47 protein-coding genes and 3 tRNA genes (2 of these 50 cut by a window edge) are annotated in these 57,671 nt (G+C 50.6%); 19 read left to right on the top strand and 31 right to left on the bottom strand.

The window, feature by feature from the left end:
* Together K4H25_RS00830 and cadR are read right to left on the bottom strand one after the other, a co-directional pair.
* On the bottom strand, positions 1–7,007 hold the 5' portion of the coding sequence (locus K4H25_RS00830) for a type I polyketide synthase (protein ID WP_221021599.1). 460 nt of this gene lie to the left of the window's left edge; the window shows 7,007 of its 7,467 coding nt (coding positions 1–7,007); its start codon is at positions 7,005–7,007; the stop codon falls past the left edge of the window.
* Between the two features lie 732 nt (positions 7,008–7,739).
* Positions 7,740–8,168, bottom strand: a complete 429-nt coding sequence (gene cadR / locus K4H25_RS00825; RefSeq protein ID WP_255587872.1) for a Cd(II)/Pb(II)-responsive transcriptional regulator — start codon at positions 8,166–8,168, stop codon at positions 7,740–7,742.
* A 252-nt stretch (positions 8,169–8,420) separates the two neighbouring features.
* On the opposite strand from cadR, the gene K4H25_RS00820 reads away from it, so the two are divergent.
* From K4H25_RS00820 to K4H25_RS00790, 7 genes are all read left to right on the top strand, one after another.
* A complete protein-coding gene (locus K4H25_RS00820; RefSeq protein ID WP_221021597.1) occupies positions 8,421–10,682 on the top strand; it encodes a heavy metal translocating P-type ATPase in 2,262 nt (753 codons plus the stop codon).
* Between the two features lie 386 nt (positions 10,683–11,068).
* The gene (locus K4H25_RS00815) at positions 11,069–11,698 is read left to right on the top strand and encodes a helix-turn-helix transcriptional regulator (protein WP_221021596.1); all 630 of its coding nucleotides are present in this window, start codon (positions 11,069–11,071) and stop codon (positions 11,696–11,698) included.
* Between the two features lie 68 nt (positions 11,699–11,766).
* Complete coding sequence (locus K4H25_RS00810) at positions 11,767–13,071, top strand: L-cysteine desulfidase family protein (protein ID WP_221021595.1); 1,305 nt, start codon at positions 11,767–11,769, stop codon at positions 13,069–13,071.
* Between the two features lie 78 nt (positions 13,072–13,149).
* Positions 13,150–13,530, top strand: coding sequence for a RidA family protein (locus K4H25_RS00805; RefSeq protein ID WP_221021594.1), 381 nt, complete (start codon positions 13,150–13,152; stop codon positions 13,528–13,530).
* Positions 13,531–13,976: 446 nt separating this feature from the next.
* Positions 13,977–15,560: a methyl-accepting chemotaxis protein gene (locus K4H25_RS00800; protein ID WP_221021593.1), complete on the top strand. Its 1,584-nt coding sequence runs from the start codon at positions 13,977–13,979 to the stop codon at positions 15,558–15,560.
* Between the two features lie 310 nt (positions 15,561–15,870).
* On the top strand, positions 15,871–17,451 hold the full coding sequence (locus K4H25_RS00795) for an ABC transporter substrate-binding protein (protein ID WP_221021592.1): 1,581 nt from the start codon (positions 15,871–15,873) through the stop codon (positions 17,449–17,451).
* 109 nt (positions 17,452–17,560) lie between these two features.
* A complete protein-coding gene (locus K4H25_RS00790; RefSeq protein WP_221021591.1) occupies positions 17,561–19,744 on the top strand; it encodes a histidine-type phosphatase in 2,184 nt (727 codons plus the stop codon).
* Positions 19,745–20,018: 274 nt separating this feature from the next.
* Here K4H25_RS00790 and K4H25_RS00785 read toward each other — a convergent pair.
* The 15 genes from K4H25_RS00785 to K4H25_RS00715 all read right to left on the bottom strand — a co-directional run bounded on the left by K4H25_RS00785 (position 20,019) and on the right by K4H25_RS00715 (position 36,551).
* Positions 20,019–20,094 (bottom strand) — tRNA-Met (locus K4H25_RS00785).
* Positions 20,095–20,181: 87 nt separating this feature from the next.
* Positions 20,182–20,257 (bottom strand) — tRNA-Met (locus K4H25_RS00780).
* A gap of 47 nt (positions 20,258–20,304) precedes the next feature.
* A tRNA-Met gene (locus K4H25_RS00775) sits at positions 20,305–20,380 on the bottom strand.
* 190 nt (positions 20,381–20,570) lie between these two features.
* On the bottom strand, positions 20,571–21,815 hold the full coding sequence (locus K4H25_RS00770) for an ABC transporter substrate-binding protein (protein WP_221021590.1): 1,245 nt from the start codon (positions 21,813–21,815) through the stop codon (positions 20,571–20,573).
* 285 nt (positions 21,816–22,100) lie between these two features.
* The gene (locus K4H25_RS00765; RefSeq protein WP_221021589.1) at positions 22,101–23,006 is read right to left on the bottom strand and encodes a carbohydrate kinase family protein; all 906 of its coding nucleotides are present in this window, start codon (positions 23,004–23,006) and stop codon (positions 22,101–22,103) included.
* 65 nt (positions 23,007–23,071) lie between these two features.
* On the bottom strand, positions 23,072–24,265 hold the full coding sequence (locus K4H25_RS00760) for an AGE family epimerase/isomerase (RefSeq protein WP_221021588.1): 1,194 nt from the start codon (positions 24,263–24,265) through the stop codon (positions 23,072–23,074).
* Between the two features lie 79 nt (positions 24,266–24,344).
* Entirely contained in the window at positions 24,345–25,334 is a 990-nt protein-coding gene (locus K4H25_RS00755; protein ID WP_221021587.1) for a LacI family DNA-binding transcriptional regulator, read from the bottom strand.
* Positions 25,331–26,719, bottom strand: coding sequence for a glycoside hydrolase family 125 protein (locus K4H25_RS00750; RefSeq protein WP_221021586.1), 1,389 nt, complete (start codon positions 26,717–26,719; stop codon positions 25,331–25,333). The genes K4H25_RS00755 and K4H25_RS00750 overlap by 4 nt, the downstream gene beginning before the upstream one ends.
* Positions 26,716–29,763 carry a glycoside hydrolase 5 family protein gene (locus K4H25_RS00745; protein ID WP_221021585.1) on the bottom strand — a complete coding sequence of 1,016 codons (3,048 nt, stop codon included), beginning with the start codon at positions 29,761–29,763 and terminating at the stop codon, positions 26,716–26,718. The genes K4H25_RS00750 and K4H25_RS00745 overlap by 4 nt, the downstream gene beginning before the upstream one ends.
* 290 nt (positions 29,764–30,053) lie before the next feature.
* Positions 30,054–31,034 (bottom strand): peptide ABC transporter ATP-binding protein, encoded by a 981-nt coding sequence (locus tag K4H25_RS00740; protein ID WP_221021584.1) that lies wholly within the window; start codon positions 31,032–31,034, stop codon positions 30,054–30,056.
* A complete protein-coding gene (locus K4H25_RS00735; protein ID WP_221021583.1) occupies positions 31,027–32,010 on the bottom strand; it encodes an ABC transporter ATP-binding protein in 984 nt (327 codons plus the stop codon). Before K4H25_RS00735 ends, K4H25_RS00740 begins: the two co-directional genes overlap by 8 nt.
* Before the next feature lie 8 nt (positions 32,011–32,018).
* Complete coding sequence (locus tag K4H25_RS00730; RefSeq protein ID WP_221021582.1) at positions 32,019–32,924, bottom strand: ABC transporter permease subunit; 906 nt, start codon at positions 32,922–32,924, stop codon at positions 32,019–32,021.
* Positions 32,925–32,930: 6 nt separating this feature from the next.
* Positions 32,931–33,941, bottom strand: a complete 1,011-nt coding sequence (locus tag K4H25_RS00725) for an ABC transporter permease subunit (protein WP_221021581.1) — start codon at positions 33,939–33,941, stop codon at positions 32,931–32,933.
* A gap of 92 nt (positions 33,942–34,033) precedes the next feature.
* On the bottom strand, positions 34,034–35,632 hold the full coding sequence (locus K4H25_RS00720; protein WP_221021580.1) for an ABC transporter substrate-binding protein: 1,599 nt from the start codon (positions 35,630–35,632) through the stop codon (positions 34,034–34,036).
* A 151-nt stretch (positions 35,633–35,783) separates the two neighbouring features.
* The gene (locus tag K4H25_RS00715; protein ID WP_221021579.1) at positions 35,784–36,551 is read right to left on the bottom strand and encodes a DUF2189 domain-containing protein; all 768 of its coding nucleotides are present in this window, start codon (positions 36,549–36,551) and stop codon (positions 35,784–35,786) included.
* 184 nt (positions 36,552–36,735) lie between these two features.
* On the opposite strand from K4H25_RS00715, the gene coxB reads away from it, so the two are divergent.
* From coxB to K4H25_RS00690, 5 genes are all read left to right on the top strand, one after another.
* On the top strand, positions 36,736–37,851 hold the full coding sequence (gene coxB, locus K4H25_RS00710; RefSeq protein ID WP_255587864.1) for a cytochrome c oxidase subunit II: 1,116 nt from the start codon (positions 36,736–36,738) through the stop codon (positions 37,849–37,851).
* Positions 37,848–39,473, top strand: a complete 1,626-nt coding sequence (gene ctaD, locus K4H25_RS00705; RefSeq protein ID WP_221021578.1) for a cytochrome c oxidase subunit I — start codon at positions 37,848–37,850, stop codon at positions 39,471–39,473. The genes coxB and ctaD overlap by 4 nt, the downstream gene beginning before the upstream one ends.
* A 115-nt stretch (positions 39,474–39,588) precedes the next feature.
* Complete coding sequence (locus K4H25_RS00700; protein WP_221021577.1) at positions 39,589–40,092, top strand: cytochrome c oxidase assembly protein; 504 nt, start codon at positions 39,589–39,591, stop codon at positions 40,090–40,092.
* Complete coding sequence (locus tag K4H25_RS00695; RefSeq protein ID WP_221021576.1) at positions 40,089–40,274, top strand: DUF2970 domain-containing protein; 186 nt, start codon at positions 40,089–40,091, stop codon at positions 40,272–40,274. The genes K4H25_RS00700 and K4H25_RS00695 overlap by 4 nt, the downstream gene beginning before the upstream one ends.
* The gene (locus K4H25_RS00690) at positions 40,271–41,137 is read left to right on the top strand and encodes a cytochrome c oxidase subunit 3 (RefSeq protein WP_221021575.1); all 867 of its coding nucleotides are present in this window, start codon (positions 40,271–40,273) and stop codon (positions 41,135–41,137) included. The genes K4H25_RS00695 and K4H25_RS00690 overlap by 4 nt, the downstream gene beginning before the upstream one ends.
* A 67-nt stretch (positions 41,138–41,204) precedes the next feature.
* Here the strand turns inward: K4H25_RS00690 and K4H25_RS00685 are convergent, their stop codons facing one another.
* Positions 41,205–41,381 (bottom strand): DUF2909 family protein, encoded by a 177-nt coding sequence (locus K4H25_RS00685; RefSeq protein WP_221021574.1) that lies wholly within the window; start codon positions 41,379–41,381, stop codon positions 41,205–41,207.
* Here K4H25_RS00685 and K4H25_RS00680 point away from each other — a divergent pair.
* From K4H25_RS00680 to K4H25_RS00660, 5 genes are all read left to right on the top strand, one after another.
* Positions 41,365–42,096, top strand: coding sequence for an SURF1 family protein (locus K4H25_RS00680; protein WP_221021573.1), 732 nt, complete (start codon positions 41,365–41,367; stop codon positions 42,094–42,096). The genes K4H25_RS00685 and K4H25_RS00680 overlap by 17 nt on opposite strands.
* Positions 42,080–42,547 (top strand): hypothetical protein, encoded by a 468-nt coding sequence (locus K4H25_RS00675; protein WP_221021572.1) that lies wholly within the window; start codon positions 42,080–42,082, stop codon positions 42,545–42,547. The genes K4H25_RS00680 and K4H25_RS00675 overlap by 17 nt, the downstream gene beginning before the upstream one ends.
* A gap of 94 nt (positions 42,548–42,641) precedes the next feature.
* Positions 42,642–43,649 carry a COX15/CtaA family protein gene (locus tag K4H25_RS00670; RefSeq protein WP_221021571.1) on the top strand — a complete coding sequence of 336 codons (1,008 nt, stop codon included), beginning with the start codon at positions 42,642–42,644 and terminating at the stop codon, positions 43,647–43,649.
* The gene (cyoE, locus tag K4H25_RS00665; RefSeq protein WP_221021570.1) at positions 43,646–44,545 is read left to right on the top strand and encodes a heme o synthase; all 900 of its coding nucleotides are present in this window, start codon (positions 43,646–43,648) and stop codon (positions 44,543–44,545) included. Before K4H25_RS00670 ends, cyoE begins: the two co-directional genes overlap by 4 nt.
* A 104-nt stretch (positions 44,546–44,649) precedes the next feature.
* Entirely contained in the window at positions 44,650–45,180 is a 531-nt protein-coding gene (locus tag K4H25_RS00660; protein WP_221021569.1) for a YfaZ family outer membrane protein, read from the top strand.
* Positions 45,181–45,260: 80 nt separating this feature from the next.
* Here the strand turns inward: K4H25_RS00660 and K4H25_RS00655 are convergent, their stop codons facing one another.
* The 4 genes from K4H25_RS00655 to K4H25_RS00640 form a co-directional block, all read right to left on the bottom strand.
* Positions 45,261–45,821: an RBBP9/YdeN family alpha/beta hydrolase gene (locus K4H25_RS00655; protein ID WP_221021568.1), complete on the bottom strand. Its 561-nt coding sequence runs from the start codon at positions 45,819–45,821 to the stop codon at positions 45,261–45,263.
* A 216-nt stretch (positions 45,822–46,037) separates the two neighbouring features.
* Positions 46,038–47,348, bottom strand: coding sequence for a polyamine export protein PaeA (gene paeA, locus K4H25_RS00650; protein ID WP_221021567.1), 1,311 nt, complete (start codon positions 47,346–47,348; stop codon positions 46,038–46,040).
* A gap of 99 nt (positions 47,349–47,447) precedes the next feature.
* On the bottom strand, positions 47,448–47,693 hold the full coding sequence (locus K4H25_RS00645; protein ID WP_221021566.1) for a hypothetical protein: 246 nt from the start codon (positions 47,691–47,693) through the stop codon (positions 47,448–47,450).
* A 121-nt stretch (positions 47,694–47,814) separates the two neighbouring features.
* Entirely contained in the window at positions 47,815–48,708 is an 894-nt protein-coding gene (locus K4H25_RS00640; protein WP_221021565.1) for a helix-turn-helix transcriptional regulator, read from the bottom strand.
* Positions 48,709–48,848: 140 nt separating this feature from the next.
* Between K4H25_RS00640 and K4H25_RS00635 the strand changes: the two genes are divergently transcribed.
* A complete protein-coding gene (locus K4H25_RS00635) occupies positions 48,849–50,159 on the top strand; it encodes a carbohydrate-binding protein (protein ID WP_221021564.1) in 1,311 nt (436 codons plus the stop codon).
* Positions 50,160–50,326: 167 nt separating this feature from the next.
* Here K4H25_RS00635 and K4H25_RS00630 read toward each other — a convergent pair whose 3' ends face one another.
* From K4H25_RS00630 to K4H25_RS00610, 5 genes are all read right to left on the bottom strand, one after another.
* Positions 50,327–51,103, bottom strand: a complete 777-nt coding sequence (locus K4H25_RS00630) for a GIN domain-containing protein (RefSeq protein WP_221021563.1) — start codon at positions 51,101–51,103, stop codon at positions 50,327–50,329.
* A 20-nt stretch (positions 51,104–51,123) separates the two neighbouring features.
* Positions 51,124–51,969 carry a hypothetical protein gene (locus tag K4H25_RS00625; protein WP_221021562.1) on the bottom strand — a complete coding sequence of 282 codons (846 nt, stop codon included), beginning with the start codon at positions 51,967–51,969 and terminating at the stop codon, positions 51,124–51,126.
* Positions 51,956–52,831 (bottom strand): ABC transporter ATP-binding protein, encoded by an 876-nt coding sequence (locus K4H25_RS00620; protein WP_221021561.1) that lies wholly within the window; start codon positions 52,829–52,831, stop codon positions 51,956–51,958. Before K4H25_RS00620 ends, K4H25_RS00625 begins: the two co-directional genes overlap by 14 nt.
* Positions 52,828–53,187 carry a GntR family transcriptional regulator gene (locus K4H25_RS00615; RefSeq protein WP_221021560.1) on the bottom strand — a complete coding sequence of 120 codons (360 nt, stop codon included), beginning with the start codon at positions 53,185–53,187 and terminating at the stop codon, positions 52,828–52,830. Before K4H25_RS00615 ends, K4H25_RS00620 begins: the two co-directional genes overlap by 4 nt.
* Before the next feature lie 503 nt (positions 53,188–53,690).
* Positions 53,691–54,485: a ferritin-like domain-containing protein gene (locus K4H25_RS00610; protein ID WP_374706362.1), complete on the bottom strand. Its 795-nt coding sequence runs from the start codon at positions 54,483–54,485 to the stop codon at positions 53,691–53,693.
* Positions 54,486–54,597: 112 nt separating this feature from the next.
* On the opposite strand from K4H25_RS00610, the gene K4H25_RS00605 reads away from it, so the two are divergent.
* Positions 54,598–55,278, top strand: coding sequence for a type 1 glutamine amidotransferase domain-containing protein (locus K4H25_RS00605; protein WP_221021558.1), 681 nt, complete (start codon positions 54,598–54,600; stop codon positions 55,276–55,278).
* Between the two features lie 58 nt (positions 55,279–55,336).
* Here the strand turns inward: K4H25_RS00605 and K4H25_RS00600 are convergent, their stop codons facing one another.
* The 4 genes in view from K4H25_RS00600 to napG are tightly spaced (at most 24 nt apart) and all read right to left on the bottom strand, a layout consistent with a single transcriptional unit that may run on beyond the window.
* A complete protein-coding gene (locus K4H25_RS00600; RefSeq protein ID WP_221021557.1) occupies positions 55,337–56,029 on the bottom strand; it encodes a NapC/NirT family cytochrome c in 693 nt (230 codons plus the stop codon).
* Positions 56,030–56,053: 24 nt separating this feature from the next.
* Positions 56,054–56,494 (bottom strand): nitrate reductase cytochrome c-type subunit, encoded by a 441-nt coding sequence (locus tag K4H25_RS00595; protein ID WP_173532582.1) that lies wholly within the window; start codon positions 56,492–56,494, stop codon positions 56,054–56,056.
* 12 nt (positions 56,495–56,506) lie between these two features.
* Positions 56,507–57,331: a quinol dehydrogenase ferredoxin subunit NapH gene (gene napH, locus K4H25_RS00590; protein ID WP_221021556.1), complete on the bottom strand. Its 825-nt coding sequence runs from the start codon at positions 57,329–57,331 to the stop codon at positions 56,507–56,509.
* Positions 57,328–57,671, bottom strand: partial view of a ferredoxin-type protein NapG gene (gene napG / locus K4H25_RS00585; RefSeq protein WP_221021555.1) — the end only. The gene runs 406 nt beyond the window's last position; 344 of the gene's 750 nt are visible here — the last part of the coding sequence; its start codon lies beyond the right edge, outside the window; its stop codon occupies positions 57,328–57,330. The genes napH and napG overlap by 4 nt, the downstream gene beginning before the upstream one ends.

The following is a 57,671-nucleotide window of genomic DNA, read 5'->3' as shown; positions in this document are numbered from 1 at the left end:
GCGCTAAATTTTGGCGTTTTGGCGCTCGGTAAAAAGCGCGCCAAAGCAGGCCAATCTAGCTCTAATACGCTCAAGCCCGAGCTTTGCTCGATCAGCATTTGCTCTAAATAATTGAGTGCTTGATCGGAGCTCAGCGCCTTGCCGCCCATGCGGTTTTGTAGCGCATCTTTGATTTTTTCGTTACGCGCCAAAAAGCCCACGTCGTCAATCGCACCCCAGCAAACGCTGGTGGCGGGTAGGCCTTGGGCGCGGCGTTGCTGCGCTAGCGCTTCCATATAATGATTGGCGGCGACATAGCTCGCTTGGCCCGGATTACCAAAAATCGTCGTTGCCGATGAATACAGCACAAAGAAATCTAAATCGAGCGGCGCGCTCAGTTGATGCAAATAATCTGCGCCCAGCATTTTGGGAGCGAGCACTTTATTGATTTGCGCCGGCTCGGTATTGCGAATCAGCGCGTCATCAATCACTACCGCAGCATGCACAATGCCTTTGAGCGGCGGCATGGTTTGGCCAAAGTGGGCAAATACTTGGGCCAGTTCTGCCAATTGGGTCACGTCGCAAGCCAGTGGCAACACCTTCACACCGCGCAAACGCAGCGCGGCAATCGCCGCTTGCGCTTCGGGTGCGCTTGGGCCGCTGCGGCTTATTAACACCAGGTTTTTAGCGCCTTTATCCGCTAACCATTGCGCGGTTTTAAGGCCAAATCCGGCTAAACCGCCAGTGACTAAATAGCTGCCCTCTGCCGAGAGTTGCAATGCGGCTGGCTGCGGCGCGGCATGCTGCGCCATCAGGCCGTGCGAATAAGTGACGACAATTTTGCCGATTTGTTTGGCCTGCTGCATATGGCGGAAGGCGTCGACAATCTGCTCGGCGTCAAACACTTGATACGGCAATGGCGACAATACACCCTCGCCAAACAGCGCCATCACTTCAGTAAACAAACGCTGGGTGAGCGCTGGACGCACTTGCATCATTTGGTCGGCATCAATACCGAAATAACTGATGTTATTACGGAATGGCCGCAGGCCGATTTTGCTGTTTTCGTAAAAGTCGCGTTTGCCTAATTCCAAGAAGCGGCCAAACGGTTTGAGTACCGAGAAATTGCGATTAATCGCTTCACCGGCCAGCGAATTGAGCACCACATCCACGCCTAAATCAGCGGTGTCGCGCAAGATTTCATCGGCGTAGCTCAGCGAGCGCGAATCATAAATATGCTGCACACCCATTTGCTGCAAGAAGGCGCGTTTTTCGTCCGAACCGGCTGTGGCGTAAATTTCTGCGCCTAAGTGCTTGGCCAATTGAATCGCGGCAATGCCCACGCCACCGGCAGCACCATGAATTAAGATTTTTTCGCCCGGCTCTAAGCGCGCCAGATGCTGCAGCGCGTAATACACGGTGAAAAACACGCTAGGAATCGTCGCTGCGGCAGCAAATGAAATGCCAGCGGGGATTTTAGCAATGGCGCTGCTCTGGGTGCGCACCCGATTGGCAAAGCTCGATGGTCCAAAACCGACGACTTCATCACCAACTTGATAACCCACCACGTCGGCGCCCACTTGGCGCACCACGCCAGCAAATTCAAGCCCTAGGGTCGGGCCAGCAAAACCGTTTTCGACCGCTTCATCCGAGAGTAAACCCAGCGCATACATCACATCGCGAAAGTTAAGCCCAGTCGCCACCACGTCGATGTCGATTTGATCGGCAGCCAGCGGGGCAGGCGTGGTGGTGGCCCAGCGTAGATTGCGTAATTGGCCGGGGAATTCAAAACCAAGCTGGATGATTTCGCCGTCGCTGGCGGCGGTTTTTTCGCTATGCGCTGCTGGCACTAACTGTAGGCGCGGCACAAAGCGCGCGCCATTGGCGTCGATAATGACTTCTTGCTCGGGACTGTGCGCGGTGATTTCTCGCGCCAATGCGGCGGTCTGAATCGCCGGGTTATTGCTGGCAAAGTCGATTAAGTGAAACGCAGCATCGCTGGCTTCATTAAGCAAGGTGCGGGCAAAACCCCACAGCGCACTGTCGGCGCGATCTAACGCCGGTGCTGTTGGGGTTAGATCGGTGGCACCTTGAGTGATAATCCAGCAGTCGGCAGCGCATTGGCTTTGCTCGACGGCGTTGAGTAATTGCGCCAATTGCCCGCAGCGTTGGGTTTGTTGCGCCAGCACGCTTAAGCTGTCGCTCGCAGGGCTATACCCTGGGTGAACAATAATATGCCCGCGTTGCGCGCTAAATAATTGGCTGACAACGGCATTGAGCGGTTGATCGCTGTTGGCCTGATGCAGCTCGGCATCAATGCCTTGCACGCTCAGTTGTTGTTGCAGTTCAGTTAGCCATAGTTTATGCGCGGCATCGTCGATTTGCGTTGGCTCGATGAGCACGAGGCAAGGCGTTTTTGCGCTAGCAGCTACTGCAATCGGCGCAGCTTGATCGATGCTGGCGATTTGGAAGAACAAGTCGGTATAGCGATCAGGCGCAACTTCAATGACGTCTGCACAGCAATACCCTTGCTGGCTGAGGTGGTTTGCCCAGTATTCGCTTGGGTTTTCCAGTGGCTGAGCGAGATCGGCGCAAACAAAATCCAGCCATTGCGAACGATGACGACCGATCAGCAAGAGCTTGCCTTGCGGAGCCAATTGCGCGCTGGCGTAAGCGATAGCGGCTTTGGCGCTGCTGACATCACTAAAATCCAGACTCACTATCGCTAGATCAACGCCGAGTGGCACGGTGCGCTCGATTTGATCGATGGCTGGGATTTTCTCGATGCGTAAATCTGGCAGCTGCTGCCGCCATTGCGCGAGCTCGGCCAAAGTGTCATCCGATGGCGTGGCAAACCCATAGTCGCAGTGGGCTAAATCGAGTTGGCTGGCGGCTTCTTGGGCAAAAATCGGTGCGCCTGCGGCAACTTCTAAAATACTCAGGCGTTGGCCAATATCGAGCTTTGCGGCGTGCTCGGCGAGTAAATCGGCGATCTGTTTGGCTAGCGCTTGTTGGCGCTGACCACCTAAAGCGGCGCGCCACAGGGCTGGATAATCGCTGGCGGCCAGTTGCGGCTGCGCTGCGCTCGGATCAAAATCGGCTTGATGGCGAATTTTGGCCAAACCAATCGCATGAATGCTGTGGAAATACGCGCTGTATTCGCTGACCAAGACTTGCCAAATGGCATTGGCGCTAATGCCGTCGTCGCAATTGGCGCTGCGTTGCCATTGCTCGCCATGGCGCTCGATCAGCTGATCTTTGGCGGCAATCGCCAAGCAGTTGAGATAGCGCTCTGAGTTGTTGGTGGTATCAAGTTCGCCCAGTAGCTCAATATTGCTATGGCTAGCAAGGCTGTCGAGCAGTGGCTCAACTTCGTTTAAATAGCGATTAAACTCGGCTTGCTCGCTTAAGCTGGCAACGTGTTGCTGCAAGCTAGCCGCCAGTGCGCTCACTGGTAGTTGTGGTAATTGCTGTGCCGGTAAAGGCGCGGCTTGGCCACGATAGTGCAGCAGATGCAGTGCATCGTGTTGGGTTTTCCGCAGCCGAACGCTGCGAAAGCGCGCTTCTTTAATCGCAACAATCACATCACCCGCCGCGTCGCAAATAATGAAATCTGCGGTTAAAGAATGCGGCGCACGTTGAATTAAGGTGAGCTGGGCAAAAGCCGGTGGATTGGCGTTGCTGGCAAAAGCAATGCGGCCAATTTTGGTCGGCACAAATGCCACGCCTGATAGCGCCGCCATTTCGTCTTGCAATAGCTGAATAATCAGCTGGAATGTGCAGTCGAGCAGCGCTGGGTGCAAGTGATAATCGGCCAGCTCGACTTGCAGCTCGCTTGGGTATTGCAGCTTGGCAATCACTTGATTGCCATCGATCCAGCCGTGCTCAACACACAAAAACGCCGCGCCGTAATCCAGCCCCGCCGCTTGAGTCAGCGCTTGATGGCTGGCGCAATTAAAATCGACGCCGCGCTGCGGAATTTGAATGTGGCTTTGCGCGAGTAACAGCGCATTAGGTTCGGGCTTAATGCGCGCTTTGGCATGGCTGGTCCAGACGTCTTCACCACAATAGTCCCGCGCACTGATGTGGATTTGTTGCCCGCTAATCACGGTGCGAACGAGCTTGGCCGGGGATTCGGCTAAAATCAGCGGCGCGAGGATTTCTAATTCTTCAATTTCAATCAGTGCACTTTGGGTGTGCTGGTTGGCCGCTGCCAGCGCCAGCTCCACATAGCCAGTGCCAGGGAAAACCACCGCGTCGCCAACGATATGATCGGCCAGTACGGTGTTTTTGATGGTGTCGAGTTGGTTTTCCCAGCTGCTAGTGTGTTGCTTGAGCGCGTAGCCCAGCAAGGGGTGCAGCATATCGCGGCTCAGTTGGCCGATGGATTCGGTGCTGGTATTGATCCATAAGCGTTCGCGTTGCCACGGGTAATTGGGTAATTGCATAAATTGCCCGGGCGTTGGAAATTGCGTCGCCCAGTCGATGTCACAGCCACTGGCGATGATGCTGGCCATGGCGCTAAAGACTTTATTTTCGCCGTGTTCGGTTTTGCTTAATGTGCCAACGACCAAACCTTCGCAAGCATTATTTTTTAGCGTTTCTAAAATATACGAGCGCAATACGCTATGTGGGCCGACTTCTAAAAAGACATTTGCACCAGTTTGATTAATCGCATTAATGGCATTTTCAAATTGCACCGGTTGGCGGATGTTATGCCACCAATATTGGGCATTGAGTTGTTCGCCGCTGAGTAATTCACCGGTTACAGTGGAATAAAATGCAATGCTATTTAATTGCGGTTTAATGTGGCTTAGTGCGGCAATTAAATCGTCTTCAATTGGATCCATTTTTGCGCTGTGAAATGCGTAATCCAAATCAAGGCGTTTAAAGCGGATATTACGCAGAGCGAGTTGTGCTTCGATTTGAGTTAATGCATTTACTTCGCCAGCCAGCGTAATACCCCGTGTGCTATTAATGCCAGCAATGGCAATGTTGAGGCCGCATTCGGCTAATAGCGCATGCATTTCGCTTTCGCTCATGGCGACGGCGGTCATTTGTCCGCTGCCTTTGGTTTGGCCTTGCATACGGCTGCGATGATAAATCACTGCGGTGGCGTCTTTGAGCGTTAGCGCGCCAGCGGCCCACGCGGCAGCCACTTCACCCACGCTATGCCCAGTTACGGCGCTTGGCGTAATGCCTTGGCTGCGCAGCATTTGCACTAGGCCTACTTGAATCGCAAACAGTGCCGGTTGGGCGATCTCGGTTTGTGCATAGCGATTGTCGCTATCTTGACCATTGCGCCCGGCGATTTCGTCTTGTAATCCATAGCCGCTGAGCGGCATAAAATGCGCGTCAACTTCGGCAATCGCTTGTTGAAATACGGCGTTGCTGGCGAGTAAAGATCGGCCCATGCTGGCCCATTGCGAGCCATTGCCCGAGAAAACAAACACCGGCCCTTGGGCTTTGGCGATGCTTTTTCCGCCAAGAACTTGCTCAGATTGCTCAATCACTTGACTTAAAAATGCACTGACTTCGCTTGGCGTTTGGCAAAACGCCATCACTTGATGCGGGTGTTGCTCGCGGCGCAATGCCAGCTGGTAAGCCAGATCATAAACGTTGTAATCGGGCGTTTTGGCGAGGTAGTCATTTAGATCGCTCGCAGCAGCAGGCAAGGCGGCGGCAGCGCGAGCGCTTAAAATAATTGGCAATGCTTGCGCTGGCGTTGCTGACGCGCTGGCAGTAGCTGGTGGTGCGCTTTCTAAAATCACATGGGCATTGGCGCCACCAAAACCAAAGGAATTCACGCCAATCACTAAGCGGCCAGTGGCTTTTAATGGCTGCGCTTGGGTGACGACTTTAAGGTTGAGCTCAGTAAATTTAATTTTTGGATTGAGTTTTTTAATGCCAATCGTTGCTGGCACCAAGCGGTATTGGATGCAATGCAAGGCTTTGACTAAACCCGCTACGCCCGAGGCGGCTTCTAAATGGCCAAGATTACTTTTGACCGAGCCAATGAGTAATGGCGATTCGCTGCTGCGGTGTTGGCCAAGTGCGAGGCCAATGGCGCGGGTTTCGATTGGATCGCCGACTGCAGTGCCGGTGCCGTGTGCTTCAAGATAATCAATCTCGCTGGCCGCGATGCCGGCTTTGGCGTAGGTTTGCTTAAGTAGCTCGGCTTGCGCGGTGCAGCTAGGTACGGTGAGGCCATTTTTTTTGCCGTCGGTATTGACGCCCGAATGCGCGACCACGGCAATAATCGGATCGCCATCGGCAAGGGCTAAATCATAATCTTTTAAGACAAAAATCCCGCCGCCTTCTGAGCGCACATAGCCATCGCCTGCTTCATCAAAGACATTGCAATGGCCTTTTTTGGACAGCATTGAGGCTTTGGAGAAAATAATAAAGCCATAAGGGTGCAAATGCAGGCTGATGCCGCCCGCTAAGGCTTGGGTGTTTTCACCAGAAATAATCGATTGGCAGGCTTGATGAAAAGCCACCATTGAGGACGAACAGGCGGTATCAATCGCCATGCTCGGGCCACGTAAATCCAGCGCGTAGGAGAGTCGGTTGGCGGCAATGCTGGCGGTGTTACCGGTGGCAACGGCTGAATCAATCGCGGCTAAATCGTCGGCTAAACGATAGGAATAATCTGCGCTGGCAATGCCAATATATACGCCGCACTGGCTGCCACGAATCGTTGATGGCTTGATGCCTGCGTTTTCTAAGGCTTCCCAACTGAGCTCAAGCAAAATGCGTTGTTGCGGGTCCATTTGCGCCGCTTCGCGCGGGGCAATACCAAAAAAGCCCGCGTCAAAACCAGAAATATCGCCAATTGAACCGGCTTTAAAGGTGTAGCTGGTGCCAGCGTGGTTTTTATTGGCGTGGAGAAATGCTTCTTTAGACCAGCGGCCAGCCTCGACTTCGGTAATTAGATCTTCTTCATTCAGAAGATTATCCCAGTAGCTATTACCGGTTGAATTAGGCAGTCTGTGAGAATAACCGAGGATGGCAACGCGTTTTGTCATTGAGATTAATTGCTTTTTTGATCTAATAAGTCTTGGACCACATCTTTAAATATAAATTTCTAAATGAAATAAAATTTAAATCAGTTGAAGTAATTGGCAACAGACGATTATTTTTTTGCGACGATATCGGGGACTATCTACCCCGCGTGGTCGATGCATCAATGAGAAATCGGTGTTTTTAACTACGAATGCTTGGGCGCACAATCCAATCAAATTTGAATGTTAAAAATTGTCATCAAATTTTAACACTGCTTGATGTTTACTTCATGGGTAATTTCATTTTGTCGCACAGAATGTGACGTGAATCAGGCGAATGAGGATTTTTTGCTTTTTCGCATTTGAATAGTAACAATTTTAATTGTTGACCTTTATGGGCGAGCGGAGAATTTGATATTTGCTGTTTTGATCGCGAGTTTTTCGCGATGGTAGGAAGATGTAGGTTTTGTGGTCGCTATGAACTTACGACGCATCAGCGTGCGCAAACCCTGCGGATTTGCACACCCTACGATAATGCGGTTTGTGTATGCGTGATTGTGTAGGGTGCGCCTTGGCGCGGTTGCGATGGTGCGGCGTGCGCAAATCTTGTGGATTTGCACACCCTACGATATGCGGTTTGTGGGTGTGCGTGATTGTGTAGGGTGCGCCTTGGCGCACGCGGTTGCGATGGTGCGGTGTACGCAAACCCTGAGGATTTGTACGTCACACGATAGTTTTAAATCAAATCCTTAAATGTCACCCAAGATGCGTGCGTTTTTTGTCGGGTTTGCTGGGGGTTTCCATTTCGGCTAATCCTTGCAAAATACCGCAAGGGTTGTGATTGCTTTGGCAGTTTTGGCGTAGCTCGGCGAGTTGTTGTTTGAGCTGTTCGAGTTCTTTGATGCGGGTGTCTACGTGGGCGATGTGCTCGTCAAACACATCATTAATCGCGCTACAACCATCGCCACCTTGATCGGCCAAGCGCAGCAAGGTGTGGATTTCTTCGTGGCTCATATCGAGGGCGCGGCAATTGCGGATAAAACGCAGGCGCTCAATATGCGCGGAGCCATAGACCCGAAAATTACCCTGCGTTCGCTCCGTCGTGGGCAGTAGCCCTTCTTTTTCATAAAACCGAATAGTTTCAACCGAGCATTGCGCCAGCTTGGCTAGTTCGCCGATTTTCATTTTTTGACTCCTTTGAACCAGTATAGGTAGGGTGGAACAAGCGCAGCGCGTTCCACCGGTCATAGGCGTTTAGGTGAATCAGTTGCAATGGGGCGGCGTGCATAAACCCTGCGATTCGCACGCTCTACGATCACATTTTCACGATCTACCGAATCAATTTTTGAAATACTGCACATCGATAATTTTAGCGGTTGACTCTATAGTAACTTCAGGGTGTGTAATGCGTTTAAGTTTAATCGTTGGAGCTGCCTTATGTCGCAATATCGTCAACATTCTTCCGCGCATGCACCGCATTCATCGGCGGCCCATGCGGCGTGTTGTGCGGTGCACAGCGCGGGTGAGGCATTGACCACTTTGGCTGCGGCGGAGTTAAGTGCCGATGGTTGGGCGCAAACGCCAATTCGGATTATGCAAATGGATTGCCCGACCGAAGAAGCTTTATTGCGGCAAAAACTCGGCGCGATGCCGGACGTTTCGGGTTTGGAGTTTAACTTAATGCAGCGGGTGCTGACGGTGCAGCATCAGCCCGCGGCGCTAGAGGCGATCTTGGCGGCGATTCGCAGCTTGGGCTTTGCGCCCGAGCTGGGTGAGGCAATGGCGACTGATGCACCGGCAAAACCATGGTGGCCTTTGGCGCTAGCGGGGCTTGCAGCATTGGCCGCCGAAGTAACGCATTGGCTCGATGGGCCAATGCTATTGGTCGCGGGCCTTGCGCTGCTCGCGGTTTTGGCTTGCGGCTTAACGACGTATAAAAAAGGCTGGATTGCGCTACGCAATGGCAATTTAAATATCAATGCTTTGATGAGTATTGCCGTAACGGGCGCGATGGTCATTGGCCAATGGCCTGAGGCGGCGATGGTGATGGTGCTGTTTACCGTGGCCGAATTGATCGAGGCCAAATCGCTTGATCGGGCGCGCAATGCCATTCAAGGATTGCTACGACTGGCGCCGGATAAAGCTACTGTGCTGCAAGACGATGGTCGGTGGTTGGATGTCCCTGCCCAATCGCTGCTAATTGGTCAGCGCGTTCGGGTTAAACCGGGCGAGCAAATCGCGGTGGATGGGCAAATTTGCGCTGGGCAATCGACGATTAATCAAGCGCCGATTACTGGTGAGAGTTTGGCGGTGGATAAGGGCGTGGGTGATTCGGTGTTTGCCGGCAGTATTAATGAGGCCGGTTCTTTTGAATTTACCGTCACCGCGCTGGCCAGTAATAGCACTTTGGCGCGGATTATTCATGCGGTGGAAGCTGCGCAAGGAACGCGCGCGCCGATTCAACGCTTTATTGATCAATTTGCTAGGGTATATACCCCTATCGTCTTTGCCATTGCGCTCTTGGTGGCGATACTGCCGCCATTATTTTTTGCTGGGGATTGGCTGGCTTGGATTTACAAAGCCTTGGTGTTATTGGTGATTGCTTGCCCATGCGCTTTGGTGATTTCAACGCCGGTGACGATTGTCAGTGGTTTGGCGGCGGCAGCGCGGCACGGTATTTTGATTAAGGGTGGGGTGTATTTAGAAGAAGGCCGCAAGCTGGCGTGTATTGCGCTAGATAAAACCGGCACGCTGACGTATGGCAAGCCAGTGCAAACCGATTTTATTGATTTGCAAACTGAGGCGCAGCAAATAGCCAGCGCCGCGCAAGGGATTGCGGTTGAACAGTTGGCAGTGAGTTTGGCGCAGCGCTCAGATCATCCGGTATCGCGGGCTTTGGCGCTGGCTGGCCAAGATGTGCAGCTGTTGGCGGTGAGTGATTTTACCGCTTTGCTTGGCTTGGGCGTTAAGGGGCAAATGGCCGGGCAGACGTATTATTTAGGTAATCATCGTTTGATCCACCAACAAGGCTGGTGCTCGGCCGAGCTGGAAGCGCAATTGTTGCCACTCGAGGCGCAAGGTAAAAGCGTGATTTTATTGGCCAGTGAACACGGCGTTTTGGCCTTGTTTGCCGTTGCCGATACGGTCAAAGACAGTAGCCGCCAAGCGATTGCCGAGCTGCATGCGCTGGGCGTCAAAACCATTATGCTCACGGGAGACAATGCCCACACCGCGCGCAGTATTGCCGCGCAAGTGGGCATTGATGAAGCCCGAGGTGATTTATTGCCGACGGATAAATTAGAGCTGATTGTGGCGCAACAATCCGAGCTGAGCGCTAAGCAAAAGATCGGCATGGTCGGGGATGGAATTAATGACGCGCCCGCTTTGGCGCGCGCTGATATTGGTTTTGCGATGGGCGCGGCTGGAAGCGGCACAGCGATTGAAACCGCTGATGTAGCGTTAATGGACGATGATTTACGTAAATTGCCGCGTTTTATCCGCTTATCGCAGCAAACACACCGCATTTTGCAACAAAACATCGCCTTGGCGCTAGGGATTAAATTGCTGTTTTTAATCTTAACTTTGCTCGGCTACGGCAGTATGTGGATGGCGGTTTTTGCCGACGTGGGCGCGAGTTTATTGGTGGTGGCCAATGGTTTGCGATTGCTGCGCAGTGATGCTTTGTTTAAAAGCGAATAAATTGGATTCACACCGATTTTTAATTGTGAAATGGCTCGCTCAAACCCGCGTTAAACCACGCGGGTTTTTTTTGCTCTTTTGATAGGCGAGCCGAGCGAGTGATGTCGATTCGCCTGCGTTGCGAGTGGCCGCACTGGCTGGCGGAAGTCGATAGATATAATTTCGTGAGAATAATTATTTATTTTTCTCATGGTTTGAGTATGTTGCTCAGTTTGGTAGGCGATGGGCAGACTCGGGCAGGAAATCAATCTAGATGCAGGATTTATCAGTATTTTGTGAAGAAAAAGCACGAAAAAGTAACAATATTTACCGTCAAGTTGTGATTGATTTTTTATCATTAAGATTGATATACTTTCGATGAGATAAATTTTATTGTGCACGACGTGATGAAAATACAAATAGATGCCCAATTATTGGTCGACTTTATTGCCGCCGTTTTGGGTGAAGATTCTGAAGTCGTCGTGCATGATTTATCCGATGTGAATGCGTCGCTTGCGGCGATTAGCCATGGCCATTTATCGGGTCGTACTGTTGGCGCACCGGCGACGGATCTGGCGCTGCGCATGCTGCAAGAATGTATGCAGGCGAGCGATGTGAGTTACAAACTCAATTACCGCAGTAAGACGCGAGGTGGTGTTTTGCTGCGCTCTTCCACCTTGATTATTAAAGGTGAGAATGGTCAAGCCGCAGCCATGCTCTGCGTGAATACCGATGACAAGCGCTTGCTTGAGTTGCAAGAGTCGGTCAATCGGCTGCTCCCAGCGGATATGGCCGAGCAGCATCAAGAATTGTTGTCGGCTTCGGTCGACGATGTTGGGCAAGAAATTTTACACAGTGTGCTAGAGCAATACCCGATCACGCCATCGCGCATGTCGGCCGATGAGAAATCCCAAGTCGTTAAAGATTTAGAGCAACGAGGCTTGTTTTCAATACGTGGCTTTGTTGCCAAAACGGCGGCGATTTTGGAGATTTCCGAGCCCACACTGTATCGCTACCTAAAAACCAATACCCATTAAATCCAGTGCGGCACGCCACCAGCGCAGCAGCATGCTTAGATATTTGACATTAAAAGGTCTTAAAACGCATGAATATGTCTTCTTCACACGCCCTATGGCCAGAATTTATTAAAGCAGTTCAGCACGAAGTAGCGCCTGCCTTGGGCTGTACTGAGCCAATTTCTTTGGCATTAGCCTCGGCGATTGCTGCGCAGCATTTAGCCAAAACCCCTGAGCGCATTGAGGCCAAGGTGTCGGCCAATTTAATGAAAAACGGCATGGGGGTGACAGTACCGGGTACGGGTACCGTTGGCTTAAAAATTGCCGCGGCGGTGGGGGCATTGGCGGGTAATCCAGATGGCAAATTGGAAGTACTCAAAGGTTTAACACAGGCGCAAGTCGATGCGGGTAAGGCGATGATTGCCGAGCAGCGCGTTGAATTATCGATTGCCAATGTGCCGCATATTTTGTATTCGGAAGCGTGTGTGTTTCACGGTGACGAATGGGCCAAAGTGCGTATTGCCGATAGCCATACGCGGGTTGTTTATATTGAGCACAATGGCCGAGTTATTTTTGAATTGGCTGATGTGGGTGCGGCAACGGCTGCCGCTGCTTACGATATTGCCAGTGCGATGGCGCAAGATGTTTATGATTTTGCCACGCTGGCACCCTTAGAGATGATTGATTTTATCGACGCTGCTGGTGTGCTCAATGATGCTTTGTCGCAAGAAGGCATGAAGGGTACGTTTGGTTTACACATTGGCGCGACATTGCAGCGGCAAATCGCAACGGGCCTGATGTCGGAAGGCTTGTTAAGTAATATTTTGATTCGCACCACCGCTGCGTCAGACGCCCGAATGGGGGGTGCAACGTTGCCAGCGATGAGTAATTCTGGCTCGGGTAATCAGGGTATTGCCGCGACGATGCCGGTGGTGGTGGTGGCTGAGCATATACAGGCCAGTAAAGAGCAATTAACTCGCGCATTGATGTTGTCGCATTTAATGGCGATTTACATCCACAGCAAACTACCGAAACTATCGGCATTGTGCGCGGTGACGACGGCATCGATGGGCGCAGCCGCGGGTGTGGCATGGCTGCTGACAGGCAACTTTAAAACCGTGAGCATGGCGATCTCGAGCATGATTGGCGATTTGTCCGGCATGGTATGCGATGGCGCATCTAATAGCTGCGCGATGAAGGTCTCGACGTCGGCGCAATCGCTGTATAAATCAGTCTTAATGGCGATGGATGGCGTGGGCGTAACGGGCAATGAAGGGATTGTGGCGCATGATATTGATCAATCGATCAATAATTTAGGGCAATTGGCCTGTCAGGGCATGATACAAACTGACGTACAGATTTTGCAAATTATGCTGCATAAACAAGCAAAATAATGCCAGAGTAGGATTGAGCGAGTGAATGTTGGCTCGTACTGAGTTTGATTTCAGTTTTAATATTTTAAAGGAATGAAGATGAAGGAAATTATTTTTACCGACGCCGCACCAGCAGCTATTGGTCCGTATTCACAAGCGACTGCGTTTGGAAACCTGATTTTTACTTCGGGCCAAATTCCATTAGTACCAGCAACGGGTGAAGTGATTGCCGGTGATGTATCGGTGCAAGCGCGCCAAGCGTTGGAAAACCTGAAAGCGGTGTTGCAGCAAGGCAATAGCTCGCTCGACAATGTGTTGAAAACCACGTGCTTTTTGGCCGATATGGCCGATTTTGCCGCGTTTAACGTGATCTACACCGAGTACTTTGGTGCTGGCGTTCCAGCGCGCTCTTGCGTTGCAGTAAAAACCTTGCCAAAAAATGTCTTGGTCGAAGTAGAAGCCATCGCGTATCGCGTTTAAGGTTTTAATTTAACGCGCTAGGCGCGAAATCAATCCAATCACCGCTAAACCATCATACAAAAGATGGCTTAGCGGTGATTTTTTTTGCGCGGTGCTTTTGTTGGTTCGTTCAAATTAGCTTGGCATGCGAGGTTTTTGCCGTTTCTGAAATACAACAGTCGGTATTTTATTTCAAAATTGTTACATTTTTTTGTCAGCATTTTTGCGGCGCTTGCTTATATATCGTTGGGTATATTTATCTAACTGCTTATTTGTATGTCTTTGTAATATATACCTATGTTTTATTTGCTTTCACTTTCGTTTCAGGGTTGATGTGCAAACACCGAGCACACGCGGGTGCGCGGTGTTTTTTAATGGGGGATAACCCGCGTGTTGATGGTATTTCGCTATGGCAAAATCCAGCCGGGTTTGGTTTATATCAAATAAAAATAAGATCTGGAGCTGTGGTGAAAACAAATTTTCCGATAACAGAACATGAAGTGTTGGTGAGTAAAGATCGACCGTTAGTGACCAAAACAGATTTAAAGGGCGTGATTAGCTATGCAAACCGCAGTTTTATTGAAATTAGCGGGTTTACTGAGAGCGAATTAATCGGCCAATCGCACAATATGGTGCGTCATCCTTTTATGCCTGAGGCGGCGTTTTTTGATATGTGGCGCTCGCTTAAGGCCGATCAGCCTTGGCAGGGCATGGTTAAAAATCGAACTAAGTCGGGTGATTTTTATTGGGTGCACGCCTACGTTACTTGCTTGTATGAAAACGGGATCAAGATCGGCTATATGTCGGTGCGATCAATGCCAAGCGAAGCTGAAAAACGCGCCGCGCAGGCTCTATACCAAGCCGTAAATCAGCGGCAGGCAACGTTGCCGGTGAGTTTGGCGCGGCCGGGTTTTTCGTTGGCGCAGTTGGGATTGATGTTTTGCTTACCGATTTTATTGCTCTTGATCAGTCTGTGCTGGATGGTGCCAAGTGCTTGGCTGTGGGCTGTGGCGTTGATGCTGTGGATTGCTGGCGGGGTGTGGTGGTTAACGCGGCAAGCCGCTCAGGGCTTACAGCAGGCGGCGTCGGCATTGGCTTTGTTTGCTGAAGGGCAGTTTAGTCATTCCTTAACGCCAAGTGGCTTTAGGGAAATGAAAAGCGTATTGATGCGGCTTGAATCAATGCGGATTAATTTGCGGGCTTTGCTCGCCGATGTGGTGATGACAGGGCGTGAAGTGGCGCAAGCGGCGCAGACGGCCAAGTTAGAAGCGCAGCAGGTGGAGTTACGCTCGGGGAAAACAGCAGAAGAAATTACTCGGATTGCTGCCGCTTTAGAGGAGCTGTCGGTGTCGGTTGAGGATATTTCTGAAACCACGCAGCGCTCTGAGCAGAGCGCCAATGAGGCTTGCCAGCAAGTGAGCGTTGGCGCGCAAAAAATGACGCAATCGAAATTAGCCAATGACGCGGTGAGCGAGCAAGTAAGGATGTCGTGCACCGCCATTGGTGAGCTCAATGCAGTGGCGCAGCAAATTGAATCGATTACTGCGGTGATTAATCAAATCGCTGATCGCACCAATTTATTGGCGCTGAACGCGAGCATCGAGGCGGCTCGCGCTGGCGAGCATGGCCGTGGTTTTTCGGTGGTGGCTGATGAGGTGAGAAAACTCGCCGAGAGTACCGGCAGTAATATCAGTGATATTTCGCAAGCGATTTTGGCCTTGCGCGCGCAAGTGTTGGCAACGCAAGAGCAAATCAACACTGTTTCACTTAGTAGTGAACAGGCCAATCAGCAAATTGATCAAACAGTTGCAAGCTTAGATAGCCTGCGGCAATCGAGTGCTTTGATTGTGATTGCTGCGGGTGAAGTGGCCAATATGCTGGCGCAGCAAGTGAAGGCGACGACTGATGTTGCGCAAAGTATGGAGGCGGTGAGTGTCTTGACCGAGGAAAATCATCAAGGTATTCAAAGGACTAAAACTTGCGCCACCCAGCTGCAATCATCAGCGCATTCTTTGCATCTGCTGCTGGCGTATTTTGAAAAATCACTCTAAACGTCGCAGCATTGGTGCGAGCGAAAGCTGGCGCTGATGCTGTTGGCAATGATCAAATCGCTGGGTTGCGGCTCAGCGATTGGTGTTAACACAGCGAATTAAAAATAATTCGCTATTTTTTGGCCTGCACGTTAATAATCTATTGAGTTAGAAAACATCGTGAAAGGTTTAAAGCGTGGTCAGCAGCAAGGTGCTGGCGTATTTGAATGTTCTTTTTAAGGCAAAAGATCAAGCTAAGTAGCTAAGGGCTGTTGACGTTTTTTTCTTGGGCGCTATAGCGTCATTCTGGTTAATTTATTGGAGTATATGAATGAAGCTAAATCAAATCGCTGCATTGGTGGCAATACTGGTCGCGGGTGCTGTGAGCGCTAAGCCGCTTACCGTATGCACTGAGGCCAGCCCTGATGGCTTTGATGTGGTGCAATACAATTCGCTCACCAATACCAATGCGGCAGCCGATCCGATTTTTAATCGCTTGCTCGAATACGATGCTGCGACAGGCAAGCTGGTTCCGAGCTTGGCGCAATCGTGGCAGGTGAGTGACGATCAGTTGCAATACACGTTTAAATTACGCAAAAACGTCGCCTTTCAAAAAACCGATTACTTTCAGCCCAGCCGCGCTTTAAACGCCGATGATGTGTTGTTTAGTTTTCAGCGCATGCTCGACCCAAATCATCCGTGGTATGCCAGCGCCCCCAACGGCTATCCGCACGCGCAATCTTTTGGCTTGGCTAAATTGATTGCGAGTATTAAAAAAACCGCCGATGACACAGTAGTGATTCAGCTTAAACAAGCCGATGCGACTTTTTTGCCGCTGCTCAGTATGGGATTTACGTCGATTTATTCGGCGCAATACGCCGATCAATTGCTGGCGGCCAATCAACAGGGGCAGTTAAATACTAAACCGATTGGCACCGGGCCTTTTGCGCTGAAAAGTTTTCAAAAAGACGCAGTGATTCGTTACGACGCGCATCCTAATTATTTTGCCGGCAAGCCCAAGTCAGACAAACTGATTTACGCCATCACCGCCGATCCGGTGGTGCGAGTACAAAAAGTTAAAGCGGGTGAATGCCAAGTTGCGCTGGGCGTGAAGCCGCAAGACATCATTGCCGCGCGTAACGATAAAAAGCTCAAGGTCTTGAGTACGCCCATGTTTGCGACAGCGTTTGTTGCGATCAATACCCAGCACAAACCATTGGATAAAGTAGAAGTTCGCCAAGCGCTGCAATTGGCATTTGATCAAAAAGCCTATCTGGCGGCGGTGTTTGAAGGCACGGCCAGCGCAGCGCAAGGGCCTTTTCCGCCTGCAACGTGGAGCTATTTGTCTGGCAATCATGAAGCACAAAATCTAAGCAAAGCCAAAGCACTTTTGACCAAGGCGGGTTTGCCCAAGGGCTTTGAAACGACAATTTGGGTGCGCCCTAGCGGCAGCACTTTGAACCCTAATCCGCGCATGGGCGCCGAAATGCTGCAGGCGGATTTGGCCAAAATCGGCGTGCGGGCCGAAATTAAAACCATAGAATGGGCCGAACTCATTAAGCGCGCCAAAGCGGGCGAGCATGACCTGCTGTTTATGGGCTGGACTGGCGATAATGGCGATCCGGATAATTTTTTAACCCCACAGTTCGCGTGTGCTTCGGTGGAATCTGGGCTTAATTTTGCCCGCTTTTGCCAGCCGCAACTCGATGGCTTGATCCGATCAGGCAAAACCACCGCCAAACTGGCCGAGCGCACTCAGCATTATCAAGCCGCGCAAAAAATCATCCGCCAACAAGCACTGTGGATCCCACTCGCGCATCCACTAACGTCGGTGATCACCACCGATAAAGTGAGTGGCTACGTTGTCAATCCATTTGGCCGACAGTCATGGGCGAATGTGGCGGTGAAGTAAGCCAGTGTTGCTTACTGTAGCCAATGTTGTTGAGCGAATAGGCAGGTAATACGACTGTCATAGGGGGACGCTACTGTAGCCAGCTTTTCTTCTTACAGAATCTGCGGCTATGTCTCGATTGTTTTTTGTCTCTATGGTTCAATTTAAGCGTGCCTCGCTGGCGGTACTCGTGAGTGGCGCACTGGCTGCATGTGGTGGTGGCGCTGATGGTGGCAACAGTGGCGGGGGTGTGGGGAGTAGTCCTGCGCCATCGCTAGCGCCAACACCCAAACCAACAGATGCGCCTGTGGTGAGTACGGGCGTGGTGCTCGGTAGTTATTTTCGCAATGCGAAGGTTTGTTTTGACGAAAATAATAATGGCCAGTGCGATAACAATGAAGTCAGTACCCGAACAGACAGCAATGGCCAATTTAAGCTCAGCGGTAGCCGTGCGCCGCTAGTGGCTGAAATCGGGCTCGATGCCAAAAGATATGATCCTGATACCAAAACCGAAACTGCGCTGACTCAAGCGCTGATTTTGCGTGCGCCAAAAGAATGGCCGACCACGATTAGCCTGCACACGACGTCGGTGGTCAGTGAGATGGAAAATCAGGGTTTAAGTTTTGATGATGCAGTGAAGAAAGTCGCCAATGCTTTGGCCGTGCCAGCCAATAAGCTACTTGCGGACTTTAATCTTGAAACCGATGCAGGCAATAAGGCGGCGCTGAAGGCGGCATCTGATGATGGCATTCGACGGATTCAAGCGGCAATAGCTGGCAAGAGTGCCGATAGCGATCTTAAAAAACTACTCGCCGAAAGTACGCAAACTGATCGTTACTATCAAACCAAAACACCGTATCGCCCACAACAAGACCGCTCAAGTTATGAAGCTGCACCAGCGGGTTTTAATGTGGTGAATACGCAGTTGATTGCCCGCCATGGCTCGCGTGGACTATCGAGCTTGAAATACGATTTGGCCGTTTACAATATGTGGAGCAAGGCCAAAGAAGAGGGCGCTTTAACGCCTTTGGGTGAAAAACTTGGCGCGGATGTGCTGAAAATCATGAAGGCTAATTTCTTATTGGGTCACAACGTTGCTGGCATTAGTAAGCCCGGCTATGGCAATGAAACCCAAGTCGGGATTGAGGAGCATCAGCAACTGGCCGTGCGAATGTTGCAACGTCAACCCGACTTTTGGCAGCAAGTCGCCAAAACGGCCAGCAGCTCGCCGCGCAAAATTATTTTTGTTACTTCTGGCGTCGATCGTGCCGTCGATAGTGGCAATTACTTTGTGCAAGCATTAGCGCAGCAAAATGCCGCTTTGGCTGGCTTGATCGACAAACCTGCGGCGCCTGGGCCTTATCCGGATAATGCTGTTGCGGTTCCTCAAACTGCCGGCACCAATCGCTTTTTGTTGTATTTCCATAAATTACAAAAAACCACTGACTTAGTGAGCGATGTAAAAAATCCTTTGTACCGCACTTATTTGGACAGCCAAGCGTATCAAGCATATAAAGACGACGGTGATTTGCTGGCGAAACAAAAGGCTTTGTTCGGCACATTGGAGGCTAAAGCGGCTGGTCGTGCGATCTTAGAGCGTTTATTTACGAAAGCATTTGTCGACAAAATTGATGCAGGTAGTCACAGCTTTGCCAATACCGGCACCTTTAGTTATGTGAGTGATGATGGCAAGTTGACCTCAACCTTAACGGGCGATGGTAAAACTAAAATTGCATCGCTCGCAGATGCCGGTAGCCTGATGTATGAGTTGTATGTGATTGCGCCAGCAATGAGAGCCGAAGCCGGGGTTGATTTTATTCCGTATCTACCTGCAGCGCAGGCGCGGTATTTTGCGGCCTTAAATGACGCATCGGACTTTTATGACAAAGGCCCAAGCATCACCGAAAAAGGCGATGTCACCCACAAAATGGCGCAAATTTTAGTCGATGATGTGTTTAAAGAAGTCGATGACGTGGTAAGTAATCGTTCAAGTAATGCGGCAAAAATCCGCTTTGCCCACGCTGAAATCATCATTCCATTGGCGACTCGAATCGGCTTAAAAAATGCGGTACAGCAAGTGCCTTTGGCACAAACCTTTAGCTATGCAAGCAATCCATGGCGTGGTGAAGCCATCTCACCGATGGCTGCCAATATGCAATGGGATGTTTACAAAAATGCCGAAGGAAGGGTATTGGTTAAAATGCTGTACAACGAAAAAGAAACTGACTTTAAAGCGGCATGTGACAGCGCCAAAATCAGCCCAACGAGTAAGTTTTATAATTTTGCCGCACTGAAAACTTGCTACGGCTACTAAGTTGCGAGTTCACGTTTGAGTTTTGCTGGTTCGATCTAAAGCGAACAAAGTTGAATTCGAGCGTGATTTTTGTGGTGAATAAAGAAAAGGCGTGTGCAATATGAGCTTGCACACGCGAGCTATTGGCAGAGGCAATGACTCATTGAAGTTGATCCGCGAGCTTGAGGTATATGCCGATACTTCTTGTTTAATAAGCAGTAGCTAGCAATACATCGACTTTATCGATAGTCAGAACGCAAAAAAACCTAGCTCAAAAAGCTAGGTTTTTTCGTTTTGGTTGCGGGAGTAGGACTCGAACCTACGACCTTTGGGTTATGAGCCCAACGAGCTGCCAACTGCTCCATCCCGCGTCTGTACTGGGTTTCTGCTGCAAAATACGACGAGCAGAAACTAAAAAACCACCAACCCATTAAGCATGAATCAGTGGCTTAGATATTTGGTTGCGGGAGTAGGACTCGAACCTACGACCTTCGGGTTATGAGCCCGACGAGCTGCCAACTGCTCCATCCCGCGACTGTTTTGTTGCTCTACAAACTTCGACTTGGCTTGCGAAGTCCGTCTGGTTGCGGGAACAGGACTCGAACCTGTGACCTTCGGGTTATGAGCCCGACGAGCTGCCAACTGCTCCATCCCGCGACAGAGAGGCCGAACTATATATTGGATATATCGTTACGTCAATGCTTTTTTATCGAGTAGGTCGATTAACGTTATAAAAATAGATTAATTCACAATGACTTAGGCGCGAGCTTGCAGTGCGCTGAACAAAAGTCGGTTCGCGAGCTTAGGCCAATTTCGCAGCATAAGCTCGCTCCTGTTGGCGTGATTTTTATTTTTTGGCTAAACGTTTATTCCAAGCCGCGACGGCTTCATCGAGGGCTTTTTGCACTGGAATTCGGCCTTGAATTGCGGCGTCGATTTTATCGTTCATCAATTTATGCATAATGGCTTCATCGGGTACATCACGAATCATAAAATGCCGTGACTTATCGATCACTTGCGTTCCCATTTTAAACGCCACTTTGCCGAGATCTTTTGGATCATTCATCGATGGGTCGTTAGCGAGCTGGGCATTGGCTTTTTTGGTCGAGGCAAAGGTGTTGGATGATTTTGCAAATGCCATTTGCACTTCGTCACTCGTCAGGTATTGCGCCGCTTTAGCAACGGCTGCCATGTTTTTTTGCCCTTTGGGTACGACATACATCGTGCTCCAGCCGCCAAATGCAGCGGTTTTTGCGTCGTTCAGCGGAAAGCTGGTCACACCCGCTGCGGCGTATGCGCGTGGATTGGCTTCGTTAATTTTTTTAACTGCATGGCCACCTTCGGCAAACATGCCAATGCTATTGTTGGCAAATGCAGCGATTTGTTTATCAAAGGTGAGATCAACGTCTTTAACAATAATGCCGGCTTTATACGCATCGGCAAATTTTTGTACTAATGCGGCGTGTGCTGGGCTATTAAATACGGCTTTATTGTCTTTAACTAAAGGCAGGCCTTGAAATAAAAACCAAGTTTGAAAACCATCTTGTAATTTAGGTGCCCAGCCGGGTTTGCCGGTGTGATCTTTAATTTTTTTGGCGGCAGCAAATACATCATCCATGGTATTAAATACCGGTTTTACCCCGGATTTGGCCAACATATCTTTGTTGTAAACCATAACCGCAGTCACTTGATACGATGGAAATCCATAAATCTGGCCATGGGCGGTGGCATTTTGTAATGCCGCATCGGTGTATTGCGATTTAAATGGTGCAATTTCTTTCGTCACCGGCATTAATAATTTAGATGACATTTCATTCATCCATTCGGTTGGCACCATCGCTAGACCAGGTACTTTACCTTCAGCGACTGACGCTACAATTGCAGGTTTCATACCGCCCCAGTTCATATCTTTATGAACTAAGATAATTTCTTTTTGTGATTGATTAAATTGATCAACAATTTGTTTATGATAAGCATCATACGTTCCACCTAAGGCATGCGACCAAAACTCAACTTCAACGCTGGCATTGGCGCTTAATGCCGTAGATAAAAATACACTGGCGCATAATAGGGTACTGGTTTTTATTTTCATGATATCGACATCCTGGGTAAATTGATGAATGATTTTTGTTCTGAGAAAATAATGCGCTAATTATTTTTATTTGTTAAGTTGAATTGCTGTGTAATTTTCACACTTTGTTTTTGTTTTTTTTGCGCAGCAAATGTCGATGCGATTTTTTAAAATTCGCATTTATTGTTGAATTGCTTGAGTTTTGTTGACTTTTTAGTATTGGGTTTTTTAAATTAATTTTGCATAATGAATTAATTAAGAATGTTTTATAAATCGTGCATAATAAAATTATGCACGAGGCATTATTTAAATTTGTTGGGCTAATTGTATTAAAGCGCTGGCCTCGGGTGGATTGGCTCCGGCTTGGGTGCATGCCAAACTGCCTGCGGCGACGGCGTGGCGTAAATGCGTGTCGCCATTGGCTGTGGGATATTGCAATAAACTCCAGATTAAGCCGCCCATACTGGCGTCACCCGCGCCGACGGTATCGACGACTTGCAGTTGCGGCGGGGTTTGTTGCCAATGTGCGTCTTGGTGATAAAGGCTAGCTCCTGCTGCGCCGCGGGTGTAGAGCACCATTGCTTCGGGCTGCCAGTGGCGCAAAGTAGCTAGTGCATTGGCTTCGTCATCGGTACGAAATAGGCCGCGTAAATCTTCGTCAGAAACTTTAATCACATCGGCCAATTGCGCCATTGCTTGCAAGGTGGGGTCGTACGCCTCATCCATCAGCACTCTAAAGTTGGGATCAAAGCTGATTTTGGCGCCAGCTTGTTTTGCCGCACGCGCAATTTGTAATAGCTTTTTGGCTAGCTGTGGGCGAGCCAGACTAATGCCGCCAAAATGTAGCCACACGCTATCGCTGAGCCAACCTTCAGGTAGGCGCGCTGGGTCAAAATGCAGATCGGCGCTATTGTCGCCAACAAAAAAATACGCTGGTGGCTGCGTTTGATGCACCATGGCCAATAGCGGCGAAAACGGCAGTTGCTGCATAAAGCGCAAATCTAAATCGGCTGCACGGCTGGCCGCAATCAGTGCATCGCCAAAGCAATCTTGGCTGACTGCACCCGCAAAGGCGCTACGGATGCCGAGCTGACTCATTACACGCGCGACATTCCACGTCGCGCCGCCGACTTTTTCTTGCCAGAGCCCATCGCTACTGCGAATCATGTCGGTGAGCGCTTCACCGGCGGAAATAAATTGTGGAAAAGTCATGCTGTTCCCTCTCGTTGGCACAGGATTGCAGTGTGGTTAACTTGCCATTGCGGCGCCTTGCCCCACTATGGCGCTAATACATTGAGCACTTCATAACACGCGCCCATGGTGTGGTAGTCGACTTTGCCGGCGGGGCTTTTTTCATTGCTGTATTTTTGATTATCCGCCCGCAAAATTCGCCACCAGCCGCCGTATTGATGATCAACGAAATGCTGCCATGCGTAAGCCCACAAGCGTTGGTAGTCATCCCAATAATTAGGATTGCCGGTACGTGTCGCCAAGAGTGCGGCGGTGGCGATGCTTTCGGCTTGTACCCAAAAATATTTATCGCTATCGCAAATTTCGTTTTCTGGCCCAAAACCATAATACAGACCGCCGTGTTCGTGATCCCAAGCGCGTTCCATCGCGGTATTAAATAGCTGCTCGGCGCGTGGTTTGAGCCACGGTAGTGGGCGGTGGCGATCTAAAATCAGCAGCAATTTGGCCCATTCAGTCAGATGGCCGGGTTGAAAACCCCAAGGACGGAAAATATTGCTTTTGTCGTCGCGGTTGTAATCCCAATCAATAGTCCAATCGGCGTGGTAATGCTCCCAGATGAGGCCATTAGCGAGTGCCGCTTGTCTTTGCGTGATATGGCTGGCGAGCAGCTCGGCGCGATCCAGAAACTTGGAGTCCCCCGTCGCTTCAAATGCAGCGAGCAGCGCTTCGCAAGCATGCATATTGGCGTTTTGGCCACGGTAGGGTTTTAGCGCCCAATCCGCGCTGGCTTCGTCAGCATAAAGACCATATTCGCTATCCCAGAAACGTTGTTCCATTAACTGCCACGTTTCTTCTAACCAAGCGCGTGCTTCATCAATTCCGGCCATTACGCCGTGGGCGTAAGCGAGCAAAACAAAAGCCAAACCGTAGCAATGGTTGGTGTCGTCATCCAGCGTTTTTTGCCCTTGCTGCCATTGCAATTGCCAGGCATAGCCGCCGCTGACCGGGTCGCGATGCACGTCGCGCAAAAAGGCTAAGCCATGCCGAGTGGCGCTGAGGTATTCGGCGTTGCCAAACTGCCGATAGGCCATGGCATAGTTGAAAACAAAGCGCGTGCTGCTGACCAAATGCCGCGTGTGCGCGTCGTAAATTGTGCCGTCATCGAGAAAGAAATGATAAAAGCCACCGCTGGCATCGATGGCGCGTGGGTGATAAAAGTGCATTGTTTGGGCAATATGCGCCAGTAAAGTGTCGCGGTGTTGAAAGTTCGGCAATTTCATTGGCTGACTCCTGTTGAAGTAACAAGGCCCAAGTGCTTCGGCTTTGTTGCTGCGCCGCGTTTTATAACGGCTACGGTGTTCACTGGGTACTGATTGCGCCGCTGCTGGCGCGCAAAATAAGTGTTACGGGTTGCAGTGTGTCGGCAATCGCTTGATGCTCGGTAAGCGCTAAGAGTTGCTCGATGCCGGCTGCGCCGAGTGCGGCTTTATCGACGGCGATGGTAGTGAGTTGCGCAGCTTTGGCGGCAGTAATATCGTCAAAGCCGCCAATCCAAAGATCGTCTGGCAGTGTCATGCCGCGCTCAAGGCAAGCGGCTTGAACGATGAGCGCGCAGGCGTCGTTAAACGCAATAATCGCGTCGGGCGGCTGCGCTAAGTTGAGTAATTCATCGAGTGCTAATCGCGTACCACTGGCTAAATCGAGGCCGGGCGCAATCAGTGCTTCTAAGGCAGGATCGGCAAGGCGACCAGCGTTAAATAAGGCTTGGCGATAGCCGCGCTCACGCAGGCGGATTGAATGATGCGCCAGCGAGCCGGATAAAAAAGCAATCCGTTGCCGACCTTGCGCAATGAATTGCTCGGTCATTAAGCGCGTTCCAGCTTGGTTGTCTGGGTTCACGCTGGCCAATTGCGGCGCACAGGCGTCGATCAAGGTAGTGGGTTTGCCTAGCGCTTGCACCACGGCCAGAATTTCAGGCTCGATAAAACCTACGCAGACAATCGCATCGGCTTCTTGCTGCAGTAATTGCCGACGTATTGAGCTATTGGCATTGACACTAAATGGCTGCAGCTCAATACCCTTGTCTAAACATGCCAGACGTGCGCCGCGTTCGACTTCGGCATAAAACGGGCTGGCGCTGGCGGTGGTGTGCTGCGCGTGCAGTAAAAACAAAATGTGGCGAATCGGCTGGCGCTGTAAACGCGAGATGTCGTAGCCGAGTTCTGCCGCGAGCTGTTGCACATGCTGGCGTTGTTGCTCGGAAACACCGGCTTGGTGTTTGAGCGCCCGCGAGGCGGTGCCAACCGACACCCCTGCGGCTTGGGCGAGTTCTCTGAGGCTGATACTCATTTTGCAACTCGCGCGGTGTGAGATTGCAGCAATGCCGGGAAGTCTTGCGCTACGCGCAAAATCAGCTCGCCAAAGAGGGTATTGGCCCAAGCAAACCAGCTGCGCGTGAAGTCGCTGGGATCGTCGGGCAAGAAGGATTCGTGCATCAACGAAGAGCCGCCATCGCTGAGTTTGAGCATCGTCAGGCAGCGCGCAATTTCATCGGCATCGTTGCTGGTCAGTGCTTGCATAATCAGGCTCATAGGCCAAATTCGTGGTGCGAGGGTATGCGGGCTGCCAACGCCACTGAGCTGCTCATCGCTGCTGCTGAAATACCAAGGATTATCACTTGATAAAATAAAGCGACGGGTATTAAGGTAAAGCGGATCATCAACGCTGCATACACCCAGATACGGTAGCGATAAGAGGCTGGGCACATTGGCGTCATCCATCATCAGCGCATTGCCAAAACCATCGACTTCATACGCCCAGATCGTGCCGTATTTGGGATGCTGCACGCGGGCGTAGGCCAGTAGTGCAGTTTCTACTTCATCGGCCAGCTGACGACACGTTTTTGCCAAACTCACTTGTGGATAATGTATGTCCAGCAAGCTGGCTAACTGGCGCAGGCTAACGACGGCAAAATGATTGCTCGGCACCAAAAACGGCAAAATACACGCGTCGTCCGAAGGACGAAACATCGATGCAATCAGCCCAATGGGTTTTAGCGGATTGCCCATGCCATTACACGGCAAGGTATCTGACTGCCAATGCGTTTGGCGCGTAAAGCGATAAGGGCCAGCATCGGTTTTGCGCTGCTGCTCTTGCATCGTGGCGACGGTTAATTCCATTGCCGCCAGCCAATCAGCGTCGAAAACACTGGCGTCTTGCGTCGTTTGCCAATAGCCATGCGTGAGGCGAATGGCGTAACACAGCGAATCGAGTTCCCATTTACGCTCATGAATTTCGGGACGCATGGTGGTGTGATCGTTTTGCCATTCGCTGTCCCCAGGGCCATCGTTAAACGCGTTGGCGTAAGGGTCGAGCAAAATGCATTGCGTTTGGCGGTGAATCAGACCCGCAATCATTCGTGCCAAAGTCGGGTCTTGTTGGGCGAGTGGCAAGTAAGGCCAAACTTGCGCACAACTATCGCGCAGCCATAGCGCATGAATATCGCCGGTAATGACAAAGGTATCGGGTTTGCCGTTGACGTTTTCTTGGTGAAACACCGTGGTATCGAGTGTATTGGGATAGCAATTGCTAAATAACGCACGCAATTGTGGATCGCTGATTTGCTCGCTAATCGCTGCTATTTTGGCCTCGACAGCCGCGGATGAAAAGCGCCGCGTGCTTGGCCGCGCTGCTGCCGGATTGCTCTGATTAAACTGCTCTGCGGGCGAGTTCATAGTTTCTCCACTGGGTGTTGCCATAGGCTGTCGATGACGACGCCGTGTTGATCGGTCAGCCACAGCAGTGCGCGGCCAGCGGCGAGGTCGGTGCGGTAGGTGTGAGCGTCCGCTTGCCAATGCAGCGCGTGCGCGCGACTGCTTTCGTTGACCGCAATCCACAGTGTATGTGCGGCAAACTGCTGTTGTTGCATGAAAATACCCGCTGGCGCTTTCTCGTTTCCAATCCAGCGCCAAGTAGGCTGAATGTTGGCGGCGCGCATCGCGTATTGATATAGCGCGCTTAAAGTCTCGGGATTGGCATTGAGTTCTAGCGGTAGCGGGCACCAAATGATTTGCCCTTGGCCGAGTGAGAAGTGTTCGATTTGCTCCGCCTGACCGGCGGCATCGCAACCGGTATCGAGTTGCGCAATGGCTTCGCCGATGTAGCTGGCGCGATAGGTTTGCTCGCCAATCTGTAGCGTTTCTTCGCGGCTTAAGTTGCGCGTACTAGCGTTGCTAAACGGCGCGCGCTGGCAAGGATTGAAATAACAATCCAGCGTCGCCGGCCCCGTGAGCAGCACGGTAATCGCGTGCTCAGCGAGTAATTGCTCGATTTGCTGCCAGCACGCGGCATCCAAGTTTTGCGGGCAAGGCAGTAATAGCAACTGAGGCGGCGCAGCAAATAGGCTACTTAAATCATGCTCGCCCACCGCGCGTAGATTCACGCCAAATTCAAACGCCAGATTGCGCACCATTGCTTGCGTGGCTGCGAGTGTTGAGCGGCGATTGCTATAGTCATTGCTAAATGGGTATACGACGGCAATCTCTGCTAGTTTTCGGTTTTCTAGCAATACCCCAGTTTTTTTGATGAACTGCCCAAATGCTGCGGTAATGCTGGCCTCGGGTTTTTGCGAGCCATCGGCACGGCATGCACCGATATGCGACTCGTTGATATTGTCCATATGGTAATTGCAATTCCAGATCCATTGCACCGCACCGGCGTTGCCGTAGGCAAAGGCATAGGCGTATTTACGCTCTAATAGCTGCATCAGCTCGGTCTCATTGCGGCGCGAGCGGCCGTTGGCGCGGGCCACGTGCATGATGCCGGTTTCTTGGATTAAGTTCGGCGTGTTGGGCGTTTTGCTAAACAGGCTATCCCAGCCCAGCGCGTCGTTGAGCCACCAACTGTGCACGCTGGTGTAATCGACGGCATCGGCAAAGAAAAACGGCGAGGGGCGCTGCTGGCCCAGCGCTTCGTCTTGGCCGACGCACACCATCACGTCTGGAATCAGGGTCTTAATGCTCGCTGCTAAATCTGCCGCCCATTCGCGGTGCACCGCCTGCGTAAATAGCGCGTAATCCAGCCACTGCCCATGCTGTTTAACGGCGATTTCGGTGGTGTTAAAGCCGATGTCTTCCGGCTGCGGTGGCCGAACTGCCGACCAATCGGCCAGCTGTGCTGGGCTTAAATCCCATGCACGTTGCCAATGAGCAATATCGGAGTTGATTGCCTGCAAATGCTGGATAAAGGCGCGCGTTTCAAATTCATCACCCAAGCTGCGCGGGCCGACAAAAATCCGCTGTGGATCAAACATCGATGGTTCATTGATGAGATCCCAATGCACGCGCGTGGTTTGCGTGTGGCGGCTGATGATGCTGCGGATAAAGCGTTTTTGCGCGCTGCGGCTGCGTGGATCGAGGTAGGGATTGCGGCCTTCCCACGCCTCGGGGGTAAAAGCAAAAAAGGTAAAGCAGCTTTCCAAGTCATGGCTGGCGGCGGTCAAAATAAACGCATCAATCGCGCGCAGTAGCGCTTCATTGGCGTGGCCATCGACAAACATCAATTGCCGCCACGCAGTCCAAATGCCGGTGCGCAAATAATTGACGCCCATAATCGCCAGCGTCGCCATGTCTTGCTGCCAGACTGCGACATTCGGTAGATGCAGGAATTTGCGATGTACGTCGCTCGCCATATACGTCATGCCGACAATCGGCGTGGTTTTGTCGTCGCGAATAAAATAATCGCGGCCAGCGCGCATTCGCGTACCGCGTGCGAGTAACTCGGCATCGCGTCCCCAAAAACCTTGTTGCAAATCAATCACTTCGCCTTGTTCGCTTTTGAGTTCGGCGTACAGCGTATACAGCCCTGCTTCAATCGTTGTCGGTAAGGCAAAGCGCAAGCTTTGCAGGCCGGATTGCTGGGTATTGAGCTGCAGCTTTTGTTGATCAATGACTGCATCGCGATACCTCGTTGTGATGGTCGCGGTCCAGTTTTGCCCGATGGCAGCACCGATCGCCTCGGCTTGCAAGGTGATCGTTGCGTGCTCGCCCGGTTCATAGCAAGCAAAGTCGGGTTTGAGCCAGCATTCGGTCACGCCGTGGCTAGCGTGCTCGGCGAGTTGTTCGAGCAAGGCCATACCGCCTTGCTGCCAGAACGTTTCATCTGGCGTGATATTGGCAAATATTTGTCGCGACCCAGCCATTGCACCGCGCAAGCGCTCAATCATCACAATCGGGCTGGCGATGTGCTGCTGTCCTTCCATCGCCATCAGCAAAGGATAAATTCGTGCATCCATTGGCCCGGCTGAACCCGAATCGAGTGGCTGATCTTTGGTTTTGGTTGGCATCAGCACCAAGCTGTCGGTGCTGGCAGTGAGGTTCAGATTGAATTGCGCGAGCTTGTCGCTCAACCAAGGGAAGTTGGCGCCGGCAGCAAGGTGGGTGCTGTGCGACGCTTCTACGCTTTGGATTTCATGAATATCGAGCTGGCGAAATAGCGCCGCTTGTGGCTGGTGCTGGCCATTGGCGTCGACTGGTTCACTAAATACGGCTTGGCCTAAAGTGAGCATATTGCCACCACGCGCCAAAAAGTCGAGTAAGGCAGGCCATGCTGCTTGCGGGAAATAGCGGCCGTGTAAATGCACAAAAACCGCCGGCATCGTTGCGCGATTTAAGGCGTCGCTCAGCGTATCAGCGCAATGCATCACAGCATGCTGCGGCATGTGGCTAGGCCTCACCCCCGAAAAAGGAAAATCAGCGTCGTAAAAAGCCAGCATTGCCATGATTACATCCCTTTGTAATGGTGTTTAGTTGTTTGAGTTTTTGGCTAAACAAAACACATTCTGCACCTTGCCATTCAAGACAGCAAGTGCAGTCGGATGAATTAAAAATGTGAATACTGCCGGGAGTGGGGAGTGGGGAGTGGGGAGTGGGGAGTGGGGAGTGGGGAGTGGGGAGTGGGGAGTGGGGAGTGGGGAGTGGGGAGTGGGGAGTGGGGAGTGGGGAGTGGGGAGTGCAGGGTGCGAGGCGCGGAATGCGCCGGAGCCGCCGCGAGTTGCGCGGCGGGTGGGGCTTAGATTTCTTCTATACGGTGGCAGGCGACCATTCTGCCGGCAAAGGGGCGTAACTCTGGGACGGCGGTTTGGCAGTGGGCATTGGCGTAGGGGCAACGCGTATGGAAGGTGCAGCCCGATGGCGGATTAATTGGCGATGGCAGCTCGCCGATTAATTTAACTTTTTCTCGTCGATTTTCGGCGCGAATCGCCGGCGTTGCCGACATTAAGGCTCGGGTGTACGGGTGCAAGGGTTGCGCAAAAATACTGGTTTTTGGACCGTATTCAACGGTGCTACCAAAGTACATCACCATCACATCGTCGGCGACGTGTTCAACCACGGCCAGATTGTGGCTGACAAACACATAGGCAGTGCCCAGTTGTTCTTGCAAATCCATAAATAGATTCAGAATTTGCGCTTGGATGGAAACGTCGAGCGCCGAGGTTGGCTCGTCGGCGACCAAAATCGCCGGTTGCAGCATCATGGCGCGGGCAATGGCGACGCGTTGGCGCTGGCCACCCGAAAACATATGCGGATAGCGATGATAGTGCTCTGGGCGCAGGCCAACCGTTTTGAGCATGTCGTGCACGCGGGCTTTGCGCTCGCTGGTAGTGAGCTCGGTATTGAGTAATAAAGGCTCGCTGAGCATGTCGCCAATGGTTTTGCGCGGGTTTAAGCTGGCAAATGGATTTTGAAACACCATTTGCACTTTAGGGCGCAGTGTTTTGAGTTGGCTGGCATCGGCGCTGGCGATATCAATGCCGTCGATAATTAAATGACCGGCGCTAGGACTTTCAATTAAGGTGAGCTGGCGCGCCAGCGTGGATTTACCACAGCCCGATTCGCCCACTACGGCCAGCGTTTTGCCGGCAAACAGTTCAAATGAAACGTCATTGAGTGCTTTGACGGTGGCGGCGCTTTTCCAGAGTCCACCGCCAACTTGATAGTGCCGCGATAGGTGTTGAGCGCGCAGAATAGGGCTTATATTATTTTTACTCATGACTAGGTATACCGTTGGAATCTAATGGAGTAAAGCAGCGCACACTAGTACCTGCCATAGGTATTAGGGGTGGGTGCTGCGATGCACATTGTGCGCTGGCATATAGGCAGCGCGGGCTGAGTAAGCAACCTGCCGGCCTATCGTATTGTCCCGGTACCACACCAGCGAGGGTATTTAAGCGGCGCGCACCTTTGCTGTGCTCTGGAATCGAGCTGAGCAGCGCTTGCGTATACGGATGACGTGGCGTGGCAAATAGCGTGTCGGTGGCGCTGGTTTCGACGACTTCACCGGCGTACATAACGACCATTTCTTGCGCGATTTCAGCGACCACCGCCAGATCGTGGGTGATTAAAATCAGCGCCATATCGTTTTGTTTTTGCAGATTAACCAATAATTCCATAATCTGCGCTTGCACCGTTACGTCGAGCGCGGTGGTGGGCTCGTCGGCAATCAGCAATTTGGGCTTACAGGCAATCGCCATCGCAATCATCACGCGCTGGCTCATTCCGCCTGATAGTTGATGCGGATAGGCATTGAGGCGCGATTTGGCGTCGGGGATTTCAACTTGCTCAAGTAATTCTAAAGCACGCGCTTTGAGTGCCGCCCCGCGTAGTGGGGTATGTTGCTTGAGCGTTTCTATTAATTGGTCGCCCACGGTATACGCGGGGTTGAGGCTGGTGAGCGCGTCTTGAAAAATCATTGCAATATCGCGGCCAATGATTTGCCTTTTTTGCGCCGGTTTCATGCCAATTAAATCTTGACCGGCAAAACTTAAAGTGTCGGCGGTGACAATGCCGGGCGCGTCAATCAGGCCCATCATCGCCAGCATGGTGACTGATTTGCCTGAGCCCGATTCGCCGACGATACCTAAAATTTCACCGCTATTGATGCTCAGATCGAGCCCAGATACCGCCCGAAATGGATTGCTGCCGTGGCCAAAGGTCACGTTGAGCTTGCGAATGTCTAATAAACTCATACCTTGCCTTACGCTAATTTTTTTAATTTAGGATCGAGCGCATCGCGCAGACCGTCGCCCATCAAATTTAAGGCAATCACGGTGATCAAGATCGCAAGTCCGGGCATAGTGACCACCCACCAAGCGCTTTCGATGTAATCACGCGCCGAGGCGAGCATCGTGCCCCATTCAGGTAGCGGTGGTTGTGCACCTAAACCCAAAAAGCCGAGCGCCGCAGCATCTAAAATCGCCGCCGAAAACCCCAGCGTCGCTTGCACAATTAACGGTGCCATACAGTTAGGCAACACGGTGTTAAACATCAAACGCAATTGGCCTGCGCCAGCTAAGCGGCTGGCAATCACATAGTCTTTGTGTAGCTCGGTCATCGCTGAAGCGCGCGCTAAGCGCACATACGATGGCAACGACACCACGGCAATCGCCAGCATGGTATTGGTGAGGCCAGGCCCGAGTACCGCAACAATTGCGACGGCCAGCAGCAATGAAGGCAAGGCCAGCATGACATCCATGAAACGCATAATGGCGTCGCCAATTTTGCCCGGATAAAACGCGGCAATCAGCCCCAAAATCACACCGGGAATTAACGACAGCAAGACCGATACCAAGCCAATGGTGAGCGAGAGGCGTGCGCCATACATCAGGCGCGATAAAATATCGCGGCCGACTTCATCAGTGCCCAGAATAAATTGCCACGAGCCGCCTTCTAGCCAAGCCGGTGGCGTTAAAAATGCATCACGGTATTGCTCGATAGGGCTGTGTGGCGCAAGGATAGGGGCAAATACCGCCACTAAAACCAAGCTAACAAAATAAATTAACGCAATCAGCGCGCCACGGTTGGCGCGAAACGATTGCCAAAACTCAGTCCATGGCGAGGGGTGAGAAAACGGGGCTTCAACAACAATGGTCGGGGTAGTCATAAAAGCTTATCTCGAATGGCGAATACGTGGATTGATCACCCCATAGAGGATGTCGACCAGCAAGTTAACAAAAATAATCAGCGTGGCGATGAGCAAAATACCGCCTTGAACGACCGGATAATCACGGCGAGAAATCGAGTCAATTAGCCATTTACCAATGCCCGGCCAAGAGAAAATCGTCTCGGTGAGCACGGCGCCGGCGAGCAAGGTGCCCACTTGCAGACCAATCACGGTGACGACGGGAATTAAGGCATTACGCAGTGCATGCACAATAATAATCCGCGTGCGGCTCAGCCCTTTGGCGCGCGCGGTGCGGATATAGTCTTCGCGCAATACTTCGAGCATCGATGAGCGCGTCATGCGCGCAATCACTGCCATTGGAATGGTGCCTAAAACAATGGCTGGCAAAATCAAATGCATGACTGCGGATTTAAATGCGCCTTCTTCACCGGAGAGCAAGGTGTCTATCAGCATAAAGCCAGTGACTGCTGGGATGTCGTATTCCAAGGCAATGCGGCCAGAAACCGGCGTCCAGTCAAGGTGAACTGAGAACACCATAATCAGAATCAGCCCCCACCAAAAAATCGGCATTGAATAGCCAGTGAGTGCCGCACCCATCACGGTGTGATCAATCACGGTGCCGCGTTTGGTTGCCGCCAGCATGCCGGCAGCGAGGCCACACACCACGGCAAACAGCATCGCCGCCATCGACAGCTCGACAGTCGCGGGGAATAATTTAAGAAATTCGCTCATCACCGGCTCGTGCGTCACGATCGATTCGCCCAAATTACCTTGCAGCAATTGGCGCAAATACTCCCAATATTGCACATAGAGTGGCTGATCAAGGCCTAGGCGCTGCATGGCGGCGCGATAAAATTCAGGGTCCAGTCGGCGCTCGCCAACCAGCAGTAATACTGGATCACCGGGGATCATATGAATGAGGGCGAAAGCCAGTAGCGTGACGCCCAAAAAGGTGGGAATTGCGACTGAAATACGCTTAATGATAAAGCTGAACATGGGCATTCTCCCCGTGAGAAAAGGCACGGGCGGTTAGACGATAGGACGGAGAAAGCCCAGCCTAAAATCATTTAGGCTGGGCGCATTGCAGATTATTTGACGGTCACGCCATAAAAGGAATTCAGGCCAAATGGGCTGACTTTGAAGCCTTGTACTGATTTGCTCAGTGGTTGATACACCGTCGAGTGGGCGATGGGGGTAAATGGTAATTCGCGCTTGAATACTTCTTGGGCTTTTTCGTACAGCTTAGTGCGCTCGGCTTGATTGCTCAGCGTGCGTGCTTTGACCACTAAAGTATCAAACTCTTTATTGCACCATCGTGAATAATTATTGCCGCCGACGGCTTCGCAGCCTAAGTTCACGCCAAGCCAGTTGTCTGGATCACCATTATCACCAGTCCAACCAATCATCAATGAATCATGCTCGCCGGCTTTAGCGCGCTTGATGTATTCGCCCCATTCGTAGCTGACAATCTTGGCTTTAATGCCGATTTTTGCCCAATCAGATTGAATCATCTCGGCCATTAATTTGGCATTCGGGTTATAGGCGCGTTGTACTGGCATCGCCCACAAGGTGATTTCAGTGCCTTCGGCAACGCCGGCTTTGGCGAGCATGGCTTTGGCTTTGGCTGGATCAAATGGCGCGTCTTTGAGCTTTTTGTTGTAAGACCATTGTGTTGGTGCCATTGGATTGGTCGCTGGCTGGCCAGCACCTTGATACACCGCGGCTAAAATGGCGGGTTTATTGATCGCCATATCGAGTGCTTGGCGCACTTCCAGCTTATCAAAAGGCTTTTTCTGTACGTTGTAGCTGAGCCAACCTAAGTTAAAACCAGCTTGCTGTAGCAAGTTGAGTTTTGGATTGGCTTGAATCGCTTTGATATCTGCTGGGCGAGGATAAGCCATCACTTGGCATTCATTTTTTTGCAATTTTTGATAACGAACCGACGCGTCAGTGGTAATCGCAAAAATCAATTTATCTAGCTGAACGTCGCCTTTGCGCCAATATTGGCTGTTGCCATCAAAACGGATATTGGCGTCTTTTTGATAGCTGCGAAATACAAAAGGGCCAGTACCAATTGGCTGGGTATTGATTTGATTGGCTTTGCCAGATTTGAGTAATTGATCGGCGTATTCAGCGGAGTGAATCGAGGCAAATGACATGGCCAAATTTTGCAAGAAAGCGGCGTCGACTGTTTTGAGTTTAATGCGGACGGTATTGGCGTCGAGTTTTTCGACTGCGGCAATATTGGTATCCAGACTCATGTCAGAAACATAAGGAAAATCAGCCGGCGCGGCTTTATTGAATGGATGATTTTTATCAATCATTCGTTGCACGGTAAAGATCACGTCATCGGCATTAAAATCACGACTTGGTTTGAAGTACGGCGTGGTGTGGAATTTAACGCCTTTTCTCAGTGTGAACGTGTAAGTCAAATTGTCGGGCGAAACATCCCATTTTTCGGCCAAACCTGGACGAATTTGTGTCGAACCACGCTCGAATTCGGTAAGGCGGTTAAAGATCGTTTCGGCTGACGCGTCAAAATCGCCACCAGTCACTTGGCGGGTTGGGTCAAAACCGGATGGGCTGGCTTCGGAGCAATAAATCAGCGTTTTATTCGCTGCCATGCTGGTGCCAGCCATCAGGGCCAGCGTGGTGGCTAACATCAGTTTGCGTACTTCGAGATGCATTGAGTATTACTCCGCTTAAAAGAAAATGAGCCGTAGATTGATATCAATCTTACGGCCCATGCTAATAGCTAAGTAGTGAACTCCACATCAGGATTATCCCGCACTGCTTCAGTGTTTTTAATTTACGTCAAGATGCAGTATTGGTGTAATTTTACTCAATCAGTTCTTTGTAAGCATACCAAGTTGCGTGTCCCAGCAAGGGAAATATGACGATTAAGCCAATTAAAAATGTGGCAAATCCCAATGCGGTCAATGCCACGATGATGGCAGCCCATAAGACCATTGCCGGGATGTTTTCGGCCACTGCACGCAAGCTAGTCATCATCGCTGTTACGCTATCTAATTCTCGATCAGCCAGCAGTGGAATTGAGACTGCGGTGAGTGCAAATACAAAGCAGGCTAATACAAAACCACCGGCAAGCCATGCCAGTGTAAAGGGTAGAAATTCACCGCTTAAAGCCTGCCAAATGGATTGTTTTTCGATGATTTGTCCTGAGTACATTAGGGCAAACAAGACCGCCGAAGTTCGCTCCCAAGAGATGGCGATAAAAGCCAAAATCACGCCTAAAAACGCCAACTGACCGCCATTTTTATACAGGTCATGAATCGACTGGATAAAGGATGTTTCACGGCCTTCATCTCGCTCACTGGTGAGTTCATAAATACCAGCAGCGCCCAGCGGTGCCAGCAGTAAAAAGCCAGTAATTGCGGTGGTATAGAGGTGTACATCTTGCAGCGTAAACAGTAGTAATAAAGCACCGGTGACTGAAATAATCAGCCCGTACAGCAGGCTGGGCGCTGGGTGTTTAAGGAGATCTTGCCAGCCCATTTTGATCCACGCTAAAGGGCGAAGAAAGCCGACTTTTCGCGTTACAGGTAGCGTGAAATGCTGATCCAGTTCATTTAAATGTAAGTCCATGGTGAGGCACTCCCAAGACGCAGTGTAAAAAAACAGCTATTTTTTCATAGCCAGTTTTCATGTGATTAGCTTTGCTTTCAGATAGGCGGATTTTGCTGCAATGCCGCATTTTTATTTGCTTTTGCTGACTTGCGCCTGAGTAAAACTCGGCTAGTGTGAAAGCGTGAGTTGGGAGGAAAAATCAATGCTTTGGCGTTTATCTGGAGTAATGGCAGTGCTGTTGACAGCAAATGCCAAGGCAAGTGGTGAGTTCTGGACATTTCAGCCACCTGTAACGGGCATTGCGCAACAAATCGAATCCTTACACAGTTGGTTGATGCTGCTGATTCTGCTGATTTTTGTCTTGGTTTTTGGCTTTATGTTTTATGCCATTTTGCGGCATAGAAAATCACTCGGCCATGTGGCCAAACCGTTTCATGAAAATACCCTCGTTGAAATTTTATGGACGCTGATTCCAGCGCTCATTTTATTGGGCATGGCTTGGCCTGCTGCCAGCGTTATTTTGGCGCAAAAAAACACCCACGATGCTGATTTTACGATTAAGGCAACTGGTCATCAGTGGTACTGGGCTTACGACTATTTGGATCATGGTTTCGGGTTTAAAAGTCGATTGGCGACGCCTCGCGGGCAAATCGAGAATTACCAGAGTCAAGGCGAGGCAAAAAATCCACAGTATCTGCTTGAGGTCGATCAGCCCTTGGTGGTGCCGGTGGGTAAAAAAATTCGGATTTTAACTACTAGCAATGATGTGATTCATAGCTGGGGCGTACCTGCTTTTGGCGTCAAACAAGATGCGATTCCTGGCTTTATTCGCGACACTTGGTTTAAAGCCGACAAGATCGGTACGTATCGTGGGCAGTGCGTTGAGCTGTGCGGTAAAGATCACGGTTTTATGCCGATTGTGGTCAATGTGGTGTCACAGGCAGATTTTGATTTGTGGTTGGCGCAGCAGCAAGCCAGAGCCAAAGCTGCGCGCGATGATCCGAATAAGGTCTGGACCCGCGATGAATTATTGCAACGTGGCAAGCAAGCTTATGAAGCCAATTGCGCTGCATGCCATAAGGTCGATGGTGCCGGTGGCGGCGCATTCCCTGCTTTAGCCGGGTCTAAAATCGCCAACGGTGCAAAAGCTGAACATATCCGTATTGTGCTCAACGGTAAAAATGCGATGCCAAGTTGGGGCACCTTGTCGGATGTCGAGCTGGCTGCGGCAATTAGTTACGAGCGTACGGCTTGGGGTAATCAGGCTGATCTGGTGATGCCAGCAGAAATTCGTGCGGCGCGAGCAAAGGGTAAATGATGATAGCGACAGAGCACTTAAATCATGGGCACGACGCGATGGATCACGGCTGGCGGCGCTGGTTGTATGCCACCAATCATAAAGACATCGGCACGCTGTATTTGTTTTTTGCTTTAGCGATGTTTTTTGTCGGTGGCATTATGGCTTTGTGTATTCGGGCGGAGTTATTTCAGCCGGGATTGCAGTATTGGCAGCCTGAGTTTTTTAATCAATTGACCACATTACACGGCATTATCATGGTTTTTGGTGCGATCATGCCGGCATTTACCGGTTTGGCCAATTGGATGCTGCCTTTAATGCTTGGCGCGCCGGATATGGCATTTGCGCGGATGAATAACTGGAGTTTTTGGCTATTACCTCCCGCAGCCGCTTTATTGCTGATTTCTTTATTGGTACCCGGTGGCGCAGCCGGCGGCGGCTGGACTTTATACCCGCCACTATCGATTCAAAGTGGCATGGGTATGGATTTGGCGATTTTTAGCATTCATTTGCTCGGTTTATCGTCGATTATGGGCTCGATTAATATTATTACGACGGTATTGAATATGCGCGCGCCGGGGATGCCGCTATTGAAAATGCCTTTGTTTGCTTGGACGTCCTTAGTGACTGCGTATTTATTAATTGCAGTCGCTCCGGTGTTGGCTGGCGCGGTCACGATGTTGCTGACGGATCGGCATTTTGGCACGCATTTTTTTAAAGCCGCAGGCGGTGGTGATCCGGTGCTGTTTCAGCATATTTTTTGGTTTTTCGGCCATCCCGAGGTGTACATCATGGCGCTGCCGGCGTTTGGGATTGTCAGCCAAATCATCCCTGTATTCGCGCGAAAGCCTTTGTTTGGTTACGTTTCAATGGTCTATGCCACCTGCTCGATTGCCATTTTGTCGTTTATGGTTTGGGGGCATCATATGTTTGCCGTCGGCATGCCCGCGACAGCGCAGTTGTTTTTTATGTTTTTAACCATGCTGATTGCGGTGCCAACAGGGGTGAAGGTCTTTAACTGGATTGCGACGATGTGGCAAGGCAGTATGACGTTTGAAACGCCAATGCTGTTTGCGATTGGTTTTGTTTGCTTATTCACCGTGGGTGGCTTTTCGGGATTGATTTTGTCGATTGCGCCTGTCGATACGCAAATGCAAGACACTTATTATGTCGTCGCGCATTTTCACTATGTATTGGTCGCTGGGGCGCTATTTAGCTTGTTTGCAGCCACATACTACTGGTTACCAAAATGGACTGGCTTTATGTACCACGAGGGGCGCGGCAAGTTTCATTTTTGGTGGTCGATGCTGTGGTTTAACGTGACGTTTTTCCCGATGCACTTTTTGGGGCTCGCTGGCATGCCACGGCGGATTCCCGATTACGCGCTGCAATTTACTGACTTTAATGCCATCGCCAGCATCGGCGCGATGTGTTTTGGTCTTGGTCAGGTGTTCTTTTTATTCAATGTGATTCACACCATTCGCGGCGGTGTTGGTCCCGCGCCGAGTCGGCCATGGGAGGGCGGTAATACCTTGGAGTGGGAAGTGCCTTCGCCTGCGCCACATCATACTTGGGAAACGCCGCCGGATTTGGCGACTGTGCAGCGCGGTTTACGTGCGCAAGGTTTGGAGAACGATGAATGACACGCAATCATAAAACGGCTCTAAAACTGGTCTTGCTGGCGGCGTTGTTTTTTATCGCCGTGATGCTCAGACAGGTTTATTTCACTGTTTAACCTCGCATCAGCAAGGATCAACGATGGATTTAACGCAAAAAAATCAGCGTTTGGCACTACGCTTAATGGCGGTGGCGGTGTTGATGTTTGGGTTTGGCTACGCCTTGTCGCCGCTGTATAGCGCATTTTGTAAAGCCATCGGCTTGGATCGTGCGCAGGCGGACATTACTCTGCCGGGCGCGGCTTTGCGCTTAGAGTTTGATAGCAATGTGGCAGCTGATTTACCGATGACGATGCAAGCTTTAGATCCGGTGGTGATGGCCAAAGCCGGCGGAGTTGTTAAAGCGCGCTTTGTACTGCAAAACCAATCAGATCAAGTGTTACAGGTGCGTGCAGTACCGAGCTTTGCCCCGGTTCGAGCGGCTGGCTTATTACAAAAATTAGAATGCTTTTGTTTTGATCAATTGCAAATAGCGGCCAAAGAGCGCCGTGAAGTGACGGTGGTGTTATTAGTCGCCGATCAATTGCCCGCCGAAATGGGGGCTGCGACTTTGTCATATAGTTTGCAAAAAATAGCCCCGCCATGAAGACCTTATGGGCGACGATATTGGCGGTGCTGGCGGGATTTTTTGGTGTAAGAAGTCGCAAAAACGCCGAGCGAGCGCCGCTTAAATTGCCTTATTTAATCGCCGCTGCGGTGATGTGCGCGCTATTGCTGGCGGCGCTCTTGTTGGCTTTGGCAAGGTATTTAGTGAGAGGTGGAGCATGAATGTAGAAAACGGCGTTCACGATGCACATTATTTCGTGCCGCCCCCTTCGCGCTGGCCCGTGGTTGGAGCGGTGGCCTTGTTTTTTATGGGCTTGGGGGCGGCACTGAGTCTGAATCAAATTTCGCTGGGCACTTGGAGCTTATTGCTGGGCGCGGCGATTTTAATTTGGATGCTCTTTGGCTGGTTTGGCGACGTGGTGAAAGAGTCAACGGCACAGCAATATGGTCAGCAGGTGGATTATTCATTTCGTTGGGGAATGAGCTGGTTTATTTTTTCTGAAGTGATGTTTTTTGCCGCTTTTTTTGGCGCTTTATTTTATACCCGGGTAATTTCAGTGCCTGAACTGGGCTTTTTTAGCGATACGCAAAGCATGCTGTGGCCAGAGTTTACAGCCAATTGGCCGATGGCAACTGGGCCAACCACAGATGCTTATCACACGATGGGTGCAATGGGTTTACCGGCGCTTAATACCGCGATTTTATTGACGTCGGGCCTGACGTTAACGTGGGCGCATTGGGGATTAATGCAAAACAAACGGCAGCAACTCAGTCTGGGCTTAGGCATTACCGTTTTGCTCGGTTCGCTGTTTTTGTGTTTGCAGGCGTATGAGTATCGTCATGCATGGAATGAGCTACATTTAACTTTGGCTTCAGGTGCTTATGGCGCGACGTTTTATATGCTGACCGGTTTTCATGGCATGCATGTGTTGGTAGGAACGATTATTTTGGCGGTGATGTGGTTTCGCGTACAAAAAGGGCACTTTACACCGCAAGCTCATTTTGGTTTTGAGGCGGCGATTTGGTATTGGCATTTTGTCGATGTGGTGTGGTTATTGTTGTTTATTCTGGTGTATTGGCTCTAAGTCGGTGGTTTGGTCTCGCCTGAGCTGCTCAGCACGCTGGGCCAGATTAAATTGCTTCAATCTTGGATTAAATCCATCCCATAAAGCGACTGAGCATCAAGAATAAAAATAAACCAATCGATAAAGCAACTCGCCATGCGAGTAAGGTCAATAAGCGTTGTGATCCACCACGGATTAGCTGAGTTAAAGCCAGAGCAAGTAGTGCCATGATGGTTAGGAGCAGTCCTATGAGTACGATTTTCATTCCCAATCCTCCAGCTCATCAGCTTAAGCCAAATCAACAGATTTTGCGCAAACGGCAGTATGCCGCTTTGATTTTTCTGGCCGGTTTAGTTTGTTTAACTTTCGTTTTAGGCGCTTGGCAGCTGTGGCGGGCTAATCAAAAACAAAGCTTAATCGAACAAATCTCCACCCAACAACGCTTACCCGAACTCACTTGGTCGCAAGGAAGTCCGCCAGCATGGCGGGTTTTATTGCTCGATGGCGAGTGGCTTAACCACGCTGAAATCATGCTGGATCAACGCATGCTGGATGGTAAGTTGGGTTATCACCTGATTACGCCTTTTCGCTTAAAAGACGGCTCGATTGTGATGGTCAACCGCGGTTGGTGGTCGCCAGGCGAGCTGATGCTGCCACCAGCGGCGACAGAAGCGCCACGGGTCACGATTCAGCCATGGCCGCGTTTTATTGAGCTGGGCGCGACGCCGATTCAGGGGCGGGTATTTCAAAATTTAGATCTTGGCCGTTTTGCCGCTTGGGCGCATTTACCCATGCCAATGGCTTATGGTGTTGCACTAGACGCGCCTGCAGGTATTTATCCTTTAACGGTGGATAGACCGATGGGGGTGGCGCGGCATTTGGCGTATGCCCTTAGTTGGTGGCTGATGAGTGCTTTGGGGGCGTATTTATGGTGGCAGTTTTATTTGGCCGCAAGGAGGGGGTATGTCAGCAAAGGCTAGATCCAGATTTGTTTTGATATCGATACTGGCGCTATGTATCTCACCAGTGTTATTGGCGCAATGGTTTTGGGTTAGCGGTGACGTTAAAGGCGGCGAAAGCTACGGGCAGTTATTGGCGCAACCGGTGGTAGCTGCCGATCAGCAATGGCGCTTGGTGGCGCATGACGCTGCTGGCTGCAGCGATTTGGCCACTCAATTGATGAAGAGCGCTCAGCAATTGCAAATTGCCCAAGGCCGCGAGCGTGGGCGGATTCGCAGTGTTGCGGCGTGTGCTATGCCATTGCCGACGCATTTTGCCTCGGGTTTATATCTGATCGATCCGCATGGCAATGCGGTGATTTTTTATCCGCCAACGTTGTTGCAAGACGTCGCTGGGCGGCAAAAAACCATTCAAGAGATTGCGACGATTTTAAAAAACAATCGTGGTTTAAGTCTCAGTACAAAAGTTTAACGACAAGGCGTTGCAGCTGCCGGCAGTACTTGAGTACGACCAGACGAGACAACGAGGCAAGAAAACTTTGGTCTATCGACTTTACTTGAGGTGAATGATGATTCGAGCGCTATTGCTATTGACCATTATCTGGACGTTCGCCTTACTGATGCTGGGAGCGTATGTGCGCTTAAGCGATGCCGGATTAGGCTGTCCTGATTGGCCCGGTTGCTACGGGCAACTCACCGCACCCGATGAGCCGCACGAAATTACCCAAGCCGAGCAAACCTTTGGCGGTGAAGTGCATTCAGGCAAAGGCAGTAAAGAAATGCTGCACCGTTATGTGGCCGCCGGTTTAGGCGTGCTGGTGTTGGTTTTGGCGATGGTATTGTGGCGGCAGCGGCCAGATCGTTTGCCAAGATGGTTGATTGTTTTGCCGGTATTGCTGATCGTTTTTCAAGCGCTGCTTGGCATGTGGACGGTAACTTTAAAACTCATGCCAGCGGTAGTCACGGCGCATTTATTGGGGGGTATGAGTTTGCTGGCTTTATTGGTCGCGATGGCAGGCCGTATCGCCACCCCGCTGCCGGCGGTTTTTGCTGAGGTGCGATCGGCTTGTTATCTGGCGCTTTTACTGCTCACTGGACAGATTATTTTGGGCGGTTGGGTCTCGACTAATTATGCTGGCTTGGCGTGTTCAACTTCGGTGTTTTGCCAAAACGAGCTCGCTGGGCATAGCAGCGTATGGGATGCATTTCGCCCTGATCGCGTATTGGGGCAAACGGCCGATGGCGCATCTTTAAGCTTGGTGCATCTCGCCGCAATCCAAAGTTTGCATCGCCTTGGCGCCATGCTGGTGCTGCTGGTGATTGGGCGCTTAATTTATTTATTACATCAGCGCTCAAGTCGTTTTGCGTTGCCGTTGGCGGCGGCATTATTGCTGCAAGTGAGTCTTGGGATTAGCAATGTGCTGTTTTCATTGCCATTGCCTTTGGCTGTGGCGCATAACGGCGGCGCTGCGTTGTTGTTAGCGATCTTGGTTTTTATCGCCGCGCGCGTGCCGGCGGCTCAATACACTGCGACTGCGCGCCTTGAAGCGGCGTGGGTCAGGAGCTCGATATGAATAGCTTGGCCATCGTTGTATCGCATCGCGGCAGTGATTTATTGCGTTTGGGTAAGCCGCGTGTGGTGGCGCTGATTGTTTTTTGCGCCTTGATTGGGATGCTCTTGGCCATGCCCAGCAGTATGCAATGGTCAGCATTGTTTGCCGCTTGTGTTGGCATTGCTTTGGTGGCAACTGGCGCTGCTGCCGCTAACTGTATTTTGGAACGCCAGCGCGATGCCTTAATGGTGAGAACGCATTTGCGGCCATTGCCGCAAGGGCATTTATCTTGGCAATGGGCGGCTGCCTATGCGCTGTTTTGCACCTGCTTGGGTTTAGTGATATTGGGCTTGTTTGTAAATACACTCACTATGTATTTAACGCTAGCTACCTTTTTTGCTTATTCAGTGGTGTATACCCATTGGTTAAAGCCACTAACGCCGCAGAATATTGTCATTGGTGGCGCTGCGGGCGCGATGCCGCCAGTGCTCGGTTGGGCAGCAATGACTAATTCAGTTCCGCCCGAGGCGGCAGTGTTGTTTTTGATTATTTATGCTTGGACACCACCGCATTTTTGGGCCTTAGCTTTATATCGACTAGATGATTATCGCCGTGTTGGCTTGCCCATGTTGCCGGTGACGCATGGCCGCGCTTTTACGCAATTAGCCATTTGGTTGTATTCATGGATTTTGGCGGCAACGACTTTATTGCCATTGGCTTTGGGATTTTCTGCTGGCGTGTATGCTCTGGCCGCGATTTGGCTCAATGCCGGGTTTTTGCGCCGAGCGTGGCAATTGTATCGTCAGCCCAGTGATGCATTGGCCAAAGCGCTGTTTCGCTATTCGATTTATTATTTAGCGTGGCTGTTTGCCGCTTTGTTATTGGATCATTATTGCCAGCGTTTACCGTGGTTTTAACGCTAAATTCAGCCAAATGTGCCGATCTGTACATTTGTACATAGCGGCGACGCGCATAAAAACTGTAAGCTTTGCGGCCAATTTATCTGTCGGATACTATTTTCATGCGTTTTTATATCACTGCCTGTGCTTTAGCACTTTCTGTTGGCGCACATGCAAGCGATTTTTCATCTTCAATTGGTCATGAATACGTCGGTGCGCATTACAGTAATAACATCAATCAACTCAAGCTTTCGGCTGATTTGTTATACAACTACGATCACGAAAATACGATTGCCAATATCGGCTTGGGTAAGAATATTCCACTCGGTGACAATACCTTGACGGTGGGTGCTAAGGCCAATTTGCTCGACTTTAATTACAGCGATACAGAATATGCGCTGTCATTTGGTGGCGATTTGACCATCCCATTGACTCAGCAATTCTCAATTTACGGCAGCGCCTATTGGGCACCAAGCTTTGCATCTTCAGGCAGCTTGACTAGCTATGTTGATTCTTCTGTTGGTGTTCGCTTTAATATCAGCAAGCCCATCGCAATTGATTTTGGTTACCGTTTTAGCCAAGCCGAGTTTCATGATCGCTACACCCGTACTGTAGCGGACGGCTTGTACGCTGGTGTTGGTTTGAAATTCTAATTGGTTTAATGCAGCACAAATGAATAAAGCGAGTGCCAATGGCGCTCGCTTTATTTTTGCCCATCAAACCAGCGCTGACCCTAAGCCAAATTAGCGCTTAATTCCAGTTGTTGGCATTGGCTGAGTAATTGATTGAGTAAAGCGAGTCCTGCGGGCCAATCACCAAAACCACTCTCCACATTGATATGGCCGTAAGCGCCGAGGTTTTTCCAGCTACTGCCCCAAGCCGTTGCCGTGTGGATGGCAAATTCGAGTGAAGCATAAGGATCATTACTGCTGGTGACGACCATGCTAGGAAAGGGCAGTGGCGCTTTTGAAAGCGCATCAAAACCGATCGCTGCCGTTGGGAAATGGGGGCTATCTGGATCGGGCGGCGCGACCAGCAAAGCACCACGGATTGATTTAGTGGTTTGTGCCGCCCAATTGGCAACGAGTAAACAACCTAAACTATGAGCGATTAAGATCGTGTCTGGCCCTGAGCGTTGTACTGCCGCGTCTAAATTAGCCAGCCAAGCATCATGTTGCGGACAATCCCAGTTGGCTTGCTCAACGCGACTGAAGTTGCTATTGGTTTTTTCCCAGCGACTTTGCCAATGTGCTTCATTAGAACCATTCAAACCGGGAACAATCAGAAAATTCATTCTTTATCCTTTTTTGAAGCCATAAGCCGCAGCCTGCCTGTGATACACACTGTCACAGCAGCTCAATATATTGTTACGTAAATGGTATATTACTGTTCGTTTATTTGTCATGTAAATTACATGAAAATAATATTTTAAGTAAATTTAGCCACAGTAAGCTGGATTTGGAATGTAGACGCGCAGCAGCGCTGAGGATAATCAGCGCTGCTGGCCGAGTTAAACGGATGAGCTTGAATTCTCGTTTTGCACGCGGGTGACGAGCAATTGGTCAATTTTATAATGATCGATATCGACCACTTCAAATTTAAACCCAGCATGAATCACGCAATCGGTGCGCTTGGGCACTTTGCGTAAGATATACATCATAAAACCGGCAATGGTTTCGTATTGGTCATCATCGGGAAAAGCGTCGATTTGTAAGACGCGCTCTAAATCACCAATCGCGGTAATACCATCAACCAACCACGAGTTTTCATCGCGCTGGACGATTTGCTCTTCGTCAGGGGCGATGTATTGATCGCCCATCAGCATGCCGGTAATGTCATTCATCGTAATCAGACCAACGACTAAAGCATATTCATTGATGATGACGGCAAAGTCTTCGCGCGCCGCTTTAAAGTGCGCCATGATTTCAGCTAGCGTCAGCGATTCGGGTAAAATCAGCGCATTGCGCAATAGCCCATCGCCGCGCAATGAAATGCTTTCACCGCGTAACACATTACTTAAAATATCTTGCGAATCGACATAACCAATCACTTGATCAATATTGCCCATACATACCGGAAACTTGGCGTGTGGATGCGCCAAGATTTTATTTTTGATCAGCTCATCGCTTTCCAAGCGATCAATCCAGATAATGTTTTCACGCGCGGTCATGCTCGATGGTGCGGTACGCTCTTCGAGCTCAAAAACGTTTTCAATCAGTTGATGCTCTTGTTTGGCGACCACCCCAGCCAAAGCGCCGGCATTGGCTAAAGCCAAAATATCTTCGGTGGTAATGTCATTTAAACGTGCGGCAGGTAAGCCAAGGCGCTCAATCACCCAGTTGGCTAAGCCATTAAAAAACCAAACCAAAGGCCGTAAGCAAGAAACACAGAATAAAATTGGCCGCACAATCCGCACCGCAACGGCTTCAGACGCCGCCATGCCAATTCGTTTGGGGATGAGGTCGGCAATTAAAATAAATGCGGTGGTGACAATCAGAAATGAACCAATCGAACCGACACTTTGCGCCTGCGCCGGATGAATGTATTGGCTAAAAAATTGGGTAAAGGCTTGGGCGTAGACGCTTTCACCGAGCACACCGGCCAAAATAGCGACGACATTAACGCCAATTTGCACGGCAGTAAAAAAGTGCCCAGGTTGCGACTGTAGGCCCAAAACCAGACCGGCGCGGGCATCGCCTTCATCGCGCATTTGCTCTAGTTTGAGCTTACGGCTGGCGGCGAGCGAAATTTCTGAAATCGATAAAAAGGCGCTAATCGCAATCAATAAGGCAATCAGCAGCGTGCTACTGAGTAAATTCATTGGCTAAATCCAACAATGATCAGCTCTGTAGCATAACGAGTTCTGTCGTAAATCGACAGTAAATAATCAGTTTTATCTGCAGTATCGCGTCATTGCGGTTTATTGGGTGCGTGCACGCACCGGCGTATGCCGCGCAATTTGCGCCAATTGCGCTTCATAATCTTTACGCAAATCAGGGTCGAATTTATTTTTGGCGATTAATTGGCATAGCTCACTGATATAGCTTTCGACATCCAGCTCTTGCACTTCAATATGGTGATTGTTGGGTGAATGGGCGTTCATCGCTGCGGTATTTGCTGCAGAAGGCGATTCAAGATTTAGTAATTTGGAAAATAAGCTAGGCATTACACATTATCAATATAATCAATTGCTAATTTTATCGTTTAAGTAATTGATTCTCTGCGTAAAAACGCCAAAGGGTGGTGGTATTTATACCGTGAATCATCAGCTAGATAGCTACAGCTTGTCAGCTTGGCGTTACGCTGGGGTGGGTGTCGGCACATTTGCGATGTTGCGCGCGGCTTATTTCGCCCGGTGGTAAACCAAAGTGACTGCGAAAGCGCCGCGAAAAACTGGCGATTTCTTCATAGCCCACCATAATCGCGACGTCGCTGACGCTATGATTGCCACTCGATAGCAATTGATGTGCTCTTTGCATGCGTTGCTGAATAATCAATTGCTGCGGCGTAGCGCCCAAATATTTGAGGCACAGTCTTTGAAAGTGCGCGGCGCTCACGCCATATTGCTGCGCTAGGACATCAACCCGCCAGCTCTGAGCTGGCGCATAAGCAATGCCGGAAAATAATTGCTGTAATCGATCCGGCAATGCCACGCTTTGCACCGCGCCGTTGAGCATGCGCTGTAATAAAGTCATCACCAATTGCAGCGCACTGCCGGCTTGAGATTGCTGTTTGATTCGCGCTTCAAAGCATAATGTATGTAGGGCATAAAATAGATTATGTGCGTATTGCACCGAAACAACGCTCGCATCGCTGCCCGCGAGTTTATTCCAATACGGCACGTCATCGAGCAAAAACCATGCAAAGCGCCAATGTTCACTGCGCCGCTGAAAACCACGATGGCCATACGCCGGTAATACCGCGAGTTGATTGGGCCCTAAAGTCAGTCTGCGCTCGCCATCAATAATGTCGCCTTGTCCTTCCACGCCAATCAATAAGATATGAAATGGCGCGCCCATTCGCTCAATATGAAACTGCCCACGCGCCTCGGACACGCCCATAAAGTGAATATGATGCTCGGCAAGACTGGTCAGCTGCGGGTGATGAAACGCACGTACGCCAACGCTCATTTGCTGCGTTTCTGGGCCAATCTCAAATAACTCTTGATAGATCATCGACATGTTCGATTCGGACAAAATGCAAGTGTCATTCTGCTATTTCGTCATTCTTCCTCATCGTTTAGTGTGGCTGGCTCACTGCGGCTTTAGGGTGAGCAATGACTTTGATTCATTATTATAAAAATGAACAGGATGGAGACAGGATGAATGAGTTTAACAGGGCCATCTTGGCCGCTACGATTTTTGGCGTGGCAAGTGTTGCATATGCTGCAGATCCAGTCTGGCAAGAAGGAAAAACCTACTCGCTGGGCCAGCGGGTAAGTTATCAAAACCATACTTATCAGGCCATTACTGCGCATACGGCCTATGTCGGGGCGGGTTGGAATCCGGCGGTTTCAGCGACGCTTTGGCTTGACTTGGGGGCCAACGGCAGTACCCTGCCAAGCCCAAGCCCAAGCCCAAGCCCAAGCCCAAGCCCAAGCCCAAGCCCAAGCCCAAGCCCCGCACCGAATGGGGTTTGCAGCACGCCTTGGGAGAGCGGCAAGGTGTATACCGCTGGCGCCAATATCAGTTATCAAGGACGTAATTTTACTGCCAAATGGTGGGTCGATCGTGCGCCGCAAAGCCAAGACACTTGGGGCGGCTGGCTGGATTTAGGCACTTGTAATCAGTCCACGCCGGTTGCTACAGAGGGCTTATTGTTTGATGACTTTAGCTATAGCAATACCACGCAACTGGCGAATAATGGCTGGCTATTACGCAGCTGGGATGGCGGCCCGGGATTGAGTAATGGGCAATGGAGTCCAAACAATATCTCGTTCTTGAGCGATGCTGCGCTGCCTGGCAATACGCTGATGCGCTTAAAAGCCAGTAGCAATATCAGCGCCGACCAAGTCGTAGGCAACCGAGCCAATGGCGGGCAAAGCTCGCAAGTCGAGCTAATGACGACCGAAGCGCGTTATCAAAATGGCACTTGGGCGGCGCGAATGTATTTTACCGACGCGCCAGTGCAAGGGCCCGATGGTGATTCTGTCGTGCAAACCTTCTTTGGTATCACGCGCTATATCGAAGGTGCTGAGCCGTATAGCGAAATCGATTTTGAATACCTACCTAATGGTGGCTGGGGAATTCCTGCTCCAACGATGTGGAGCGGCACCTACGCCATTGCTGCGTATGATCCGGAAAATCACGTCGCCGTCGCTACCCAACAAAGCTTTGCCGGCTGGCATACGCTGGTGATGAATGTACACAACGACGAAATTCGGTTTTATATCGATGGCCGTTTAGTGCAAAGCTACCGTGGTAAAGCGCAGCCAGACCATCCGATGTATTTGTCGTTTCAATTGTGGTTTAACGGCAGCGGGCTGATTCAGAGTAATGAGCTGCGTGAATACCAAGAAGACATCGATTGGGTTTACCACCGCCAAGATCAACAATTGAGCACCAGCGAGGTAGAAGCGCAAGTTCAGCAATTGCGCCAGCAAGGGCTGGCCGCAGTGAAAAACATTCGTTAATCTAAGGGTATCTCTACCTAGTCATTGATTGTAATGCGCTAGGTGGAGATACCTTTTGTTATTGGGTTTTTTCCGATGATGTGTTGCTGCCAGCTAGCGGCATATTGCTTTTATTCAACACCAATATCGCTAAGGGGCCACTGCATGTGTATTACAGTGGCTGACCCTTATTGATAAGGATGCGGGGTATTGGTTTTGATTTTCCCCATCCCTTTGATGGTTGAATTGATTTTTGGCTCGTTGGCAAATGAAACTGTGCCAATGCCATACAACTGAATCGTCGCCGTTTCGGCATTTTCAACGTAGACGTTGCCGGTCCCACGACTATCGATTTCAATGTTTCCCACATTCGGCATGTAGACATCGCCAACACCGTAGTTAGTGACTACGGCCGATTGAACTGTGTTGGTCAATATTTCGACCTGGCCTGTGCCACGATTAGAAACACTGATCTGCTTCAAATTAGGTGATTGGATTCTAGTGATGCCTGAGCCGTAATTCTCTACTTCGACCAAAGCGCTTTGATAAACGCTTTGATCAGCCACCAGGGCGCTATTAAAAACAATCGCTGGCATATTGGGGCTGATATTTTGCTCGGTGCGTAGCTGGATAATGCCTTGCGCCAATAAGTCCTGATCTAACTCGGCAAGCAGCGCCTCATCTAACTCAACACTTGCTTTCGGCGAAGAAAATTGCCGCACATTCACAGGGCTATGATTAATTAATTTCGCCCCTTGCTTACTGAGCAAAACCTGCACCACTTTACCGCTAGGTTGAATCGCACCTTTGCTTTGCAGTGCAAATTCAAATGCTGCAGAGCCATTATCATTAATCACAAAATGTGGGTTAGGTTTTGAATACCCAACAGTGACTGTACCTAAAACCAATACGCCCAGCACGCACGCTGGAAATAACCATTTTTTTAGCGGCTTCAATTTAATCATGATGCTTTCCCCCCAAAGATTTATGCGGTTTGACCGGCTTTGCGCCGCCAGATCAGCGCGGTGAGGCATAGTCCACTGATTATCAGCGTCATAACAAAAGGTAGGTTAATGGCAAAGCGCAGCAGATTGCCAACTTGAGCGGATAGATTGCTACTCGCACTCAAAAGGCGGCCTAAATCGATTTGATCCATCACACCAAACAAACCCGAAAAATAGATATCCACAAAACGGCTGGCGGGCGCGTAATTGCTCAGGCTGCCGAGTAGGGACTGCGCCATAAATGCGCCAATTAAGACAATCACAATCCCCCAGCGGCGAACCGTGCTATTACCTAATGCCAACAATAGGACTAATGGTAAAAACCACAGCAAGGTTAGTAGGGCCTGCAGGCTAAAACCAATCAATGCCAGCAACAGGTTCGCTCCCATGAGTGCTGTCCAGTGAGGTAGCCACAGTGGCGTAGAGAGCAATAAATTCAGACCGATTGCGAGCACGATGGCCAATAAAGGCAGTAGCAGCGCATTCATCAACACCGGCACAATCACCGCATTGGCTTCATTGATTGGCAAAGAGCGCCAAAATGACAACGATTTATCATCTTTATCACGGTACGGTAGACCCGGAATCGTCAGCAAGACACCAATCAGCGCGATATACAGCACCATGCTCGATTGAGTTGAAATGCCAAAGCTCGCAACTTTGGCCGCATCCGAAATTGTTGCGCTATTAAACTGCGGCATGCCTTGATATATCAGCACGATATACAGCAGCGCCCATGCAATGACAGGCGTCCACAAGCCTAGCAGCAGCCAAGATCGGCGTTGCTGCATCCATTCGCGCAGCATTAGAGTTTTAAATTGTTGCATGTGGTTTCTCCATGCTCGGTTGTGCTAAGGCGACAAATAAATCGGCAAGTTCAACGCGGAAGGTTTGCCCGAGTTGATCAATATTGGCGGGCGCATTGCCAGCAAAAATTGCGCATTCACCGCCCATTTGCCGAAAACGATGCAGCGGTGCGGCCGCTTCGATTTGTGCGGCGGCGTCTAGCCCATAGCGCACGCCGATAAAGCGCTCATCCAGATCGCTAATGCTGTCGTTGAGTACCAATTGCCCATGATTAATCATCATCACATTCGAGAGTAGATTTTCGATTTCATCGACTTGATGCGTGGCAATCAGCACCGTGCGCGTGTCAGAGCACCAATCGTTGATCAACATATCGTAAAACGCTTTGCGGGCTGGAATATCTAGCCCTAGCGTTGGCTCGTCCAAAATCATCAGCTGGGCGTCAATGGCGCTAATGATGGCCAAATGCAGTTGCACAATCATGCCGCGCGACAGTTGTTTGACCTTGGCGTTTAGCGGAATAATCGTTTGCGCCAGCTTTTGCTGCGCTAGTTCGAGCTTAAATCTTGGATGCAGGCCACACATCAATTTGAGTAAATCGGCCACGACAATCCACGGCGGCAAAATCGCCACATCAGGGATGTAGCAAACGTGTTCTAGCATCGCCTCGCGCTGAGTTTGCGGATTAAAGCCTAAGATTTCAATGTGGCCTTGATAAGGTATCAAGCCCATCATCGCCTGCATCAGCGAGGTTTTCCCGGCGCCATTACTGCCCAATAAACCGACAATTTGCCCAGCAGGTAAAGCAAACGAGATCTGCTTGACCGCGGTTTTGTTGCCGTAGCGAATGCTTAAATCACTGACTTTGACTAAGTCGTTCATGCGGACTCCTTGGCATGCCAGTCTAAATCGCTGGCGCTAATGCCTAAACGTTGCAATTTGGCGCGCAGTAGCGGCCATTCTTGGCTTAAAAACCGCGCACGATCAGCAGCGCGCAATCGCTCGCTCGCTTGCGGTAAAACAAACATTCCCAAGCCACGGCGGCTTTCGAGCAAACCGGCATCCACCATCGCTTGCAAGGCACGATTCACCGTGAGAGGGTTAAGGCCATATTCGGCAGCCAATAGCCGCACCGAAGGCATCGCTTGCCCTTCTTGGGGTCGTCCATCGAGCAAGGCTTGGCTTAGGCATTCGGCCAGCTGCAAATAGATAGGCGATTGATTATTCCAGTCGGCCATGTTCTGTGCTTGTGTGTTAGGTATGTAGCACACTATAGGTGTGAGTTTAGCGATTGGCAAGTGTTACGATGGATTCTTGTGGAATGTGAGGTAGTTAAAGGTAAAAAATAGGCAAAGTTTTACTGGGTATTGCTTTGTATGCTTTTTATTCAAATGCTTATAAGACAATACGTCATGTTTAAAATTCGTAGCTTGGGTTAATGCTGTGCCGCGCTCGTTGGTCTGGGGCTTAAAACCCCGTCCAAGCGCACCGAGTGAGGAGGGAGACAAACAGCTTTACCGTTTGGCTCACGATCGATCGAGGGTACAGCGGAGCTGTGCGCGCTCGGGGCGCCTTTCTTTCCCCCTCTTTCTTTGGCGAGTCAAAGAAAACGAAGTTTCTGCGTAGCTAAAGAGGGTCCCCGTCGCGGACTGCGACTGTAAATAAATGTGCCGCAGGCACTTAAAAAACATCAATCCGTAATTTGAACCAAGCCGATTGTTGGGTTTGATTGGTTATTTACCTATTCTTTTAACGACTCAATTAAAGCCATTTCCTCAGTAGTAAATCCGGCCGCTTGGCGGGCGATGTGGTTGAGGGTGCCGCGAAATACCGGCGCTTCATAATCCCGTAGCAGCGCGACAAAAGTGGCAATGGGTTCGAGTTGGCGCTCTTGGCAACACCAGTGATACCAATGGTTGCCAATGCGCACATGGCCGATTTCATCGGCCAGAATAATATCCAGAATTTCACACGCGCGCTGATCGCCGATATTGGCGAGTTTTTGTCGAATCGGCGGCACGGCATCAAGCCCGCGCGCTTCTAAAATTCGCGGCACCAAGGCCATTCTGGCCATCACGTCGGCGTCGGTTTTGACCGCCATTTCCCATAAGCTGTTATGTGCTGGAAAATCGCCATAAGCAAAGCCGAGTGTTTGTAGATGCTCGCAAAGCAGATTGAAGTGATACGCTTCTTCAACGGCAATTTTGAGCCAGTCGGCATAATATTGCGCGGGCATCTGGCGAAACCGATACAGTGCATCCAGCGCTAGATTAATGGCGTTAAATTCAATATGCGCAAAAGCATGCAACAGGGCTGCGCGGTTTTCAGCTTCAGCCAAATTGCGGCGGCGAGGTAAATCTTTGGGTGCGACCAACTCAGGGTGAGTCGGGCGGCCGGGACTGGCAACGGCAATAATCGGCGTGGGGTCGAGCGGATCGCGTTGTTCGAGATGAATATCGCTCAGTTTGGCGATTTTAGTCTGGGGGTTCGATTCAATTAAGGCAGCAAAGGCAGCAGCAAACACGGCGAGTTCCAAAGATAAAAGCAGCGCCAGTATTACGCGCTGATAGCGGGCTGGCAAGGGTCTAAGATCAACAGGGTGAAACACGACTGGCATTCGCCAGCGTGAGACGGTTTGGAGAGCAGCAATGAAAATTTTAATGGTACTGACTTCGCACGATCAACTGGGCGACACCGGTCAAAAAACCGGTTTTTGGCTTGAGGAATTTGCCGCACCGTATTATTTGCTACTCGATGCTGGCGCTGAGCTGGTGCTGGCGTCACCACTCGGTGGCCAGCCACCGCTAGATCCTAAAAGTGATGCGGCGGATTTTCAAACTGCAGCCACGACGCGGTTTAAACAAGATGCCGCCGCTCAAGCGGCTTTGGCCAAAACGCTTAAATTAGCTGAAGTAAAAGCCAGCGATTACGATGCGGTATTTTATCCCGGCGGCCATGGCCCAATGTGGGATTTAGCCGAAGATGCACAATCGATTGCCTTACTAGAAACCATGTATGCGGCGGGCAAACCCGTTGCCTTAGTGTGTCATGCGCCAGCAGCGTTGCGGCATGTAAAAGCGCCCGATGGCCAACCTTTGGTGGCGGGTAAAGCGGTGACTGGCTTTAGTGATTCAGAAGAAGCTGCGGTTGGTTTAACCGACGTGGTGCCGTTTTTATTACAGGATGAGCTCGTTGCCAAAGGCGGCGTGTATTCTAAAGGCGAAGATTGGCAGCCGTATGCCGTGTGTGCCGGTAATTTGATTACCGGGCAAAATCCAGCGTCGTCGGAACTGGTGGCGCAGCAATTATTGGCGCAACTGCAAGCCTAATTATTGGCTGGATAAAAAAACGGGGCTCAATCGAGCCCCGTTTTGTATTGCTTAAATTTTATTCAATCCCAGCAAAATCATCATCGTCCACCGCACTGGCAGCGCTGGCTTTATTGCGCGTTGGATGCATCACTTCGGCGGTCACACCTGCTTCGCCAGCACGTACATTTTGGTGTACCGCAGGTAATTGATGGGCAATCCCTTTATGGCAGTCAATACACGTTGCGCCTTCAGCAAAGCCTTTTTGGTGGGCGGTGGCTGAACGTGAGTTTTGCTCCATATAGTCAAAATACTCGTAATTATGGCAATTACGGCAGGCTTGCGAATCATTGGCTTTCATTCGCTTCCATTCGTTTTGCGCTAATTGTTCGCGTTTTGCGAGGAATTTTTCACGGGTATCAATCGTCCCCGTCAACATGCCCCAGACTTCTTTCGACGCTTCAATCTTACGAATCATTTTTGGGCCCCACTCATGCGGCACATGGCAATCTGGACAAGTGGCCCGCACGCCGGAGCGGTTGGTGTAGTGAATCGTATCTTGATATTCCGGATACACATTGTCGGCCATCTCATGACAAGACAGGCAGAATTTTTCAGTGTTGGTCATTTCCAGCGCGGTGTTAAAACCGCCCCAAAACATAATCCCTACGACAAAGGCAATCACAATGCCAACGATACCGATTTTAATCGTCCGTAGTTTTTTGAGTCGCTCGCACAGTCGTGCTTTAAGGCTAGGTTTGCTTTCGCTCATGATGCATCTTCCTTTGTGGGCGAATTATTTCACTAAGCCATTGGCAGGTTTAAACGAGCTACCAACCAGTGGTTTGGCATCGGTTTGCGGTACGTGGCATTGCTGGCAGAAATAACGGCGTGGAGAAATATTGGTTAGCTCAGTGCCGCCACGGGTTTTGAAATGGGTAATCGATACCTTGGTGGCGCCAGTTTCAGCGGTGCGATCCCAGCTATGGCAATCGAGGCATTTATTGTATTCAGTGGTGACGTTATAACCCTTGATGGAATGCGGAATTAACGGCGGTTGCTGTACAAACTGGCGTGGCAGTGGACGGCTATCGCGCTCCCAACGGTAATGCTCAGGGGCAACGTCGCCACTCACGGCTTCGGTACCGCGCAGTGATTTGAGTTCATCCGCTTGCACGCCGATGGCGCCAAGGCCAAAGGCCAATAGCATTCCTAAAATACAGGCTAGTTTTTTCATTGTATTTCTCCCTTAAAGTGGTAAATCAGTATGTTGATTAAAGCGATGGCTAATTTTGAAAACGTCTTGATCACAAACATCGATGCAGCGCGCGCAATTGGTGCATTCGCCTGCCACAATCACCGGGCTGCCTTGGCCTTTGAGCGCACTACGAATCACTTGTGGTTCGGGGCAAACATAAAAGCACTGCATGCAGTCATCACAGGCATGACGTTTGGGGGCGGTAATGCGAATGAGCGCGGTTTTACCGACCAGTGCATAAAAAGCGCCCACCGGACACCAATGCCCACACCAACCACGGCTGACCAAAAAAGTGTCGTAGACAAAAATGGCCAACGCCATCGCCCACGCTAAACCCATGCCAAACAGCATGCCGCGCTGCAGCCCTGTCACCGGATTCACCCATTCCCAAGCGACTGTTTGCGTGATGAACGACAGCAGTAAGACGCCAGCCAATAGCCAATAACGGGTATTTCTGGCCACTTGCTGCCCGGCTTTTAAACCCAATCGGCTACGACACCAGCGGGCAAAATCGGTGATTAAATTCACTGGACAAACCCAGCTACAAAACACTCGGCCACCGACAATCAAATACGCACCCAGTACCAGCGCGGCACCGATCACGGCTTGCCTTTCAGGCGTATGCCCAGCTAGCCACGTTTGCAGCAAAATCATCGGGTCAGTCAGCGGTAAAAAGTCAAAGCTAAAACTCGACGCCAACGTGCCTTTAACCCACCAAATACCGAGCAGCGGGCCGATTAAAAACAGCGCCAAAATCAAGAGTTGGCTGCTACGCCGTAAAATCAGCCAGCGATTGCGTTGCCAAAATGACCTCATGGCGACTCCTTCTCTGGCAGATTGGGCGGTAAGGCAATTTGTGGCCCGATTAATGATTCACCGCCGGCGTTGGCTTTTTCTTCCCAACCTTTACGGTAATGTTCGCCCGATTGCCCTTGCGCCAACGAGCGCGGCAAAACGCTGATCGCTGCTTTGGGTAGCACACACGATTGCTCGCACTTGCCGCAGCCGGTGCAAAAATCGGAATGCACTGTTGGGATCAACATCGCATGTCGGTCTGAGCGTGGGTTATGAATGGTTTCTAAGGTTATGGCTTGGTCAATCACCGGACAAACGCGATAGCAGACGTCGCAGCGCAGACCGAGAAAATTTAGGCACG

Origin of the sequence: Deefgea piscis (assembly GCF_019665785.1) — a bacterium.
Lineage (GTDB): Bacteria > Pseudomonadota > Gammaproteobacteria > Burkholderiales > Chitinibacteraceae > Deefgea.
The sequence above is the reverse complement of the archived record's forward strand: the minus strand, read 5'-3'. Positions and strand labels throughout refer to the sequence as shown.

Excerpts from the sequence above, each read along its gene's own strand:
- cadR (WP_255587872.1), bottom strand. The coding sequence starts at position 8,168 with ATGAAAATCGGCGAACTAGCCAAGCTGGCGCAATGCTCGGTTGAAACT.
- K4H25_RS00820 (WP_221021597.1), top strand. The coding sequence starts at position 8,421 with ATGTCGCAATATCGTCAACATTCTTCCGCGCATGCACCGCATTCATCG.
- K4H25_RS00815 (WP_221021596.1), top strand. The coding sequence starts at position 11,069 with ATGAAAATACAAATAGATGCCCAATTATTGGTCGACTTTATTGCCGCC.
- K4H25_RS00810 (WP_221021595.1), top strand. The coding sequence starts at position 11,767 with ATGAATATGTCTTCTTCACACGCCCTATGGCCAGAATTTATTAAAGCA.
- K4H25_RS00805 (WP_221021594.1), top strand. The coding sequence starts at position 13,150 with ATGAAGGAAATTATTTTTACCGACGCCGCACCAGCAGCTATTGGTCCG.
- K4H25_RS00795 (WP_221021592.1), top strand. The coding sequence starts at position 15,871 with ATGAAGCTAAATCAAATCGCTGCATTGGTGGCAATACTGGTCGCGGGT.
- K4H25_RS00790 (WP_221021591.1), top strand. The coding sequence starts at position 17,561 with ATGTCTCGATTGTTTTTTGTCTCTATGGTTCAATTTAAGCGTGCCTCG.
- K4H25_RS00770 (WP_221021590.1), bottom strand. The coding sequence starts at position 21,815 with ATGAAAATAAAAACCAGTACCCTATTATGCGCCAGTGTATTTTTATCT.
- K4H25_RS00765 (WP_221021589.1), bottom strand. The coding sequence starts at position 23,006 with ATGACTTTTCCACAATTTATTTCCGCCGGTGAAGCGCTCACCGACATG.
- K4H25_RS00760 (WP_221021588.1), bottom strand. The coding sequence starts at position 24,265 with ATGAAATTGCCGAACTTTCAACACCGCGACACTTTACTGGCGCATATT.
- K4H25_RS00755 (WP_221021587.1), bottom strand. The coding sequence starts at position 25,334 with ATGAGTATCAGCCTCAGAGAACTCGCCCAAGCCGCAGGGGTGTCGGTT.
- K4H25_RS00750 (WP_221021586.1), bottom strand. The coding sequence starts at position 26,719 with ATGAACTCGCCCGCAGAGCAGTTTAATCAGAGCAATCCGGCAGCAGCG.
- K4H25_RS00745 (WP_221021585.1), bottom strand. The coding sequence starts at position 29,763 with ATGGCAATGCTGGCTTTTTACGACGCTGATTTTCCTTTTTCGGGGGTG.
- K4H25_RS00740 (WP_221021584.1), bottom strand. The coding sequence starts at position 31,034 with ATGAGTAAAAATAATATAAGCCCTATTCTGCGCGCTCAACACCTATCG.
- K4H25_RS00735 (WP_221021583.1), bottom strand. The coding sequence starts at position 32,010 with ATGAGTTTATTAGACATTCGCAAGCTCAACGTGACCTTTGGCCACGGC.
- K4H25_RS00730 (WP_221021582.1), bottom strand. The coding sequence starts at position 32,924 with ATGACTACCCCGACCATTGTTGTTGAAGCCCCGTTTTCTCACCCCTCG.
- K4H25_RS00725 (WP_221021581.1), bottom strand. The coding sequence starts at position 33,941 with ATGTTCAGCTTTATCATTAAGCGTATTTCAGTCGCAATTCCCACCTTT.
- K4H25_RS00720 (WP_221021580.1), bottom strand. The coding sequence starts at position 35,632 with ATGCATCTCGAAGTACGCAAACTGATGTTAGCCACCACGCTGGCCCTG.
- K4H25_RS00715 (WP_221021579.1), bottom strand. The coding sequence starts at position 36,551 with ATGGACTTACATTTAAATGAACTGGATCAGCATTTCACGCTACCTGTA.
- coxB (WP_255587864.1), top strand. The coding sequence starts at position 36,736 with ATGCTTTGGCGTTTATCTGGAGTAATGGCAGTGCTGTTGACAGCAAAT.
- ctaD (WP_221021578.1), top strand. The coding sequence starts at position 37,848 with ATGATGATAGCGACAGAGCACTTAAATCATGGGCACGACGCGATGGAT.
- K4H25_RS00700 (WP_221021577.1), top strand. The coding sequence starts at position 39,589 with ATGGATTTAACGCAAAAAAATCAGCGTTTGGCACTACGCTTAATGGCG.
- K4H25_RS00695 (WP_221021576.1), top strand. The coding sequence starts at position 40,089 with ATGAAGACCTTATGGGCGACGATATTGGCGGTGCTGGCGGGATTTTTT.
- K4H25_RS00690 (WP_221021575.1), top strand. The coding sequence starts at position 40,271 with ATGAATGTAGAAAACGGCGTTCACGATGCACATTATTTCGTGCCGCCC.
- K4H25_RS00680 (WP_221021573.1), top strand. The coding sequence starts at position 41,365 with ATGAGTACGATTTTCATTCCCAATCCTCCAGCTCATCAGCTTAAGCCA.
- K4H25_RS00685 (WP_221021574.1), bottom strand. The coding sequence starts at position 41,381 with ATGAAAATCGTACTCATAGGACTGCTCCTAACCATCATGGCACTACTT.
- K4H25_RS00675 (WP_221021572.1), top strand. The coding sequence starts at position 42,080 with ATGTCAGCAAAGGCTAGATCCAGATTTGTTTTGATATCGATACTGGCG.
- K4H25_RS00670 (WP_221021571.1), top strand. The coding sequence starts at position 42,642 with ATGATGATTCGAGCGCTATTGCTATTGACCATTATCTGGACGTTCGCC.
- cyoE (WP_221021570.1), top strand. The coding sequence starts at position 43,646 with ATGAATAGCTTGGCCATCGTTGTATCGCATCGCGGCAGTGATTTATTG.
- K4H25_RS00660 (WP_221021569.1), top strand. The coding sequence starts at position 44,650 with ATGCGTTTTTATATCACTGCCTGTGCTTTAGCACTTTCTGTTGGCGCA.
- K4H25_RS00655 (WP_221021568.1), bottom strand. The coding sequence starts at position 45,821 with ATGAATTTTCTGATTGTTCCCGGTTTGAATGGTTCTAATGAAGCACAT.
- paeA (WP_221021567.1), bottom strand. The coding sequence starts at position 47,348 with ATGAATTTACTCAGTAGCACGCTGCTGATTGCCTTATTGATTGCGATT.
- K4H25_RS00645 (WP_221021566.1), bottom strand. The coding sequence starts at position 47,693 with ATGCCTAGCTTATTTTCCAAATTACTAAATCTTGAATCGCCTTCTGCA.
- K4H25_RS00640 (WP_221021565.1), bottom strand. The coding sequence starts at position 48,708 with ATGTCGATGATCTATCAAGAGTTATTTGAGATTGGCCCAGAAACGCAG.
- K4H25_RS00635 (WP_221021564.1), top strand. The coding sequence starts at position 48,849 with ATGAATGAGTTTAACAGGGCCATCTTGGCCGCTACGATTTTTGGCGTG.
- K4H25_RS00630 (WP_221021563.1), bottom strand. The coding sequence starts at position 51,103 with ATGATTAAATTGAAGCCGCTAAAAAAATGGTTATTTCCAGCGTGCGTG.
- K4H25_RS00625 (WP_221021562.1), bottom strand. The coding sequence starts at position 51,969 with ATGCAACAATTTAAAACTCTAATGCTGCGCGAATGGATGCAGCAACGC.
- K4H25_RS00620 (WP_221021561.1), bottom strand. The coding sequence starts at position 52,831 with ATGAACGACTTAGTCAAAGTCAGTGATTTAAGCATTCGCTACGGCAAC.
- K4H25_RS00615 (WP_221021560.1), bottom strand. The coding sequence starts at position 53,187 with ATGGCCGACTGGAATAATCAATCGCCTATCTATTTGCAGCTGGCCGAA.
- K4H25_RS00605 (WP_221021558.1), top strand. The coding sequence starts at position 54,598 with ATGAAAATTTTAATGGTACTGACTTCGCACGATCAACTGGGCGACACC.
- K4H25_RS00600 (WP_221021557.1), bottom strand. The coding sequence starts at position 56,029 with ATGAGCGAAAGCAAACCTAGCCTTAAAGCACGACTGTGCGAGCGACTC.
- K4H25_RS00595 (WP_173532582.1), bottom strand. The coding sequence starts at position 56,494 with ATGAAAAAACTAGCCTGTATTTTAGGAATGCTATTGGCCTTTGGCCTT.
- napH (WP_221021556.1), bottom strand. The coding sequence starts at position 57,331 with ATGAGGTCATTTTGGCAACGCAATCGCTGGCTGATTTTACGGCGTAGC.